Genomic DNA, 54,509 nt, shown 5'->3' with positions numbered 1-54,509 from the left:
CTTCGGTGCGCAGCCGGGTGTTGACTTCGGTGATCGCACAGCGGCCCGAGGCTTCGCGCCACCAGCGGAAGGTCCAGCGCACGTTCCAGCGGGTGTAGCCATGAAAGCGCTGTCCACCCACCGAAATGGGCGTTGCAGCATGCAGGGCATCGCGCAGTGTCTCTCCGGGCTGGGCGCGCACCACGTAGGGCCGCTGGGTGCTTTCTTCCTCCACGGCCGCGTGTGCCCCACCCGCAGACAGCAGCAATGCCACCACCCACCCCAGACACACGCAGGGTGGTGGCTCTGGCAACGCAGATGCGTTCAGTCGCCCCACGGCAGCATCAGCGTGAGCAGGGACAGCTGGTCGAACTCGGGCGCAAAGGCATCAATGATCTGCTGCGGCTCGGGGCACAGGGTGGTGTCGGTGATCACGCCAAACTGCACGCCGCCGCCGTAGCTGAGGATGGAGACCCCCAGCCCGATGTCACCCGACTGCGGCACCCAGAACATGCACTGCGTGACGCGTGCGCCGCACAGCGTCAGCTGCTCCTTGGGGCCGGGCACGTTGGTCATCACTGCCGTGGTCTTGCGGCCAAACAGGTTGAGCAGTGCATCCTGCGCGGGCTTGATCATCAGGCCTGCCACGGCCAGCATGGCAAACGCCAGGATGGGCTGGGTGCTGCCCTTGAGCGCATTCATGCGCTTGCGCACTTCGTACACGCGCTCGACAGGGTTGGCCAGGCCAATCGGCAGCACCAGCGGCACCAGGCCAAAGCGGTTGCCCAGCTTCCAGGCCTCTTCCATGGGCCGCAGGTTGACCGGAATCATGGCGCGGATCTCCTGGCCCGTGGGGTCGTCGCCCTGGCTGCGCAGGTAGCCGCCGATGGCGCCCGCCACACACGACAGCAACACATCGTTGATGGAGCAGTTGAGTGCTTTGCCGATGGCCTTGACCTCTTCGAGCGGAATCGGCGGGCACCAGGCCACGCGCTTGGCGCTGCCGGGCTGGCCCTTCAGGCGCGTGGGCGAGTCGTCAGGCATCAGTGCCAATGCCGCCGCATCGCTGACGAGCTGGTAGGCCACGCGGGCCATGTCCATGGTGCCGGTCAGCCCGTGGTGCATGGCCTTTTCCGGGTCGCCCAGCATCTGCAACGACTTGGCGGCGCTGTCGCCCGCCAGGTCCAGGGCCTTGACGGTGAGGCCGGTGAAGGGCTTGATGAGTGCGTCGGCGATCCAGTCCTCGGCGGTGGCGGCTTCCTTGTCTGCCCGCGCCTTGCGCTTGGGGGGTTCCGAGCCGCCATCGACCAGCGACATGGTCACCGAGATGAGTGCAATGCCGTCCGCAATGCAGTGGTGGATGCGCACGATGAGCGCGCTGCCCTTCGCGCCGTCGTCACCCACAAAGTCTTCGATCAGGTGCATTTGCCACAACGGGCGGCGTGTATCGAGCGGCTGCATGGCGAGTTCGCCCACGCGGTCCTGCAGTGCGCGCTGCATGCTGTGGCCTGCGCGGTGGGGCAGCTTTTCGCGCAGCACATGCGCAGCGATGTCGAAGTTGCGGTCCTCCACCCAGGTGGCGCCTGCGGCATCTTCCACCACCCGCTGGCGAAAGCGCGGGTACTGCAGCAGGCGCTGCTGTACGCGTTCGCACAAGGCCTCCCAGGTGATGCCGGGTGACAGGGTCCACACGCCGTTGATCATCATCAGGTTGCTGTGCGAATCCATGCGCAGCCAGGCGGTATCAACCTTGCTCATGCGTTCGCCCGACAGGCCCAGCATGCCGGTGGCCGCGCGGCGCACGTTCTTCTGCACCACGGTGGCGGCCTTGCGGGCTGCGGGGGGCAGGGCCTGGGCGGCCTTGCGTGCCACCTCAGGCGCCTGGTAGCGCATGGTGCGCAGGGGGCTCGTGCTGCGGCCGGGGGCAGCTTTGCGGGGGGCTGGAATGCGGGTCACCATCAGATGTACACCTATTGTTTGATTTTTGGGGGCTTGCCTCTATGGATTGAGCGGCCCCGGGCCGTGCTCAGCCCGTAAGATACAACGCAGCAAACCCTTGCCGACACCGTTCTTTCCCTCCCCCCACACATCCCAAGGAGCACACCGACATGGCCGACCTCAATGCCACCTTCGAAGCCGCCGTGGCCAATTCCAAGAACCTGAGCGAGCGTCCCGACAACGCCACGCTGCTCAAGATCTACGCGCTGTACAAGCAAGCCACCGCCGGCGACAACACCGAGAAGAAGCCCAGCTTCTCCGACATGGTGGGCCGTGCCAAGTGGGACGCCTGGGAAAAGCTCAAGGGCACGGGTGCCGACGAGGCCAAGCAACTGTATGTGGACCTGATCACCTCGCTGAGCTGATACGGCGGTGACCCCCCAAAGAAAAAGGCGACCTTGGTCGCCTTTTTCTTTGGGGGCAGAGGCGCCTAACGCTGGACCCACCCCTTGGGCAGCCCGGCTTCCGGCGTCATGCCGTAAACCGGCTCGCCCGGCAGCCCCGCCTGCAGCGGCACGCGGGCGGCCATCAGGCGCTCCAGGTCCACCCCCGTGGCAATGCCCATGGCTTCGAACATGAACACCAGGTCTTCGGTCACCACGTTGCCCGACGCGCCCGGCGCATAGGGGCAGCCGCCCAGGCCGCCCAGCGACGCATCAAAGGTGCGCACCCCCACGTCGTAGGCCGCCAGGCAGTTGGCCAGCCCCAGCCCACGGGTGTTGTGCATGTGGGCCGCACCGGCCTTGGCACCAAGCTCGGCGCGCAGGCGCGTGAACAGGCGGCGCACCTGCGCCGGGTTGGCCATGCCGGTGGTGTCCGACAGGCCCACCTCGTCGGCGCCGGCCTCGGCGCACAGGCCTGCGAGCCAGATCACATCGTCCTCGGGCACCACGCCCTGCAGCGTGCAGCCAAAGGCGGTGGACAGCCCCACCTCCACCAGCACGCCGGGCGACTGCGCGTCACGCAGCTGTGCCACGGCGCGCACCTCCTCGACCATGGCCTCGCGCGTCTTGCGCACATTGGCCAGCGAATGGGCAGCACTGGCCGATACCGGCAGGGTGACCTTGTGCACCCCTGCTGCCAGCGCCGCCTCGGCGCCGCGCAGGTTGGGCGCCAGGGCCATCACGGTGATGCCAGGGTGGGTGAGCGCGTGCCGCACCACTTCGGCCACATCGGCCATCTGGGGCAGCAGGCGGGCGGGCACGAACGAGCCGACTTCGATCTCACGCAGGCCGGCCGCCACCAGGGCGTCGATCCAGCGCAACTTGTCGGCCGTGGGCATGGTGGCTTTGACGGACTGCAGGCCATCGCGCGGGCCGACTTCGCTGATGAGGACTTGGGGTTGCGTCATGGTGCTGGACGGAGAATGCCGCCGAGGATAGCGCGCTGGCGCTGCCAGAAGGTGCTCTGGGGGTTTTGAACAAAGTGGCAATTTGTGATGCCATACCTGCAAACAGCCCAGCAATATGCAGCAGATTGGGCGATTCCCATTGTTTTGGCGCTTCGAGACACTGCTTGGAGCCGTATCCATTTCCATTCGGAGACAAGCGCCATGCCCTCACACCATCCTTTTTCCACCCGCTACCTCAGTGCCACCGATGTCATCGACATGGTGCAACGCAAAGGCGTCGAGGCCTGCCTGCGCGGCATTGCCGACTACATCCAGGCCGACTTTCTGCGCTGGGGCGCATTCGACAAATCCGCACGTGTGGCCAGCCACTCGCGCGACGGCGTGATCGAACTCATGCCCATTGCCGATGACCAGACCTATGCGTTCAAGTACGTCAACGGCCACCCCAAGAACACGCGCTGGGGCCTGCCTACGGTAATGGCGTTTGGCGTGCTGGCCGATGTGGCCACGGGCGCGCCGCTGCTGCTGAGCGAACTCACGCTCACCACGGCCCTGCGGACCGCCGCCATGTCGGCCGTGGCCGCCCGCGCCCTGGCGCGGCCTGGCAGCCGCACCATGGCGCTGATCGGCAACGGCGCCCAAAGCGAGTTCCAGGCACTGGCCTTCCACCACCTGCTGGGCATCACCACGCTGCGGCTGTTTGATACCGACCCGGCCGCCACCGCCAAGCTGCAGGCCAACCTGCAAGGCACAGGCCTGCGCACCGTGGCCTGCAACAGCACGGCCGAGGCCGTGCGCGGCGCCGACGTCGTGACCACGGTCACGGCCGACAAGACCAACGCCACCATCCTCACGCCCGGCATGCTGGCGCCCGGCATGCACATCAACGCCGTGGGGGGCGACTGCCCCGGCAAGACCGAGCTGCATGCCGACGTGCTGCGCCAGGCCCAGGTGTTTGTGGAATACGCGCCGCAGACGCGCATCGAAGGCGACGTCCAGCAGCTGCCGGCCGACTTTGGGGTGACCGAGCTGTGGGAAGTGCTGGCAGGCCAACACACCGGCCGGGCCAGCGATGCTGCAATAACGGTGTTTGACTCCGTAGGCTTTGCGCTGGAGGACTTTTCCGCGCTGCGCTTCTTGCGCGACACGGCCGCCGAGCTGGGCATGGGCCAACCCATCGAACTCATCCCCCAGCTGTCAGACCCCAAGAACCTGTTTGGGCTGCTGCGCACGCACAACCCCCTGCTGCGCGCTGTGGCCTGACGCCTGTCCGGTCACCCCTTCTCAGTCCCTCCAGACCACGCTGCTGGCGGAGTCGGCGCGTGTGGTGCGGAAATGGTTGGCCGGGTGGGCTGGGTCCGCCATGCCAAAGGAGATACCGCAGACGATGCTGCGGTCGTTGCCAATGCCCAGCACCTCGCGCAGCACGCCGGGGTAGGACGCCAGCGCCGCCTGTGCGATGGAGCCCACGCCCAGGCTGTGCGCGGCCAGCATGAAGTTGCTCACATACGCGCCACAGTCCACCGCACCATAGACGCCCAGTGCCTCGTCGCTGGTGACGATGGCCACATGCGGTGCGCCGAACATCGTGAAGTTCTGCGCCGCCTGGCGGGCCGAGGCTTCGCGGTCACCCTTGGCAATGCCCAGGGCTTCGTACAGGCCCCAGCCGCATTCGCGCCGCCGTTCCTGGTACACGCCCCGGTATTCGCGGGGCCAGGGCAGGTCGGGGTTGGGGGCTGCGGTGGTCATGTGCGACTGCAGTGCGCTGCGCAGGCGCTCCAGCGTGGCGCCGCTGGCTATGGTGAGCTGCCAGGGCTGCGCGTTGCACCACGATGCTGTGCGCTGCGCGGTGGCCAGGATGGCTTCGATGGTGCCGCGCGGCAACGGCTCGGGCAGAAAAGCGCGGCAGCTGTAGCGGGTGTGGAGCAGCGTGGAGAGGGTGTCAAACGCCGGGCTGTGGGCGGCGGTCTCGCTCGCGGTGGATGTCATGGCGGTGGCTAGGCCTTCTTGGCCTTGGCGGCAGGCTTGGCCGCTGCCTTGGGGGCCGGCTTGTCAGCATCCGCGTCTGCCGCATGTTTCTTCTTGTCGGCGGCGGGCTTCTTGGCGCCAGGGTGGGGCGCGTTGAGCAGGGCGTCCAGCTGCTCGCCAATTTCGGCCTCGATGCGGTCCTTGAACGCGCCGAACAGAAAGCCGAGCTGTGCTTTCATCTCGAACTGGTGCGCATCCACCAGCAGCGTGCCCTTGACGCCCGAGCGGGTGAAGGTGAGCAGGTCTTCCTTGTCGCCCTCTTCGTAGGTGCATTCCATGTCGAATTTTTCTTCGGCCTTCTCGGCCCAGGAGAAGGCGACCTTGCGGGCTTCCTTGAAACCCAGGTGGTGTTCGCGGTGGATATGAATGTCAGGCACCGGCTGTCTCCTTGAGGTGTTGGGGGTCAGGTAAAAGGGCGCGCAGGGCCTCGTGCCGCTCGGGCTGGGGCTGCTGCGTCAGTTGCCGTACGGCATCATAAAACCGGGGCCAGTTGCGCCCCTCGCGTTCAAACAAGGCCTCGAACGCGGGCACCAGTTCGTCGTAGGCGGCCTGGGCGGCAAAACTGGCGTTGTTGGCCTGGGCCACCCAGCGGTCGTAGCCTGCCACCTGGGCTGTGGTGGCCCGGGGGAGCGTCCCGCCGGGCGTGTCCAGCCAGCGTGCGCGCAGTGCGGCATAGTCGTCGCGAAATGCTTGCATTGCTTCTTTTTTCATAGCGCTCAAGGCATGATCTTCTAGCGCTTGAAGCTCCTTCTGCTCATAAATGGCCGACAGGCGGGTGCGCGTGGCCCGGGTGAGCATGCGGAAGGCGCTGCGCCGCGCTTCGCTGGTGGCGTAGGCCTCGCGCGCGGCGGGGGTGGACTGCGTGGCCAGCCACCGCGCCACGCCAATGCGTTCCACCGCCGTGGCAAAGGACTCGTTGAACAAGGTGTCGTTCTTGGCATAGACCACCTGGTGCGCCAGCTCGTGGAACAGCAGGCGCACAAAGTCTCCCTCGGGCCAGGCGATGAAGGTGGACAGCAGCGGGTCGCCGCCCGCCCAGTTCATGTAGCCCAGCGTGGAGTAGGCGGGCACGCCGTACACCTCCACCTCCAGGCCCTGTGCGGACAGCTCGGCGGCCTCGGCCTGTGCCGCAGCTTCGGTGAAATAGCCCCGGTAGCCGATGCAGCCCGTGACCGGAAAGCACCAGGTGTGCAGCGTCAGCGAATAGGGCGGCGCGGCGACCACATTCCACACGGCGGCGGGGCGCTTCAGGTCGGCATAGCGGCGGTAGCTGGCGTTGTCGGGCAGGCCGAGTTCTGCCACCGCAAAGGCCCGCGCACGTTGCGCCAGCTGCAGCCGCTCGCGCAGGGCGGGCGAGATGTCCTTGCGCGCCACCCAGTCGTCAATCGGTTCTGCGGCATGCATGATCTGCATGTGCCCGCGCAGCGATTGCCAGTAGTAGCCCAGCGCGCTGGAGGGACCGGTGGTGCCGGCGCAGCCGGCCAGCACCAGGCAAAACATCAGGCTGAAAGTGGCCCTCAGGCGGGAAAGTGGCTGGCGCATGCAGCGCAGTTTATGGGCAGATTGAACCCTTTGCGTTCGCCCTGTCAGCAGCCTGGCTGTTGCGCTTTCTAGAATGCCGCGCATGACCCCTTTGACCGCTCCCGATCCTGCTCGCCCACCTGCGCTGGCCGACGGCCTTTTCGCCGACGAGGCGGGGTGCCCGCGCTGCACCTGGTGCCAGGCCACGCCGCTGTACCGCCACTACCACGACACCGAGTGGGGCTTTCCAGTGGCCGACGACCGCCGGCTGTTCGAGAAGATCTGCCTGGAGGGTTTTCAGTCGGGCCTGAGCTGGCTCACCATCCTGAACAAGCGCGAGGGCTTTCGCGCGGCGTTCGCGAACTTCGACGCCGAGCAGGTCGCAGCCTTCGGCCCGGCCGAGGTCGAGCGCCTGGTGCAGGACGCGGCCATCGTGCGCCACCGGGGCAAGATCGAGTCCACCATCAACAATGCCCACCGTGTGCTGGAGCTGCGGCGCGAGTTTGGTTCGCTGGCGCACTACGCCTGGCGCTACGAGCCCGCTGCCACCGACCGGCCCGAGCGCCTCACGCGCGAAGTGGCGCGCACCCTGTCCACATCGCCGGCTTCCATTGCCATGTCCAAGGACCTGAAAAAGCGCGGCTGGAGCTTTGTGGGTCCGACCACGGTGTACGCCTTCATGCAGGCGATGGGGCTGGTCAATGACCACCTGGAAGGCTGCCACTCGCGCCCCGCAGCGCTCGCTGCGCGCAAGGCGTTTGTGGTGCCGCGCGGTTGATTGTTCAGACCCGCGCCACGGGACGCAGTAGCCACAGCGCTCCCAACGCGGCGAGGCCCAGCAGTGTGGTGAGCCACAGGGCCGCTGCCCCGGCGCTGTCCAGCAGCATGCCAAACAGCACCGGTGCAAAAGCCTGCGCCACGCGGGCGGGCACCATCATCAGGCCCTGGCGCGCGCCGTAGCCTGCTGGCCCAAACAGCACCAGTGGCAGCGTGCCCTTGGCAATGGTCAGTATCCCGTTGCCTGCTCCGTGCAGCACGGTAAATACTACGGCAGCAGGCCCGCCCAGCACCATCAGCAGGCCCGCGCCCACGGGGTGTGCGGCGGCAGCCAGCTGGGCCGACAGCAGCGGGTGCAGGCGGCGCAGAAAACCAAACTCCAGCAGGCGCGCCGCCACCTGTGCCGGGCCCACCAGCGCCGCCAGGGCCACTGCCGCCTGCAGCGATGTGCCACTGGCCTGCAGCAGGCGAGGCAGGTGGGCTGCCATGGCGGTGCTCGTGAACCAGGTGACCGCAAACACGAAGGACAGCAGCACGGTGGTGCGCAGCGGGTGAGCTGGAGTGGGCGGGGCGGATACGGCCGGTTCTGTGGTGGGCGCTGCGATGGCGTCCGTCGATGGTTCGGGGGCCTTGTCTGCGGCGTCGGCGCGCGGCAGCCAGCCATTGAGCGGCACGCCCACCAGCAAGTGCAATGCGGCCCAGCCCGCACACGCGCCGCGCCAACCCCACTGCGTCTCCATCCAGGCCGACAGCGGCCAGCCCACGGTGCTGGCGAACCCCGCGATCAGCGTGATGCCGGTGATGGCGCTGCGCGCGCCCTGGCCGTACAGCCGCACCAGCGTGGCAAACGCCGCCTCGTAAAGGCCCGACCCCATGGCCACGCCCATCAGCACCCACGCGGCAAACAGGCCCACCGGGCCTTGCGCCAGGGCCATGCCCGCCAGAGCAGCTGCAAACAATAGGTTGGTGCCCATCAGCACCGGGCGGCCGCCATGGCGGTCGATGGCTCGGCCCGCGAAAGGCCCGAGCAGCGCCGACACGATGAGCGCCACGGAAAACGCCGCGAACACCGTGGGGGTGGCCACACCCAGGTCGCGCGCCATGGGCGCGGCCAGCATGGCAGGCAGGTAGTAGGACGAGGCCCAGGCCAGCGTCTGGGCCGTGCCCAGGCGCGCCACGGTCCAGCGTTGCGAGGCGGCGCTCATGCCGCGCGGTGGGCCATGGCGGGGGCGCGCGAGGTTGCCTCAGACACGCTGGCCCTGCGCGTTGATGACGACTTCGCCATCCTCCTTGGTGAAGGCGCCTTGTTGGGGCGCGGGCAGGATGTCCAGCACTTTCTCGGACGGGCGGCACAGCCGCGTGCCCAGGGGCGTGACCACGATGGGGCGGTTGATGAGGATGGGGTGCTGCAGCATCGCGTCGATGAGCTGTGCGTCGGTGACGCTCGGTGCGTCCAGTTGCAGCTCGGTGAAGATCGCTTCCTTGGTGCGCACGGCGTTGATCACCGGCTCGCCCGTGGCAGCAATCAGCGCCACCAGCGTGGCACGGTCGGGCGGGGTCTTGAGGTACTCAATGACCTCGGGCTCCACGCCGCTGTTTCGGATCATGGCCAGCGTGTTGCGGGACGTGCCGCATTTGGGGTTGTGATAGATCGTGATGGTGGTCATGGCGTGCTGGAAAGTACGGAAACAATGGGCGAAAGTTTGCCACTGCGCTGGGGCCAGCCCGGTAAATTTTCCAACGCGTTCAGCAGCCGCAGGCCCGCATCGCCCAGCGCTCCGTCGTTGTGCACCTCCAGGCTGGCCGCGCCCGGCGGCGGGCTGTAGGCCAGCGCGCGCTGCACCCGGGCCTCCACCTCTTCGCGCGTCTCGCGGCCGCGCGCCAGCAGACGTCCGCGCAGCACCTGCGGGCTGGCGGTGATGTGCACGGCCACCAGGTCCGGGAACCGTGCCAGGGCCTCAGGCAGGTAGGCGCGCGAGCCATTGAGCAGCACCCAGTGGCCTTGGGCCAGCGGCGCCAGTTGCGCATGCCGCACGCCGTAGCCCAGGCCGTTGGCCTGCCAGTGCAGGGCAAAGGCGTGGTCGCTGCACAGCGCAACAAACGTTTGGGGCGAAACGCTTTCATGCACTTCGCCGGCAGACGTCGCGGCACGGCTGATGGTGCGCTGCGCCCAGTGCACGGTGCAGGGCTGAGGCAGGTGGGCGCGCAGCCAGTCCAGCAGGCTGTCCTTGCCCGCGCCCGAGGGGCCCATGCAGTAGACCAGCCGGCCCGCGGTCATGCGCCCATCTCCAGGTGATCCAGCAGCACAAAGTCGGCGCCGGGTGCGGGCTCTGCGAACAAGGCCAGGCTGTTGAACTTCAGGATGGGCAGGTCCGAGAAGAACTCCTGCGCGGCCTCGAACACCAAGGCCTGTGTTGGCGGGTCCACCTGCGCCAGGCTGCCGGTGAGCGACAGGTGAAAGCGGAACTCGTCCAGCACAAAGGGGTAGCCCCATTGCTGCAGCAGCGCGTCCTGCCGGGCAGTGAGCCCCGCCGAGCGGCGCCGGGCGAGGTCGGCGTCGGACAAGGGTGCGGCCAAGGGCTGCAGCGCCGTCACGCAGGTGGCGGCGGTCTCCTGGATCTGCGCATTGGCGGGGTGCAGCGGCGGGGGCACCAGCGCCAGAAAGTCGTTGATGCGTTGCACCTGCAGGGGCGGCAGCACAAAGGGTTGCAGCCCGCGCGCCACGGACTGCACGGCCTGGTGCAGCGTGATCCAGTCGGCGCCGGGCGCCAGCGCAAACGGCGCCTTGAGTGTGGCGTGCCAGCCGTAGCGGCGGGGCGCTGCGGTCAGGCGGTGCAGGTCGTCCGCCGCCACGCCGTCGATGGCGAGCTGTTGCAGCGGCTGCAGCAGCGCAGCGCAGCGCCCCAGCCAGTGGCTGCCGGCGAGCCAGCCCAGGCTGCCCGGGTTGGGTGCGAAATAGACCGCATAGCGGTGGTGGGTGGGTGGCATGTCAGGCGTGTTCATCGTGGTCAATGGTCAGTTTCACGCGGTCGCCTGCAAACCAGGCGCGCGCCCATTCGATGGGCGTGCCTGCCAGGTCCACGTTCAGGCTCTCTACCTGCAGCACAGGGCGTGCGGTGGGCTGGCGCAACTGGGCGGCCACTTCGGCGCTCGGCAGCTCGGCGGTGATGCGGCTTTCGCGGCGCGTGTAGTCGGCCACGCCATGGGCGGTGAAGCCTGCGGTGATGGAGCCAGTCTCACGCACCACAGCCGCCAGGTTTTCGAAGCGGGGCAGGGGAAAGTAGCGCTCGCTGATGTGCAGGGGCTGGCCTTCGGCGTCGCCCCGCACGCGCAGCGCCAGCAGCGGGCTGCGCGCTGGCACCTGCAGCGCCTTGGCCAGCGCCGCCGTGGCGCGCGTGGTCTGGGTCTGCAGCACTACCAGGCTGCCGCGCAGACCGGCCTGTGCCAGGCCCTGCTGGTGGCGCGTGCGCTTGCCCAGCACCAGGTCCACCGCAAAGTCTTCCACATAGGTGCCACTGCCCTGCGTGATGCGCACCAGCCCCTGGCTGCACAGGCTGGCGAGCGAGCGGCGGATGGTGTGGCGGTTCACGCCGAACTGCTCGGCCAGCGCGTGCTCCGAGGGCAGTCGCTGGCCCGGCGGATAAACGCCGCTGCCGATGGCCTCGGCCAGCTCGGCGGCTATGCGCGTCCAGAAGCTGTCGCGCGCAGGGCGCAGTGGTGGTGCTTGCGGGACCTGTAGCGGGGTCGTGAGAGAGGTGGTGCTGGCTGTCATGAAACCTACATGCGCGCTCTTTAAGCTGGCGCCAGTTGTTCAATTTGTCTATACAACTTTCAGGGTACCACTTCCATGTTTCAAGCCTTTGACAACCCGGGACCGGGCCGCCCCCTGGGCCGCGCGCAGTGGATGGCGCTGCTGGCCCGGGCGCCGCTGGGGCTGCTCGAATCTGCCTTGCACGAGCATGCCACGCGCCCCGCGCGCTGGCTCCGTGCGCCAGAGACCGGCCTGATAATGGTGCAGGGCCGCGCCGGTGGCACGGGCGAGCGCTTCAACCTGGGCGAGGTCACCGTCACCCGCTGCGCGCTGCGCGTGGCCGACGCATCGGACGCCGCCGAGGCCACTGTGGGCGTGGCCTACGTGCTGGGCCGCTCGCACCGCCAGGTGCAGCTGGCGGCCTTGGCCGATGCGCTGCTGCAAGACCCTGTTCAGCAACCGGTGCTGGACGCACAACTGCTCGAACCCATCCGGAACCACCTGCGCAATACCCAGGCCGAGCGCCAGGCGCGGGCCGCCAGCACCAAGGTGGACTTTTTCACCGTGGCGCGCGAGAGCGGTGCAGACAACGACGAGGACACCGAATGAGCACGACCCCCTTGGCATCGCTGGGTGCCGGATTCTCGAAAGAAGCCTTTGGCAGCCAGGCGGTGTTCCGCGCCGTGCTGCAGGCGCTGTCGCACCCCGGCCGCACGGTGGCGGTAGAACACGACGTGCAAGCTCCTGCCGTGGGGCATGCCGCATCGGCTGCCGTGCTGCTGGCGCTGCTCGACAGCGACTGCACGTTGTGGCTCTCGCCCAAGCTGGTAGCCAGTGATGCCGGTGCCTGGCTGCGCTTTCACACAGGCTGCACCTTGGTGACCGATCCGGTGCAGGCCCGCTTTGTGTGGGTGGCGCAGGGCGACGAATGGCCAGCGCTCGGCAGCCTGGCCTTGGGCACCGACGTCTACCCGGACCAATCGGCCACCTGCGTGGTCGATGTACCGCGCGCCACCGCCACCACGGCGGACGCCATCAATGCGTGGCAATTGCGCGGGCCGGGAATTCAGGAGATGGCGGCCTTGCAGGTGGACGGCTTGCCCGACGACTTCGAGACCCAGTGGTTTGCCAACCACGCAGCGTTTCCGCGCGGTGTGGACTTGTTGCTGGGCACCCCAGACCACATCGTGGGCCTGCCACGCACCACGCTGGCGATGCGCAGCGCCACTGCCCTTCAGGAGGCCTGAGCATGTACGTAGCCGTCAAAGGCGGAGAAGCCGCCATTCTCAACAGCTACCAGTTGCTGGCCCGCCAGCGCCGGGGCGATGTCTCGCACCCCGAACTCTCGGTGGCGCAGATCCGCCAGCAGCTGAAGCTGGCGGTGGACCGCGTCATGACCGAGGGATCGGTGTACGACCCCGAGCTTGCGGCCCTTGCCATCAAGCAGGCAGCAGGCGACCTGGTGGAAGCCATCTTTTTGCTGCGCGCCTACCGCGCCACGCTGCCGCGCCTGGGCACCACCTGCGCGCTGGACACCAGCCGCATGGTGCTGGACCGGCGCATCTCCGCCACCTTCAAGGACCTGCCGGGCGGCCAGGTGCTGGGCCCCACCTATGACTACACGCAGCGCCTGCTCGACTTCAAGCTGCTGGCCGAAGGCCCTGGGATGGAGTCTGCGGGTACTGCCGCAGCGCCATCCGCAACACCGCCAAGCCCCACGCCGCGTGTGGTGGACCTGCTCAACCAGGAAGGCCTGATCGAGACCCGCCCTGTGCCCCCGGGCGACCCTGCGCCCACGGACCTGACCCGCGAGCCTTTGCGTTTTCCCGCCAATCGCGCCACACGCCTGCAAAACCTGGCGCGGGGCGACGAGGGCTTCTTGCTCGCCATGGCGTATTCCACGCAGCGCGGCTATTCGCACTCGCACCCCTTTGTGGGCGAGGTGCGGCTGGGCACGGTGGCGGTGGAGATCGAACCCGAAGAACTGGGCTTTGCCATCGACATTGGCGACATCGAGATCACCGAGTGCGAGATGGTGAACCAGTTTGCAGGCAGCAAGAGCCAGCCCCCGCAGTTCACGCGCGGCTATGGCCTGGCGTTTGGCCACAGCGAGCGCAAGGCGATGGCCATGGGCCTGGTGGACCGCGCCCTGCGTGCCGATGAGCTGGGTGAGCCGGTGGAGTCGCCCGCGCAGATGCAGGAATTTGTGCTGGGCCACAGCGACAGCCTCGAAGCCTCGGGCTTCGTGCAGCACCTGAAGCTGCCGCACTACGTGGACTTTCAGTCCGAGCTGGAGCTGGTGCGCAAGATGCGCGCCGCTGCCGCCCACCCCACCACCCCCGCCGAGAAGGATGCCGCATGAACGCGCCCATGGAACCCGCCGTAATGGGCCTGCCTGCCGACGCCGCACCGGTGGACGGCCACTTTAACTTTGCCTACCTGGACGAGCGCACCAAGCGCATGATCCGCCGCGCCATCTTGAAGGCCGTGGCCATCCCCGGCTACCAGGTGCCCTTTGGCTCGCGCGAGATGCCGCTGCCCTATGGCTGGGGCACGGGCGGCATCCAGGTTACCGCGTCCATCATCGGCCCGCAGGACTGCCTCAAGGTCATTGACCAGGGATCGGATGACACGGTCAACGCCGTCAACATCCGCCGCTTCTTCGAGCGCACCACGGCCGTGGCGACCACCACCCGCACGCGCGAAGCCACGCTGATCCAGACGCGCCACCGCATCCCCGAGACACCGCTGACCGAAGGCCAGGTCATCGTCTACCAGGTGCCCGTGCCCGAGCCCATGCAGCGCCTGGAGCCACGCGAGACCGAAACGCGCACGTTGCACGGCCTGGCCGAGTACGGGCTCATGCACGTCAAGCTCTACGAAGACATCGCACGCTACGGCCACATCGCCACCACCTACGACTACCCCGTGCTGGTCAACGGCCGCTATGTGATGGCGCCGTCGCCCATCCCTAAGTTCGACAACCCCAAGATGCACATGAACCCCGCGCTGCAGCTGTTTGGCGCGGGCCGCGAAAAGCGCATCTACGCCGTGCCGCCTTATACACCGGTGGAGAGCCTGGGTTTTGAGGACCACCCCTTCGAGGTGCAGCGCTGGGATGCTGCCTGTGCGCTGTGTGGCGCCACCGACAGCTTTCTGGACGAGGTCATCACCGACGACCAGGGCGGGCGCATGCATGTCTGTTCCGATTCGGACTACTGCCAGGAGCGCCAGGCGCAGCAGGCCGAAACGGCGCGGGTGGAAGGCGGCGCCGCATGAGCACCGTGCACCTCCGCGAAGCCCGGCAGGCAGACCTGGAGAGCGTGCTGGCGCTGTATGCCGCCATTGAAGACAGCCCGGTCGACGTGCTGACCCTGGAAGAAGCCCAGGCCGTGTGGGCCCAGTTCGCCCGCTACCCCAGCTACCGCCTGTGGGTGGCCTGCGACCCCGCGCAGCACGGCGCCGTGGTGGGCACCTATGCGCTGCTCGTCATGCACAACCTGGCGCACCGGGGCACGCCCTCGGCCATCGTGGAAGACGTGGTGGTGGCGCCGGACCAGCAGGGCCGAGGCATTGGCCGGCAGATGATGGCCCACGCCATGCAGCAGGCGCGCGACGCGGGCTGCTACAAGCTCGCGCTCTCGTCCAACGCCCGCCGCAAGGGCGCGCATGCCTTCTATGAATCCTTGGGCTTTGCGCAGCATGGCCTGAGCTTTGTTGTCGAGACCCTCACATGAATCACCCCGAACCTTCTGCGCCGCTGCTGAGCGTGCGCAACGTCAGCAAGCGCTATGGCGACCGCGTGGCGCTGCAAGGCGTGTCCTTTGACCTGTGGCCCGGCGAGGTGCTCGCCGTGGTGGGGGAGTCGGGCTCCGGCAAGTCCACGCTGCTCAACGCCATTGCAGCACGCAGCGCCCCGGACGAAGGCACGGTGCAGTTCCGCCAGCGCAGCGGCGAGCTGCAGGACATCTATGCCATGACCGAAGCGCAGCAGCGTCTGCTGGCCCGCACTGACTGGGGCTTTGTGCACCAGAACGCGGCGGACGGCCTGCGCATGGATGTGTCCGCCGGTGCCAACGTGGGCGAGCGCCTGATGGGCCTGGGTGAGCGCCACTACGGAAAGCTGCGCGCCACGGCCACCGAATGGCTGCAGCGCGTGGAGATCGACGCGGCGCGCATCGACGATGCACCGCGCACGTTTTCGGGCGGCATGCGCCAGCGCCTGCAGATTGCGCGCAACCTCGTCACCCAGCCCCGCCTGGTGTTCATGGACGAACCCACCTCGGGCCTGGATGTGTCGGTGCAGGCGCGCCTGCTGGACCTGCTGCGCCAGCTCACACGGCAGATGCAGTTGGCGGCCATTGTGGTCACGCACGACCTGGCCGTAGCGCGCCTGCTGGCCCACCGCATGGTGGTCATGCAGCGCGGCCGCGTGGTCGAAGCGGGCCTGACCGATCAGGTGCTCGACGACCCGCAACACCCCTACACCCAGCTCCTCGTTTCTTCGGTACTGCAGCCATGAACCAGTCTTCCATTGCGCCCATTCTCCAGATGCAAGGGGTGGCCAAGCGCTTCACCCTGCACCACCAGAACGGCATCGAACTGCCGGTGCTCGCCCACGTGGACCTGGCCGTGCAGCCCGGTGAATGTGTGGTGCTGGACGGACCCTCGGGCATGGGCAAGAGCACGCTGCTCAAGATGATCTACGCCAACTACCGGGTCAATGCGGGGCGCATCACGGTGCGCTCGGCCGATGGCGCCGTGGTGGATGTGACGCAGGCCACGCCGCGTGCGCTGGTGCAGCTGCGGCGCGACACCGTGGGCTATGTGAGCCAGTTTCTGCGGGTCATCCCGCGCGTGTCGGCGCTGGACGTGGTGGCCGAGCCACTGGCGGAAGACGCCGGCGACGACCCAGCGGGCATCGAGGCCGCACGCGAGGCCGCCCGCCAGTGGCTGACCCGTCTGCGTATCCCTGAGCGGCTGTGGCACCTGCCACCTGCCACGTTCTCCGGCGGGGAGCAGCAGCGCATCAACATTGCCCGCAACATGATCAAGCCCAAGCCGTTGCTGTTGCTGGACGAGCCCACCGCATCGCTCGATGCAGCCAACACCGAGACCGTGATCGCCATGATCCGCGAGGCCGTAGCGCGCGGCGCGGCCCTGGTGGGCATCTTTCACGATGCGCAGGTGGGTGCGGCGGTGGCCACGCGCCGCGTGAACGTGGGTGACTTTCGGGGAGCATCGGCATGAATGCAACAGTGTTCAAGAACGCCCGCATGGTGTTGCCGGGCGAAGTGGTGTTGGGCAGCTTGCACGTGGATGGCGGGCGCATTGCGTCGCTGGACAGCGGGGCCACTGCGGCCTTGCAAGGCATCGACCTGGGGGGCGACTACCTGCTGCCCGGGCTGGTTGAAATCCACACCGACAACTTCGAGCGCCACCTGATGCCGCGACCCAAGGTGCAATGGGCCGAGATGCCTGCGCTGCTGGCGCACGACGCCGAGATTGCGGCGGCCGGCATCACCACGGTGCTGGACGCGCTGGGCGTGGGCGAGGCCGATGTGGACAGCCTTCGCGGCAGCGCCTGGAACCGCGTGCTCGACACCATCGACACCTGCACCGAGCGCAACCTGCTGCGGGCCGACCACCACCTGCATGTGCGCTGCGAGCTGCCTGCGCCCAACACCATCGACCTGTTCGAGCCCTTCCACGGGCACCCGCGCCTGTCGTTGATCTCGCTGATGGACCACACCCCGGGCCAGCGCCAGTGGGAGAACATCGAGCAGGCGCGCACCTACTACACCGGCAAGAAGGGCTGGAGCGCCGAGAAATTCGAGCGCCAGGTGGCGCACGCGGCCACGCTGCAGGCGCAGTATGCCGAGCCACACCGTGCGTACTTTGTGGATTACTGCCGCACACACGGCATCTCGCTGGCCAGCCACGACGACACCACGGTGGCCCATGTGGAGCAGGCCCATGCCGAAGGGGCCGCGATGTCGGAGTTCCCGACCACACTGGCCGCAGCCCAGGCTGCGCATGAGCGGGGGCTGCTCACCGTGATGGGCGGGCCCAACGTGGTGCGCGGTGGTTCGCATTCGGGCAACGTGGCGGCGGCCGACTTGGCGCGCAGGGGGCTCTTGGACATCCTCTCGTCCGACTATGTGCCCGGCAGTCTGCTGAGCGCGGTGATGCGGCTGGTACAGGACGACATCCTGCCCCTGCCACAGGCCGTGGCCACCGTCACCCACAACCCGGCCAAGGCGGCGGGCATGCTGGACCGGGGCGCACTGGCGCCCGGCCTGCGCGCCGACCTGGTGCAGGTGCACATGGCCGAGCTGCCCGATGGCGGCCGCCAGGCCGTGGTGCGTGGAGTGTGGCGCGAAGGGCAGCGCGTCCTGTAGAGCGCGTGCAAGTCTTTCCTGACATCCAAACTTCTCCCAACTGTCAAAGCACTGTCACGCCCCACAACCACACTCCGGTTGTCTAGACGACTTAACCCCCAGGAGGCTGCCATGACCGCCGCACTGCACATCCACCAACTGAACAAGCATTTCGCCAACGGCAAACACGCCCTGCGCGACATCAACCTCACCGTGCAGCGCGGCGAGATGGTGGCGCTGATTGGTGCCTCGGGCTCGGGCAAGTCCACCCTGCTGCGCCACGTGGCGGGCCTGGTGGTAGCCGATGCGGCCAGCGATTCGCTGATCGAAGTCGATGGTCGCTGCGTGCAGCAGGGCGGGCGCATCCACAGCGACATCCGCAAGGTGCGTTCGCAGGTGGGCTTTGTGTTCCAGCAGTTCAACCTGGTGGACCGCTTGCCGGTGTTGATGAACGTGCTGGTGGGCCTGCTGCACCGCACGCCCTGGTGGCGCGGCTGGCTGCGCATGTTCAAGCCGCAGGAGCGCGCGCTGGCGCTGGAAGCGCTCCACCGCGTGGGCATTGCCGAATGCCATGCACAACGTGCTTCCACCCTGTCCGGCGGGCAGCAGCAGCGCGCGGCCATTGCCCGCACGCTGGTGCAGGGCGCCAAGGTGGTGCTGGCCGACGAGCCCATCGCGTCGCTCGACCCGGAGTCCTCGCGCAAGGTCATGGACATCCTGGCCCGCATCAACCGCGAGGACCGCTGCACTGTCATCGTGTCGCTGCACCAGGTGGATGTGGCCATCAAATACTGCCCCCGCGTGGTGGCCTTGCACCACGGTCAGGTGGTGTACGACGGCCCCTCGGCGGCCCTCACGCCCGCACTGCTGCGCAGCCTGTATGGCGTGCACGCCGACGAAATTCTGGCGGATGCAGCGGGTGCCCCCACAGCACCCGTGCACGCCCCAACACCCGTCCCACAGTGGGCGCCCGCCATGGTCCAGGCCGCCTGAACGGCCTTTTGTTTCTTTTCAATTCCTTTCTCTGGAGTTTTCAACATGTTCAAGAAACTGTGTGCCGCCCTGACGATCGGGCTGGGTTTGACCACGGGCGCGTTGGCCCAGGACATCAACTTCGGCATGATCTCGACCGAGGCCTCGCAAAACCTCAAGGCAGACTGGCAGCCCCTGCTGGATGACATGGCCAAGCAGACCGGTCTGAAGATCAATGCCTTCTTTGCATCCGACTACGCAGGCCTCATCGAAGCCATGCGCTTCAACAAGATGCAGGTGGCCTGGCTGGGCAACAAGTCGGCCATGGAAGCCGTGGACCGCGCCAACGGCGAAGTCTTTGCGCAGATGGTGAACGCCGACGGCACGCAGGGCTACTACTCGCACCTCATCGTGCACAAGGACAGCTCCCTGGCCACCCTGGATGACGTGCTCAAGAACGGCAAGTCGCTGAGCTTTGGCAACGGCGACCCCAACTCCACCTCGGGCTTCCTGGTGCCCGGCTACTACGCCTTTGCACAGAACAAGATCGACGCGAAGACGCACTTCAAGATCACGCGCAGTGCCAACCACGAGACCAACGCGCTGGCCGTGGCCAACAAGCAGGTGGATGTGGCCACCAACAACAGCGAGAACCTGGAAAAGATCAAGGAGCGCCAGCCCGAGAAGTTCAAGGACATCAAGATCGTCTGGACCTCGCCCCTGATTCCGCTGGACCCGCTGGTGATGCGCAAGGACTTGCCCGAGGCCACCAAGACCAAGATCCGCGACTTCTTCTACAACTACGCCAAGACCGATGCGCGCGAGAAGGAGATCGTGATGAAGATCTCCAAGCTCTCGGGCTTCAAGCCATCAACGAACGCACAGCTCACCCCCATCCGCCAGCTGGACCTGTTCGGCAAGCGCAACAAGATCGAGGCCGACGCGACGCTGGCTGATTCTGACAAGAAGACCCGCCTGGCCGAGATCGACCAGCAGCTGGCGTCGTTGAAGTAATCCGTAGGTTTCTTGTTATGGCCCGGGTGTCTCCATGTCCTCTGCTTTGAATCCCTCGCTGGCCACACTGGCCGGCACCTCGTCGCCCAAGCGCAGCCTGGCCTGGTACCTGTCGTGGGGCATCCTGCTGGTGTTGCTGGCGGCGTCCTGGAAGGGCGCCGACATGCGCCCGTTCGATCTGTGGAACGACTCGGGCAACATGGTCAGCTATGCGGCGGAGTTCTTTCCGCCCAATTTTGCGCAGTGGCAGATCTATGTGCAGGAGATGCTGGTCACGCTGCAGATCGCGCTGTGGGGCACGGCGCTGGCGGTGGTCACCGCCGTGCCGCTGGCACTGCTGGCCTCGTCCAACATCGTGCCCTGGTGGGTCTACCAGCCGGTGCGCCGCGTGCTGGACGCGTGCCGCGCCATCAACGAAATGGTGTTTGCCATGCTGTTTGTGGTGGCCGTGGGCCTGGGGCCTTTTGCGGGTGTCCTGGCCCTGTGGATCCACACCTCGGGCACCCTGGCCAAGCTGTTCTCCGAAGCCGTGGAGGCGATTGACCCGCAGCCCGTGGAAGGCATCCGCTCCACCGGTGCGAGCGCACTGCACGAAATCATCTATGGCGTGATCCCGCAGGTCATGCCGCTGTGGATCTCGTACACGCTGTACCGCTTTGAAGCCAACGTGCGTTCGGCTTCGGTGGTGGGCATGGTGGGCGCCGGGGGCATTGGGGTGGTGCTGTGGGAAATCATCCGGGGCTTCCAGTACGCCGAGACCTGCGCGGTCATGCTCATCATCGTGGTCACGGTGAGTGTTATCGACCTGGTGTCGGCCCGCATCCGCAAGGCACTGGTCTGACAAGGAGCACACCGTGGCATTGACCCTTGAAGACATCACCCACCTGCTTGCCACGCGGGGCGTGAACCAGTACGGCCGCGAGGCGGTCAGCCAGCTGGAGCATGCGCTGCAGTGTGCACAGTGGGCCGAAAAATCGGGTGAAACCCCGGCCACCGTCGTCGCGGCCCTGCTGCACGACCTGGGCCACCTGCTGGCGCCGGGGGGCGACACGGCCGAGCAGGACGACCTGCACCAGTACATGGCCATCCCGTTCTTGCGGGGCCTACTGCCCGACGCGGTGCTGGAGCCCATCCGCCTGCATGTGGATGCCAAGCGCTACCTGTGCACCATGGAGCCGGGGTACTGGGAGACACTGTCGCCCGCATCGCAGCACAGCCTAGTGCTGCAGGGCGGGCCCTTCACGCCCAAAGAGGCGATGCAGTTTGCGGCCCAGCCTTTTGCGCAGGAGGCCATCCGCCTGCGCCGCTATGACGACCACGCCAAGGTGCCGGGGTTGGTCACGCCCCCGCTGGGCTACTACATGGCGCTGGTGCAGCGTCTGGTGCCAGTTCCGGCGACTGTTGCTGCTGCGGCTGAACTCGCCCCGGTGGCTGCGTAAAAAGCCGCGCGACCAAGCCGAGGCCGCCCCTGCGCATCAACCTCCCTTGTCGCCATTCACCCAGCCCAGGTCCAGCGGCCGGTCCTCGAATTCGGTGTTCAGGACCACGGTGCTCGTGGTGCGCGCCACGCCGGGAATCGCCTTGATCTGGTAGAGCACGTCCTCCAGCCCGCGTGCGTGTGTGGTGCGGATCTTGGCCAGGAAGTCGTGCTCGCCAGCCACGCTGTGCAACTCCTCCACCTGGGGGATACCGCGCAGGCGCGGCGCAATGTCGCGGCAGTGCGCGCCGCCATCGTTGCGGATCGCCACAAACGCGGTGAAGTTCAGCCCCACGCGTTCCGGGTCCACGCTGATCGAAAACCGGCGGATCACGCCCTTGTCCAGAAGCTTCTTCACGCGCTCGTGCACGGCGGCGGTGGACAGTCCCACTTCGGCCCCCACATCGGCATAGGAACGTCGCCCATCGGCGCCTAGCGCCGAAATAATTCTGGCGTCCATGTCATCTGTCTGAATATTTGCTTGCATAGCCGCTCGATTTTGGTAAAAATTCCGAAAACCTTGCGGTTTCCATAAATTATTCGGTCAGGTGAAGAATATGCCGGCAATTTTCAATGCGCAAGCCCGCGCACAGCGCAAAGGGGCGGTGGCCATGGCACTGCTGTTGGTCTACATCGTCTGGGGCACTACCTATTTCGCCATTGGTATTGCGCTGCAGAGCATGCCGCCACTGCTGATGAATGCGATCCGCTTCCTGTGTGCAGGGGGGGTGATGCTGCTGATTGCGTTGTGGCAAGGCCATGCATTGCCCACGTGGGTGCAATGGCGCAACTCGGCGGTGGTTGGCGGCTGCATGGTGTTTTTGGCCATGAACCTGATGGGTTTTGCGCAAAAGCTGGGCATTGGCTCGGGCCTGATGGCCACAGTGGTCACCACCATGCCCATGTGGCTGGCGTTGTGGTCGCGCTGGGGCGGCGAGCGCGTGCCGTTCACCAGCTGGATCGGCCTGGCCCTGGGCGTGGTGGGTGCGCTGCTGCTGGCGCTGGAGGGCGACTTTTCAGCCACCTGGCTCGGTGCGCTACTGGCCTTTGGTGCTCCTCTGTGCTGGAGCGTGGGCTCGTATGCATCGCGCAAGCTGTCGCTACCCGCGCCCGCCATGGCATCGGCCGCGCAGTGGTTTGCGGGGGGCGCCATGGGGCTGGTGGTAGCGTTGTGGTTTGAGCCGTTGAGCGCCCTGGGCCACGTCACTGCCAAGTCGTGGGCGGCGTGGGTCTATCTGCTGGTGTTTGGCACCTTGGTGGCGCTCAATGCGTACCTGTGGCTGCTGCAGAACACGTCGGCCGCGCTGGCGGGCAGCTATTCGTTTGTGAATCCTGCGGTGGCTTTGCTGGTGGGCGTGGCGCTGGGGGGCGAGCTGCTGACGGGCTGGGTGTTTGCCGCGCTGCCGTTGATTGGGGCGGCGCTGGCGTTCATTCTGTACGGGCAAGCGCTGCAGCGGTGGCTGGAAAAGCTCAGTCCGGGATTACAGCGGTTGCTTCAATCTCGATCTTCGCGCGCTCTTCCATAAGCCCCGCCACCTGCACGCAGGCCATGGCCGGAAAGTTCTTGCCCAGCACCTCGCGGTAGACCGCGCCCAGCTCCTTCAAGCGGCTGTTGTATTCGTTGCGGTCGGTCACGTACCAGGTCAGCCTCACCAGGTGCTCGGGGCCTGCGCCGCCAGCCTCCAGCACCGCCCGCACGTTCAGCAGCGTCTGCCTCGTCTGGTCGATGAAGTCGTCGCTCTCAAACTGCTGCTGCGCATTCCAGCCGATCTGGCCGCCGGTAAAGACCATGGTGCCGCGTGCGGCCACGCCGTTGGCGTAGCCCTTGGGTGTGACCCAGCCCTCGGGCTGCAAAAGGGTGTTTTTCATCGTCATGTTGTTTTTGTGGAAGTGTGCGATCCGGCGGAGGGTGATGCGGCCGCACCCTGGCGCAGCTTGAAGCGCTGCAGTTTGCCGGTTTCGGTGCGCGGCAGGGCGGTCACAAACTCCACCACGCGTGGGTATTTGAACGGGGCGATGGTGGCTTTCACATGGTCCTGCAGCGTCTTGACCATGGCGGCATCGCCTGAGTGGCCGGGCTTCAAGACGCAGAGGGCCTTGACCACCATGCCGCGCTCCTCGTCGGGCACGCCGATCACGCCGCACTCGGCCACGGCCGGGTGGCGCAGCAGGGCGTCTTCCACCTCGGGGCCGCCCACGTTGTAGCCGGCGGTGATGATCATGTCGTCGTCGCGCGCCTGGTAGAAAAAGTAGCCGTCGGCGTCTTGCGTGAACGCATCGCCCGGGTAGTTCCAGCCGTCCTTCACGTACTTGGCCTGGCGCGGGTCGTCGAGGTACTTGCAGCCCGTGGGGCCGATCACCGCGAGCTTGCCCACGGTGCCCCGCGGCAGCTCATTACCTTCGTCGTCCACCACCTTGGCGGTGTAGCCGGGCACCACCTTGCCGATGGCGCCGCGCCGGCTCTCACTGCCGGGCGAAGAGATGAAGATGTGGAACATCTCGGTGGCGCCAATGCCGTCCGTCATGTCCAGGCCGGTCGCCTCCTTCCACAGCTGGCGCGTGGCGTCGGGCAGCCCCTCACCCGCGCTCACGCTGGTGCGCAGCTGGGGCAGGCCGATCTGTTTGGCGAACGGTGCCATCTGCCGGTAGAAGGTGGGGGCGGTGTAGCAGATGGTCACGCCCGCGTCGCGCATCAGCCGCACCATGGTTTCGGGCGTATAGGGCTGGTCCGGAAAGTACACGCTGGCCCCGGCCCACATCGGAAACACCAGCAAGCCGCCCAGGCCAAAGGTGAACGCCAGCGGCGGCGAGCCCGCCACGATGTCATCGTGCGTGGCCTTGAGCACATGGCGCGGCCAGGCCTCGCAGCCTGCCAGCACATCGCGGTGCGTGTGCACGGCAGCTTTGGGCGCGCCGGTGGTGCCCGAGGTGAAGGCCATCAGCGCGATGTCGTCGGCAGCTGTGGGGCAGGGCGGCGTGGTGCCGGGCTTGCCCTGCGCGCGCTGCAGCAGGTCGGCTGCATCCGGCGCTGTGTGGAAGGGCACGATGGTGGCGAGCACGGGGTGCTGCGTCTGCGCGGCCTGCAGCTCGGCCAGCAGGCGGCCGTCGCACAGTGCCAGCGTGGGCTGGGCGCGGTCGATGATGCTGCCCAGCTCCACCGCGCGCAGCAGCGGCATGGTCGCCACCGCCACCAGCCCCGCGTAGACGGTACCCAGCCAAGCCAGCGCCATCTCCACCGTGTTGCCGCCGCGCAGCAGCACGCGGTTGCCGGGCACCAGGCCGTGGTCTTGCGTCAGCACCTCGGCAATGCGCGCGGCCTCGGCGCGGGCGTCGCGGTAGGTGTACGTGCGGTGCGGGCCGCGCAACAGGGGGCGGTCGATGTGGCCAGCGCGCTCGGCCTGGTCGAACAGCGCCTGCACCAGGTTGGCCTGGTTGGCGATCTGCAGCTCAGGCAGGTCGTAGCGCAGTGTGGGCCAGGCCTCGGGCGGCGGCAAGCGGTCGTGCACGAAGTGGTCGGGCTGGGCGGAGGGGGCTTTCATGCGTTTACTCCTGCAGAACGGCCTTGCCGATGATCAGTTGCTGCACCTCGGTCGCGCCTTCGTAGATGCGCAGCGAGCGGATGTCGCGGTACAGCGATTCGACCTTGCTGCCCACTTCCACGCCGCGCCCGCCGTGCAGCTGCAGCGCCATGTCGATGACGCGCTGGGCGTTTTCAGTGGCGGTCATCTTGGCCATCGCCGCTTCGGCAGTCACGCGCGCCTGGCCCGTGTCGCGCAGCCAGGCCGCGCGGTAGGTGAGCAGCGCGGCGCTGTCCACCAGCGCGGCCATCTCGCCGATCTTGGCTTGGGTGAGCTGGAAGTCCGCCAGCGTCTGGCCGAACATGCGGCGCTGGCGGGCGTGGTGCACGGCCTCGGCCAGTGCGCGGCGCGCCATGCCCAGTGCGGCGGCGGCCACCGATGCGCGGAAGATGTCGAGCGTGCGCATGGCCAGCTTGAAGCCGCCGTTCTCGTCGCCCAGCAGCGCGGTGGCGGGCACGTTGCAGTTGGTGAACTGCAGCGTGGCCAGCGGGTGGGGCGCCATCACATGGATATGGCGCGAGGCGTCCAGGCCCGGCGTGTTCGCATCGACGATGAAGGCGCTGATGCCGCGCGTGCCGCCGCTCGGGTTGGTCTTGGCGAACACGCAGTAGAAGTCGGCGATGCCGCCGTTGCTGATCCAGGTTTTGGTGCCGTTCAAGCAAAAAGTGCCTGTAGCGCTAGTCGAAGCTGAGCTGGAAGCTATGGTTTGCATAGCGCCCACATCTGACCCCGCCTCGGGTTCGCTCAGCGCGAACGCAGCGATTAGTTCGCCACGCGCCACGCCTTGCAGGTAGTGCGCCTGCTGCGCGGGGCTGCCCGCCAGCGTGATCGCACCGCTGCCCAGTCCTTGCATCGCAAACGCAAAGTCCGCCAGCGGCGAGTGATAGGCCAGTGTCTCGCGCAGCAGCACCAGCGCGCGCGAGTCGAGCGCAGGCAGCGCGCCGCCGTGCGCGGCGGGCACGCAGTAGCGCAGCCAGCCGCCCGCGCCCAGGCGCTGCACCCAGTCGCGGCAGGCGGCGCGGTCGTCGGTTTCATCGACCTCTTGCGCAGCCACCCAGGGCACCAGGCCCTCGGCCAGCGCGCGGTGGGCATCGTCAAAAAAGGGCAGCGCCAGGTGCGCCGTGGAGGGCGGGCGAGGTGCGGGGGGCGTTGCAACGTGCATGGGTTCAATCTCCCTGGAACACGGGCTTTTGCTTGGCGGCGAACGCTTCGTAGGCGCGGCGGAAGTCTTCGGTCTGCATGCAGATCGCCTGCGCCTGCGCCTCGGCCTCGATGGCCTGCTCGATGGTCATGCTCCACTCCTGGCTGAGCATGGTCTTGGTCATGCCGTGGGCAAAGGTGGGGCCATCGGCCAGCGTGCGCGCCGTGGCCTGCACGTTGGCCAGCAGGTCGGTACTCTCGTACAAATCGTTGAAGAAGCCCCAGGCCAGACCCTCGTGCGCGGTCATCGCGCGGCCGGTGAACAGCAGCTCGCTGGCGCGGCCCTGGCCGATCATGCGGGGCAGCAGCGCACAGGCTCCCATGTCGGCACCGGCCAGGCCCACGCGGGTGAAGAGAAAAGCGGTTTTGGTCGCCTCGGTGCCGTAGCGCATGTCGCAGGCCAGTGCCATCATGGCGCCCGCACCGGCGCAGATGCCGTCGATGGCCCCCAGGATGGGCTGCGGGCAGGCGCGCATCGCCTTGATCAGGTCGCCCGTCATGCGCGTGAACTCCAGCAGCTCGGGCATGGTCATGGTGGTCAGCGGGCCGATGATCTCGTGCACGTCGCCGCCGGAGCAGAAGTTGCCGCCCGCGCCGGTGACGACGATGGCCTTCACGTCGGTGGCAAACCGCAGCGCGTAGAAGAAGTCGCGCAGCTCCGAATAGCTCTGGAAGGTGAGCGGGTTCTTGCGGTCCGGTCGGTTGAGCGTGACAGTGCCCACGCCAGCATCGAAGCTCCACGCGAAATGCTCGGCCACATAGCTGGCCTGGGGGTTGAACTGCTCGCGCATGGGGTTGCTCGCGCCGATGAAATGTTTCATTCCGTGGTCTCCAGAGAGTTGTCTTGTGTGTGTTCCTTGACCCTGCCCAACAGGCGGTACAAGGTGGCGATGTCACGTTCGCCCAGCGTGGCAAACGCTTCCACGATCCACTGCTCGTGTTGGCGCGCCATGTCGTTGAACTGCTGGCGGCCTTGCGGCGTGAGGCGCACGAGGTAGGCGCGGCGGTCGCCTTCCACGTCCAGGCGTTCCACCAAGCCTTCCGCCACGAGCTGGTCGGTGATGCCGGTGATGTTGCCGCTCGTCACCATCATGCGGCGCGAGAGCTCTTTCATCTTCATGCCGTCCGGCGCACGTTCCAGCTGCGCCATCAGGTCAAAACGCGGCAGCGTGGTGTCGAACTGCGCGCGCAAGTTGCTGCGCACCTGTTTTTCGATGAGCTGCGTGCAGGTGAGCAAACGCAGCCACAGGCGCAGCGCTTCGGGGTGCTCGCTGGGGGCGGCGCCGTGCAGGCGGGCTTCGAGGTCCATGGCTAACCTTCTTCCTCGGATGCTCTGTTTTTGGTAGCTGAAAGCGCTTGTGCAGCCAGCGCTGCGATCTGTTTTTGCTTGGAAATCTCGCGCAGCATCTGGTCGCGGCCGCTGGTGTACTGCACCGGCCAGTCGGTGTGCGCTGCGGCCACGGGGCTCAACTGCGCGGCGGCGTGCAGCGTCCAGGCCGGGTCGGCCAGGTGGGGGCGGGCAATGGCACACAGGTCGGCGCGGCCGGCCGCGATGATGCTGTTGGCGTGGTCGGCCTCGGTGATCGCGCCCACCGCCATGGTGGCAATGCCCACCTCGTTGCGGATGCGGTCGGCAAACGGAGTCTGGTACATGCGGCCATACACCGGGCGCGAGTCGCGTGTGGTCTGGCCGGAGGACACGTCGATCAGGTCCGCGCCTGCCGCCTTGAACAAGCGCGCAATGGCGATGGCGTCGTCGGCAGTATTTCCGTCAGGGAGCCAGTCGTGGGCCGAGATACGCACGGAGAGCGGCTTGCCGGCCGGCCACACGGCGCGCAGCGCGGTCAGCACCTCCAGCGGGTAGCGGCAGCGGTTCTCCAGGCTGCCGCCGTATGCATCGGTACGCTGGTTGGTGGCGGGGCTCAAAAAGCTGGCCAGCAAGTAGCCGTGCGCGCAGTGCAGCTCCAGCCAGTCAAAGCCGCAGGCCATGGCCCGGCGGGCGCTGTCCACAAAAGCGGCGGTCACGCGGTCCATGTCGGCGCGGGTCATGGCGGCAGGTGTCTGGTTCTGCGCGCCGTAGGCGACGGGGCTGGCGGCCAGCAGGGGCCAGTTGCCCGCCTCCAGCGGCTCGTCTGTGCCCTCCCAGCCCACGCGGGTGGAGCCCTTGGGGCCGCTGTGGCCGAGTTGCAGGCCGATCTTGGCCGTGCTGCTGCCGTGCACAAAGTTGACGACGCGCGCAAAGGCGGCTTGTTGTGCGTCGTTCCACAGACCGGGGCAGGCGGGGGTGATGCGGCCCTCGGGCGTGGGGCTGGTCATCTCCACCATCACCAGCGCCGCGCCGCCGAGGGCGCGCGCGCCCAGGTGCACCAGGTGAAAGTCCTGCGGCACGCCCTCGACTGCGCTGTAGGTGGCCATGGGCGAGACGACGATGCGGTTCTTGAGCGTGAGGCCCTTCAAAGTGAACGGCGTGAGCATGGGCGGAATCGCGGCCTTGCCACCCGCGAGCCAGGCCTCATAGCCCTCCAGCCACGCGGCATCGCGCAGCCGCAGGTTCTCGTGGCTGATGCGCTGGCTGCGCGTGAGCAGCGAGTAGGTGAACTGCTCCACGGGCATGCCGGCGTAGCGCGCCACGTTTTCAAACCACTCGGTGCTGTTGCGCGCGGCGTTCTGGATCTTGAGCACCTCCACGCTGCGGCGCGCTTCATAGTGCTGCAGCACTTCGTCGATGGGCAGGCCGGTGGCGAACTCGTTGGCGAGGTCGATGGCGTCTTCCAGCGCCAGCTTGGTGCCGCTCCCAATCGAGAAATGTGCGGTGTGCGCTGCGTCGCCCATTAGCACGATGGGCACGTGCTTGCTGTCGATGGCTTCGCGGTGCACCCAGGTGTTGCAGATCACACGCGGAAAGCGGATCCAGTTGGCCGAGCCGCGCAGGTGCGTGGCGTTGCTGATGAGCGCGTTGCCGTCCAGGTATTGGGCAAACAGCTTTTCGCAGAATGCAATGGCCTCGGGCTGCTCCATCTGGTCCAGGCCGTGGGCCTTCCACACGGCCTCGGGCGTTTCGACGATGAAGGTGGAGGTGTCGGCGTCAAACTGGTAGGCGTGTGCCTGGAACCAGCCATGCTCGGTCTGTTCGAAAGCAAACGTAAAAGCGTCGAACTTTTTCTTGGTGCCCAGCCATACGAAGCGGCACTGGCGCAGATCGATGTCTGGCTGGTAGGTGGCTGCGTAGCGGGTGCGGATGCGGCTGTTGAGGCCGTCGCTGGCGATGACCAGGTCGGCGTTGTACTGCGCAGCCAGCGCTTGGTCGTCGGCCACGTCGGTTTCGAACACCAACTCCACGCCCACCGCCAGGCACCGGTCCTGCAGGATGTTGAGCAGGCGCTTGCGGCCAATGCCGCAGAAGCCGTGGCCGGTGGAGCGCACGCTGCGCCCCTTGAAGAACACCTCGATATCGTCCCAGTGGTTGAACGCGTCGCCGATCAGGGCTGCCGTGGGCGCGTCGGCCGCCTGCAGGTTGGCCAGCGTCTGGTCCGACAGCACCACCCCCCAGCCGAAGGTGTCGAACGGCCGGTTGCGTTCGACCACCGTGACGCGGTGCGCGGGGTTTTGCTGCTTCATGAGCAGTGCGAAGTAGAGACCGGCGGGCCCACCGCCAATGCAGAGGATGTTCATGCCAAAATAGTTTAGGCTTAAACAAAATACTGTCAATGGGGCCTTCCCGGCGAAACCCCTGATGCCATTGCGGGGTGTTGACGCAGTGCAGCAAATTTTTCAAGATGCGCCGCATGAAGCACTTGCTGCACACCTTGGAGGGGCGGCTGGCGGCCTTGCCGGTGCCGATGGCGGTCCAGTTGCCTGCGGGCCAGCAACTGGGCGCGCCCGAGCCCGCCGTCACCTTGCGCTTTCGCGACCGCATGGCCCTGGTGGCGCTGGCCACAGGCGAAATCGGCAGCGTGGGGGCTGCCATCGTCGAGGGGCGTGTGGCGCTGGAAGGCGGCATGCGCGACCTGATGGCCGCCGCTGCGGGCCTGTTGACCCGCGACCCGGCCCGCGACCAACACCTCGGCTGGTGGCAGCGGGTGCTGGCACGCGCGCGGTCGATGGCGGTGCACACGCTAACGCACGACGCGCGCCATGTGCAGTTTCACTACGACCTTTCGGACGACTTCTACGCGCTGTGGCTGGATCCGCGCCGCGTGTATTCGTGCGCCTACTACCGATCGCCCGCCCTGACACTGGCGCAGGCACAAGAGGCCAAGCTCGACCACATCTGCCGCAAGCTGCAGCTGCAGCCCGGCGACCGGTTCCTGGACATTGGCGCGGGCTGGGGTGGCCTGCTGCTGTGGGCGGCCGAGCACTACGGTGTGGATGCCACAGGCATCACGCTGTCGCGCAACCAGCACGCCCATGTGCAGCGGCGCATTGAAGAGCACGGACTGCAGGGGCGCGTGCGCATGCAATTGGTGGATTACCGCGAGCTGCTGGTGGAGCAGCCCTTCGACAAGATCGCCTCGGTAGGCATGTTCGAGCATGTGGGCCGCGCGCAGATGCTGCGTTATTTTGAAACCGTGGCCCGCCTGCTGCGCCCGGGCGGGCTGGTGCTGAACCACGGCATCACGGCCGGAGGCGCAGACAACGCGCAGCTGGGCGCAGGCATGGGTGACTTTATCGAGCAGTACATCTTCCCCGGCGGCGAGCTTTTGCATGTGAGCGCGGTGTTGCACGACATGGCGCGCGCGGGCCTGGAGATGGTGGACACCGAGAACCTGCGCCCGCACTATGCGCGCACGCTGTGGGCGTGGTCCGACGGGCTCAAAGCCCGATTGCCTGCAGCCCGTGAGGTGCTGGTCGCACAAGGAGGGGAGGAGCAGGGTGATAAGGTCTTGCGTGCGTACCGCCTGTACCTTGCGGGCAGCGCCCTGGGTTTTGAACGTGGCTGGATGGCGCTGCACCAGATACTGGCCGTCAAGCCGGATGGCGACACGGCCAGAGGCCTTTTGCCCGGCGCACAATCGAGCTATCCGTTCACCCGCGACTACATGTATGCGGACCCCGGCAACCTCTTCCGATAGGCCTTGACCATGCTCTACAAGTTCAAATCCCGCGCCACCGCCGACCTGATCATGCTCGAACCCCAGGGGCGCCAGATCGTGACCATCATCGGCAAGACACCCGGCGCCAGCGGCATCGTGACCGCTGCCCAGATCCCCGGCGCCATTGCCGCGCTGGAGGCGGCCGTGATCGCCGACGAAGCCCAGCCCGAAGCCCAGGAAAACGATGAGGCCGCGGCTGAAGAAATCAACGAGGCCGTGCGCCTGCGCCAGCGTGCTGCGCCGTTCATCGAGATGCTCAAGCGCAGTGCTGCGGCGGACGTGGATGTGGTGTGGGGTGTGTGACCTGATCTCGAGTGCGTCTGCCGCTAGCGAGCGTTGTTAGCTTGGCTGCGTACGTTCGGCTGGCGCCGCAGCCAATGGTCGCGCCACGGCTGATGCGGTGGCGCCAACCATCAATCCACCTTGGCCCCCGAAGTCTTCACCACCTGCGCCCACTTCTTGTGCTCGTTGTCGATGTGCTTGGCAAATTCGGCCGGGGTGTTGCCGCCGGGGATGGCGCCTTGTGCCAGAAGCCGCTCCTTCATGGCGGGCGTGGCCAGTGACTTGGCGACTTCCTGCTGAATGCGGTTGACGATGTCGGTGGGTGTGCCCGCCGGGGCCAGCAGACCGAACCAGGAACTGGCTTCGTAGCCCTTGAGTGTGGGGCCGCCCGCTTGCTCCACGGTGGGCACATCGGGCAGTGCGCCCGAGCGCTCGGAGCTGGTCACGGCCAGCGCGGTGAGCTTGCCGGCCTTGATCTGCGCCATGGACGAGGGCAGGTTGTCGAACATTACGTCCGCATTGCCCGCCACCATGTCCATGAGCGCCGGGCCCGAGCCACGGTAGGGCAGGTGCAGCATGAAGGTGCCGGTCATGCTTTTGAACAGCTCGCCAGCCAGATGGATCGACGTGCCGTTGCCGCTGGAGGCCATGTTCATCTTGCCGGGGTTGGCCTTGGCCACCCGGATGAAATCCTGCACGTTGTGAATGCCCTGGGCCTTGGCCTTGTCGGCATTCATCACCATCACATTGGGAACAGCCGCCACCATGGTGATGGGCACAAAGTCCTTGATGGGGTCGTACGGCAGCTTCGCGTACAGCGCACGGTTGATGCCGTGGGTGCCCACGGTGCCCATCAACAGCGTGTAGCCGTCGCCGGGCGACTTGGCGACGATCTCCGCGCCCACATTGCCGCCGGCGCCAGCGCGGTTGTCCACGATGAACTGCTGGCCGAAGGCCTTGGACAGCTCGGGCGCCATGGCGCGGGCCAGGATGTCGGTCGTGCCACCGGGCGCAAAGGGCACGACGATGCGCACCGGCTTGGTGGGCCATGCCCCCTGGGCGCGCGCCATGGTGGGCAGCAGCGCCGCCGCGCAGGCCAGAGCAAGCGCACTGGCGGCCAGGGTCAGCGCCTGGCGGCGTCGCGCACGAAGTGGGTGCACGGCGACTGTCGCACCGGATGGGCGAGTGGGTGCGTGGGGGGGAGTGCGTGCCATGGAGATCGATCCTTGATGTCGGGGGGGGGAGATAGGTCTGCCCTGGTTCTACGCGCGTTGGCGCAGTGGGGGCAGATGGATAACCCCAATCCTGTCGGCACATGGGATTTGCCAGGCGTTATGTCTTGCGCATGGTGCGAGTAACACCCCACCACACACCCATGAAAAAAGCCGCAACGCGGCGGCTTTTTTTGAGGGGCTGGCAGGGCTGCGTTCAGAGCCCTGCCAGGTTCGGGAGCATCAGTCCGCGTAGGTGCCAGCGGCCTTGATGACGGCGCCCCACTTGTCGATCTCAGCCGCCACAAACTTCTTGTGTTCCGGACCATCGATGCGCTTGTCGGTGATGACCACGGCGCCCAGGGCTTCCTGCTTCTTGATGAACTCAGGGTCCTTCAGTGCGATCTTGAGGGCTTCGTTGATCTTCTTCTGCACATCGGCTGGTGTGCCCTTGGGGGCGTACAGGCCGTGCCAGATGCTCACGTTGAAGTCCTTCAGACCGGATTCGGCCAGGGTGGGCAGGTCCTTGAGCGCGGGCGTGGTCAGGCGCTTGGCGGTGGTCACGGCATAGGCCTTGACCTTCTTGCCTTCGATCTGGCTGGTGGTGTTGGTGGTCTGGTCGCACAGCAGGTCGATCTGGCCGCCAATCAGGTCCGTGATGGCAGGGGCCGTGCCCTTGTAAGGCACATCCGTCATGTCCGTCTGCAGGGCGGACTTGAACATCAGTCCGCACAGGTGCGAGGCCGCGCCCAGGCCCGCGTTGCCCAGGTTGATCTTGCCCTTGTTCTGCTGGATCCAGGCGGTCAACTCCTTGAAGTTGTTGGCGGGCATGGTGGGGCGAGCGATCAGCGTCATGGGCACTTCGTTGACCATGCCCAGGTATTCAAAGTCGTTGGGTACACTGAACGACAGCTTGCGGTACAGCGCAGGCATGGTGGACATGCCGATGTGGTTGAGCAGCAGCGTGTAGCCATCGGGTGTGGCGCGGGCTACGCGGGCGGCACCGATCGAGCTGCCTGCGCCGGCGGTGTTGTCCACCACAACGGTCGCGCCCAAAGGCTTGCGCAGCGCCTCGGCCAGGTCGCGCGCCACACGGTCGGTGGGGCCACCCGCCGCAAAGGGCACCACCAGGGTGACTGTCTTGTCCTTGGCGGGGAAGTCCTGCGCATGGGCGCCAAAGGCGGCCACTGCAGCGGCAGCGACGAGGGCGAGTTTCAGCGTTGTTTTCATGGGTGCTCCTGTAAATGACGGGCCATGATAGCGAGGGGTATTTCCGGCAACATTGCGGATAGTACGTAGCACACAAGCCATATGGTCTTTAAGCCAAAGAGGCCTGTAGCGCAGATATTTATTGGCTTAAATGCTATTTAAAAGATAGCATTTGTAAGGGTAAACACTGCGGTACCCCGGCGCGCAAAGTGGACATGTTTTGCGCTGTCGCAAGGGCTGGCGCGATGTCCTGGTCATTGATGTGCATGCACATCTTTTGAGCGCCTGCATGCGTTGCCGGCGCTGCCAGCACCGGCTCACGCAGCGCTCCTGCGGCCCCTGCGAGAACGTCAGCGGGCTCTCAGGGGCTACTTGTAGCTGCGCGCGTCTTCGATGACCTTGCCATCGTTGGGCAGTGTGCCCGGCGGCACCATCTGCACCTCGCCGCGCAGCTTGGTCACTTCGCGGATGGCGTCGCTGAGCTGGTGGGCCAGGCCCTCGGCGGTTTCGGTGGTCTCCACCTGCAGCACCATCTGGTCGTTGGCCATCTCGCCGCTGACCACGAGCCGGGCGCGCTGCACCTGTGGAAAGCGCCGCGCGATGGTGGCGATCTGGCCGGGGTGCACGAACATTCCGCGCACCTTGGTGGTCTGGTCGGCCCGGCCCATCCAGCCCTTGATGCGGGTGTTGGTGCGGCCGGTGGGGCACTGGCCCGGCAGCACCGCCGACAGGTCGCCAGTACCAAAGCGGATCAGCGGGTAGTCAGGGTTGAGCGTGGTGATGACCAGCTCGCCCACCTCACCCTCGGGCACGGGGTCGCCCGTGCCGGGACGCACGATCTCGACGATCACGCCTTCATCCAGCACCAGGCCTTCGCGGGCCGAGGTTTCATACGCAATCAGGCCGAGGTCGGCGGTGGCGTAGCACTGGTAGCCCGCGATGCCACGCTCGGCAAACCAGTCGCGCAGCGAGGGCGGGAAGGCCTCGCCCGACACCAGGGCCTTGGTGACGGTGGGCAGCGCCACGCCCATCTCGGCGGCCTTCTCGATAATGATTTTCAGAAAACTGGGGGTGCCGATGTAGCCCGCAGGCTTCAGCTCGGCCATGGCCTGCACTTGCTGCTCGGTCTGGCCCGTGCCACCGGGGAAGACGGTGCAGCCCAGCGCGTGGGCGCCGGTTTCCATCATCGAACCCGCAGGCACAAAGTGGTAGCTGAAGCTGTTGTGGATCAACTCGCCGCTGCGAAAGCCCGCTGCGTGGATCGCCCGCGCCATGCGCCAGTAGTCGCGACGCGTGCCCTCAGGCTCGTAGATGGTGCCGGGGCTGGCAAAAACCCGGGTCATACCCGGCCCGAAGCCCAGTGCACTGAACCCGCCAAACACGTTGGCCGCGCGGCCTGCCTGCTGGCGCTCCAGCAGCTCGTACTTGCGCGTGATGGGCAGCTGCGCCAGGGCTGCGCGGCCGGTGATGGTGGTTGCATCCACACCAGCCAGGATGCCGGCAAAAGCGGGCGATGCCTTCTGGGCATGGGCGATCTGCTGCGGCAGCGCAGCCATCAGCGCCGCTTCGCGCTCTGCGGGGCTGCGTGTTTCCAGGGCGTCATAGAACGTGCTCATGCCTGGGTTTCCTTGTGAGGTTGTTTGAGTGAAATATGCCTCTAGCGCTTTTCGATCAAGCGTAAGCAGCTATGAAATTGAGAGTGATTCCGTTCGAGGTCTGAAAAAGAACACGGCCCTGGTCGCCCGCGCTAACCCACCAGCGCACCCGTGGAACTGGCTTTGCCAGGCCACCGGGTGCGTCCCCCTGAGGGGGAAGGCGCGCAGCGCCACAGGGGGCTCCTCAAGCCAACCAGCGCTTGCGCCGCTTGTAGCTTTTGACATCCTTGAAACTCTTGCGCTCGCCGCCGCCCACGCCCAGGTAGAACTCCTTGACGTCCTCGTTGTTGGCCAGGTCGCTCGCGGCGCCGTCCATCACCACGCGGCCGCTTTCCATGATGTAGCCGTAGTCCGAGTACTTGAGGGCCATGTTGGTGTTCTGCTCGGCCAGCAGGAAGGTGACCTTCTCCTTGGTGTTCAGATCCTTCACGATGTTGAACACCTCCTCCACGATCTGTGGGGCCAGGCCCATGGAGGGCTCGTCCAGCAGCACCATGCTGGGGTTGGCCATGAGCGCGCGGCCGATGGCGCACATCTGCTGCTCGCCGCCCGAGGTGTAGGCCGCCTGCGAGGTACGCCGCGTCTTCAGGCGCGGAAAGTAGTTGTAGACCTTCTCCAGGTTGGCCGCGATTTCGGCCTTGCTGGTGCGGGTGTAGGAGCCTGTCATCAGGTTCTCTTCGATCGTCAGGTGGGCAAAGCAGTGCCGCCCCTCCATCACCTGCACCACGCCACGCTGCACCAGGTCGGCGGGCGACAGGTTCTCGATGCGCTCGCCACGCAGCTCGATGGAGCCCTTGGTGACCGCGCCGCGCTCCCCCTGCAGCAGGTTGGAGATGGCCCGCAGTGTGGTGGTCTTGCCTGCGCCATTGCCGCCCAGAATGGCCACGATGGAGCCCTCGCGCACCTGCAGGGAGACGCCCTTGAGCACCAGGATCACGTGGTTGTAGATGACCTCGATGCCGTTGACGTTGAGAACGATATTGCTGTTGGAGTCCATGGTCTTGCCTTCCTGTACCAATCCAAAAGGCTGTGGGTCAACCCTTTGGATTGGCGGCTGCTCCCGAGAGCGCAACCGCGAATCACTGGCCGTTGAAACGGTCGCAGCCTGAAATACCAGTGCCACCGTGCAAGGGCCGCCCCGCCGCACCGGTGGCGTCCCCCTTCCCGCAGCGCGAAGCGCTAAGAGAGAAGGGGGAAGCGGCGCAGCCGCTCAGGGGGATGAGCTCAAGACTGGCAATCCGCCGCATCCCGGCGCGTCATCTTCTTGTCGGCCAGGTACTTGTCCGCACCGGCCTTGACCATGGGCTTCAGGATCTGCTCATCGGCCTGGTACCAGTCGGACGAGAAGTTCCACTTGCTGCCATCCCAGGTGTGCACGCGCGCCCAGGTGGAGCCCATGTGGTCGGCGCAGCTGGTGGACAGCGGACGCATCACGCCGCCAAAGCCCAGCGCATCGAGCTTCTTCTGGTCCAGGGCCAGGTTTTCCATGCCCCAGCGCACTTGTTCGCCAGTCATGACTTTGCCCTTGCCAAAACGCTCCTGCGCGCGGCGCACCGATTCGACGGCCAGCATCTGGATGATCACGCCACGGGTGTACAGCACCGAGCCCACCTCGTCCTTGGGGCCCGTGCCCTGGCCCTTGTCGTGCACGTTCTTCAGGATGTCCTGGATCACCTTGGGCTGCTGGCCCGAGGTGTTCAGGGCCAGCGCGTTGTAGCCCTTGGCGCCTTCGCCCACGTCACGCACATCGGGCTCGGCACCAGCCCACCACACGCCGTACATCTTGTCGCGGGGGTAGCCGGTGGCCTGGGCTTCCTTCAGGGCGGTGGAGTTCATCACGCCCCAGCCCCACAGCAGCACGTAGTCGGGGCGGCTCTGGCGCACTTGCAGCCAGGTGGCCTTCTGTTCCACGCCAGGGGCTGTCACAGGCAGCATCTGCAGCTCAAAGCCGTGCATCTTGGCGCGCTCCTGCAGCAGCGGGATGGGCTCCTTGCCGAACGGGCTGTCGTGGTACACCAGCGCAATCTTCTTGCCCTTGAGCTTGTCCAGACCGCCGTTGGCCTTGCCAATGTGCTGGATCAGGATGTCGGCGCCGGTCCAGTAGCTGCCCATGAACGGGAAGTTCCACTTGAACGCCTGGCCGTCCTGCGCCACCGACAGGCCGTAGCCCAGCGTCATCAGCGGAATCTTGTCCACGGGGGCTTTTTCGGTCAACGCAAACGTGATGCCGGTGGCCTGGGGGTCGAACAGCGACACGCCGGGGCGGCTCTTGAGGCGCTCATAGCATTCCACGCCACGGTCCGTGGCGTAGCCCGTTTCACATTCTTCAAAAGTCAGCTTCACACCATTGATGCCGCCGTCGCGGGCATTGATCATCTTGATGTAATCCTGCTTGCCGTTGGCCCATGGCACGCCGTTGGGCGCATAGGGGCCGGTGCGATACGACAGCAGCGGGAAGAACTGCTCCTTGGCTTGTGCGAAAGCGCTCGTCGCGATGGACGATGCACCGGCAGCAACCACCGTAGCGGCGATCACGATTTTCGAAAGCTTCATGGATGTCTCCTTTGGATGAATGTGTTGAAGCACGGGAAAAAACAGGACAGATAGACAGTTAACGCGGCAATGCGACAGGCACGTATCGGGACTTGCGAGTAAGGGGTTTCCTGCAGTGCCGTCCGGTCAATGGGGGAAGGGCCACAGGCGCAGCTTCTGCTTGGCGGTGGACCACAACTTGGCCAGGCCGTGGGGCTCGACGATGAGGAACCACACGATCAGCGCACCGAAGATCATCAGCTCGGCATGCGAGACGCCCGCCGTGGACACCTCGATGCCAAAGAGCCCCATGAAGGCCGGCAGGAACTGGTTGAGCACGATGGGCAGCACCACGATGAAGGCTGCACCAAAGAAGCCACCCATGATCGAGCCCAGCCCGCCGATGATCACCATGAACAGCAGGCGGAACGATATTTCCACCGAGAAGGCTGCTGGCTCCCACGCGCCCAGGTGCACAAAGGCCCACAGTGCACCGGCCATGCCCACGATGAACGAGCTGACCGCAAACGCGCTGAGCTTGGCGTACATGGGGCGGATGCCGATCACGGCCGCGGCCACGTCCATGTCGCGAATCGCCATCCACTCGCGGCCAATGGCGCCACGCACCAGGTTCTTGGCCAGCAGGGCCACGATGACCAGCAACGCCAGGCAGAAAAGGTATTTGCTGGTGGCGCTTTCGATGGGCATGCCCAGCACCTGCAGGTTGTTGACCGACACCGACCCCGAGTCGGAGTTGTTGGTGAACCACTTGATGCGCAGGAACATCCAGTCGCTGAAGAACTGCGCCGCCAGCGTCGCCACGGCCAGGTATAGCCCCTTGACGCGCAGGCTGGGCAGCCCGAACAGGATGCCGAAGAACGTGGCGCACAGGCCGCCCAGGATCAGTGCAGGGATCAGCGGCATGCCTGGAAAGCGCACGAAGAAGTTGTAGGCGCCGTAGGCTCCCACGGCCATGAAGGCGCCCGAGCCCAGCGAGATCTGCCCGCAGTAGCCCACCAGGATGTTCACCCCCAGGGCCGCCAGCGCCATGATGACAAAGGGGATCAGGATGGCGCGGAAGATGTAGTCGCTGGCCAGCATGGGCACGGCGATGAAGGCAATGGCCAGGATGATGCCGATGGCAATGCGATCCTGCGCGATCGGAAAGATCTGCTGATCGGCGCGGTAGCTCGTCTTGAACTGGCCGTTTTCGCGGTAGAGCATGGAAGTCTCCTGTTCTTGTTGTTATGCGTTACACGCGGTCAATGATCTTCTCCCCGAACAAACCTTGCGGTCTGAACAGAAGGAACACCAGCGCCAGCACATACGCAAACCAGATCTCGATGCCGCCGCCCACGAAGGGGCCCAGGTACACCTCGGAGAGCTTCTCGCCCACGCCGATGATCAGCCCACCGATGATGGCGCCGGGCACTGAAGTGAGGCCGCCCAGGATCACCACGGGCAGCGCACGCAGCGCCACCGTGGTCAGTGAGAACTGCACACCCAGCTTGCTGCCCCAGATCATCCCGGCCACCAGGGCCACGACACCGGCCACGCACCACACGATCACCCAGATGCGGTTGAGCGGAATGCCGATGGACTGGGCGGCCTGGTGGTCGTCGGCCACGGCGCGCAGCGCGCGGCCGGTGGAGGTCTTCTGGAAGAACACCGACAGCAGGGCCACCAGCGCGGCGGCAATGGCGGCGGCAATCACGTCTTCCTTGTTGATCAGGATGCCGCCCTGGAATATGGACTCCAGCGCAAAGATCGGCTCCTTGGGCATGCCCACATCGATCTTGTAGATGTCGCTGCCGAACAGCGTCTGGCCCAGACCTTCCATGAAGTAGGTGATGCCCAGCGTGGCCATGAGCAGCGTGGCGCCCTCCTGGTTCACGAGGTGGCGCAGCACCAGCTTTTCAATCAGCCAGGCCACCACAAACATGATGGCGCCTGCGATCACAAAGGCCGCCAGGTTGGCCACGATGGGGCTGCTGATGCCCGTCCACTTGGGGATCCACTCGGCAAAACGGGCCATGGCCAGCGCTGCGAACAGCACCATGGCGCCCTGCGCAAAGTTGAACACGCCCGAGGCCTTGTAGATCAGCACAAAGCCCAACGCCACCAGCGAATACAGCATGCCGGCCATCAGGCCGCCGATCAGTGTTTCAAGAAAGAATGCCATGTTGTCTTCTCCTGATCAGTGCGAGGTGCCGAGATAGGCACTGATCACGTCTTCGTTGCTGCGCACTTCGTCGGGGCTGCCGTCGCCGATCTTCTTGCCGTAGTCCAGCACCACCACGCGGTCGCTGATGTCCATCACCACGCCCATGTCGTGTTCGATCAGCACGATGGTGGTGCCGAACTCGTCGTTCACGTCCAGGATGAAGCGGCACATGTCCTGCTTTTCTTCCACGTTCATGCCGGCCATGGGCTCGTCCAGCAGCAGTACCTGCGGCTCCATGGCCAGGGCGCGGCCCAGGTCCACGCGCTTTTGCAGGCCGTAGGGCAGCTGGCCCACGGGTGTCTTGCGGTAGGCCTGGATTTCCAGGAAGTCGATGATGTGCTCGACGTATTCGCGGTGGCGGATCTCCTCGCGCTCGGCCGGGCCGATGCGCAGCGCCTGCATCAGCAGGTTGCTTTTGATCTTGAGGTTGCGGCCGGTCATGATGTTGTCGATCACGCTCATGCCCTTGAACAGCGCCAGGTTCTGGAACGTGCGCGCCACGCCCATCTCGGCCACCTGGCGCGAGTTCATGTGGTCAAACGTCTTGCCCCGGAAGGTGATGGAGCCCTCGGACGGCGTGTACACGCCGTTGATGCAGTTGAGCATGGAGCTTTTGCCTGCGCCGTTGGGGCCGATGATGGCGCGGATCTCATGCTCCTTGACATTGAAGGAGATGTCGGTGAGCGCCTTCACGCCGCCAAACCGGAGGCTGATGTTCTTGACGTCGAGGATGACGTCGCCGATCTTTTTAGTGGTCATGGTGGGGGGCTTCTCCAGCGGGTAGAGCGCGGGCTTCATGCGGCACTCTTCACAGGCGCAAATGTCTTTGTGTCCGACAGCTTGAGCGTGGCGCTCACGCTGCCGGTGCGGCCGTCCTCGAACTTGACCTGGGTCTCGATGTACTGCTCGGTGCGGCCTGCGTACAGTGCATCGACCAGCACGCCGTACTTGTCGGCAATGAAGCCCCGGCGGACCTTGTTGGTGCGGGTGAGTTCGCCGTCGTCGGCGTCCAGCTCCTTGTGCAGCACCAGGAATCGGCTCACCTGGCTGCCAGCCAGCATGGTGTCGGTGGCCAGGTCGGCGTTGACCTTCTCGATGCACTCGCGGATCAGTTCGTACACCTCGGGTTTTTGGGCCAGGTCGGTGTAGCCAGCGTAGGGCAGGTTGCGGCGCTCGGCCCAGTTGCCCACGGCGTCGAAGTCGATGTTGACCATCACGCAGACCTTCTCGCGCTTGTCGCCCAGGGCCACCACTTCCTTGATGTGCGGGAAGAACTTGAGCTTGTTCTCCACGTACTTGGGCGCAAACATGGCGCCGTCGTTGGCGCCGCCCATGATGCGGCCCACGTCCTTGACGCGGTCGATGATCTTGAGGTGGCCATGCGCATCCAGAAAGCCTGCGTCGCTGGTGTGGTACCAGCCGTCGGCCGTCAGCACCTCGGCCGTGGCGGCCGGGTTCTTGTAGTACTCCTTGAGCAGCCCGGCCGACTTGACCAGGATCTCGCCGTTGTCGGCCACCTTGATTTCCACACCGCGAATCGGCACGCCCACCGTGTCGGCGCGCGCCTGGTTGTCGGGCTGCAGGCACACAAACACGGCGGTTTCGGTGGAGCCGTACAGTTGCTTCAAGTTGATGCCGATGGAGCGGTAGAAGGTGAAAAGGTCAGGGCCAATAGCCTCACCCGCCGTGTAGGCCACGCGCACGCGGCTGAAACCCAGGTTGTTGCGCAGCGGGCCGTACACCAGCACATTGCCTAAGGCGTACTTGATGCGGTCGAGGGTGCCCACGGGCTCGCCATCCATGAGGGCGGGGCCCACGCGTTTGGCGACGCGCATGCAGGCCTCGAACATCTTGCGCTTCAAGGCGCCCGCGTCTTCCATGCGGATCATCACGCTGGTGAGCAGACCTTCAAAGATGCGCGGTGGCGCAAAGTAGTAGGTGGGGCCCACTTCCTTCAGATCGATGGTCACCGTGCTGGCCGACTCGGGGCAGTTGACCACGTAGCCGCAGGCCAGCCACTGGGCATAGCTGAAGATGTTCTGGCCGATCCAGGCGGGTGGCAGGTAGGCCAGCACTTCTTCGCTGCTGGTGAGCTTGTCGAACTCGGCGCCCGCGCTGGCGCGGTCCAGCAGCGTGCTGTGGGTGTGGACCACGCCCTTGGGGTTGCCCGTGGTGCCGGAGGTGAAGAACATTGCAGCCACGTCGCCGGGCTGGGCTTTGGCCACCTCGGCCTTGAACCAGCCGGGGTTCTTTGCTGCAAAGGCCTTGCCGGATTCGATCAGGGCATCCAGCGATGCCAGTCCGGGCTCTGCGTAATTGCGCAGGCCGCGGGGGTCGTCAAAGAAGATGTTGGAGATCTGCGGGCATTGCTCGCGGATTTCGAGCAGCTTGTCCACCTGCTCCTGGTCTTCCACCAGGCAAAAGCGCACCTCGGCGTTGTTGAGCGGGAAGATGCATTCGGCCGCCACCGCGTCTTGGTACAGCGGCACGGGGATGGCGCCCAGCGACTGGGCGGCCAGCATGGTGGCGTACAGGCGGGGGCGATTCGCGCCCACCACCACCATGTGTTCATGGCGCTTCAGGCCCGCCAGGTGCAGGCCGGCGGCCACCTGTTCCACCAGGCGCACCAGGTCGGCCCAGCTGTGGGTTTGCCAGATGCCATATTCTTTTTCGCGCAGGGCCGGGGCATTGGGGCGCTCGGCGGCATGCTTGAGCAGCAGTTGCGGGAACGTGGTCAACATTGCAGGTTCCTGAAAGTGAGAAGGTGTCAGCCCGGTGACTGCCGGGCGCGCAAGCTTGTGATTGCGCGATGGGGGAATGCTAGGACCCACTTTGACGTCATCTTGTCTTGCCGACGACAATTTAGGGGTAACTCCCGGGTGGGTAAAACCCTGCCCACGGGCGGGCGGTATCCTCCGGGGCATGTACGCCCCGTTCTTCGGCCTTCAGCACCCGCCGTTCTCCATCGCCCCCGACCCCCGCTACCTGTTCATGAGCGAGCGGCACCGCGAGGCGCTGGCGCACCTGCTGTATGGCCTGGACGCCGGCGGCGGTTTTGTGCTGCTGACCGGCGAGGTGGGTGCGGGCAAGACCACGGTGTGCCGCTGCTTTCTGGAGCAGATCCCGCCGCATTGCAACGTCGCTTACATCTTCAACCCCAAGCTCACCGTGGGCGAGCTGCTGCGCTCCATCTGCGACGAGTTTGGCGTGCCGCACCGGCCCTCGGTGGCAGGCGTGGAGACGGTCAAGGACTACATCGACCCGCTCAATGCCTCACTGCTGGCGGCGCACGGCGCCGGGCGCAACACCGTGCTGATCATCGACGAGGCGCAGAACCTGTCGGCCGACGTGCTGGAGCAGCTGCGCCTGTTGACCAACCTGGAAACCAGCGAGCGCAAGCTGCTGCAGATCATCCTGATCGGCCAGCCAGAGCTGCGCACCATGGTCGCCAGCCCGGCCTTGGAGCAACTGGCCCAGCGGGTGATTGCGCGTTTTCACCTCGATGCGCTGAGCGCGCAGGAGACCCAGCAATACATCGCCCACCGCCTGGCCGTGGCGGGCCTGCAAGGGCCGCTGCCCTTCAGTCGCAGCGCCATCCGGCGGGTGCACACGCTGTCGCGCGGCATTCCCCGGCGCATCAACCTGCTGTGCGACCGGGCGCTGCTGGGTGCCTATGCCGCCGGGGTGCGCGAGGTCAGCGCCCGCATCGTCCAGCGCGCGGCGGCTGAGGTGTTTGATGCGCCAGCGTCGGCCGCTGCTGCGCGCAACGCCCGGGGCCTGTGGCCGCGCTGGGCGGTTGCGGGCCTGGGCGTGGTGGCGGGAGCAGCCCTGGTGGCGGGCGGCTGGGCACTGGGAACTTGGCCGCAATGGTCTCGACAAGGCGCCGTGACATCCGCCGTGCCTGCGGGCGCCATGGCCAGCAAAACATCTGCCAGCGCGCCACCGAGCGGCGCTGCCAGCACAGCGGGGGTAACGCCCGCAGCCCCTGCGTCAGGGGCTTCGGCCCCGCGCGGGGCAGCGCCGGTGGCCATGTCGGACCTGCAGCAGTTTGTGGCCGCACTGCCCGCCAGCGATACCGCCGCCTGGCAGGCGCTGGCCTCGGCCTGGGGTGCCAGTGTGGCCGATGGCGCCGACGCCTGCGCCGCATTGCCCCGCGACGGCTTGCGCTGTTATCGCAACCGCCGCGCCGGCCTGAACCTGGTGCGGCAGATCGATCGCCCGGTGCTGCTCACGCTGTTCCCGTCCGAAGAGGGCGACGTGGCCGTGTCGGCCCTGCTGCGCCGCCTGGACGGCGACACGGCCACGCTGGAAGGCGGGGGCCGCACGGTGCGTGTGCCCGTGGCCGAGCTGGCCCAGGTGTGGCGCGGCGACATCGCTACGCTGTGGCGCACGCCGCCCGATATGCCCGACAAGGGCGACCTGGCGGAGACCCCCGCTGGCGCCGCCTGGCTGGACCAGCAACTGGCCACGGCTGCAGCAGGGGGCACGCGGGCTGCCGTACCTGCAGCCGGCCGCGCGACCACGCCGGCCCAGCGCCAGTCCCGCATCCAGCGCTTCCAGCTGGCCCAGGGGGTGACCCCGGACGGCCGGGCGGGCCCCTTGACCCTCATGCTGCTCAACCGTGTCAACGGCGTGAGCGAACCGCGCTTGCGCACCGGAGGCTGAACCCAGTGTCTTACATCCTTGATGCGCTGCGGCGCGCAGAAGCTGAGCGCGGCCGTGGCGCTGTGCCCGGCATCCATACCCCGGCGGTGCCTGTCCCCGGTGCCGTGCCGGTGGCAGGGCGATCGGCCATCAGCCCGGTGCTGGTGGCCGTGGCGGTGGTGGTTGTGGCTGCTGTGGCGGCCGGTGGTACCTGGTGGTTTATGCAGCGGCCGGTGCCTGCGGGCGCCGTCGTTGTTGCTGCCGCGCCCGCCACATCCGCCGCTGTGGCGCCGTCCATGCCGGCGGTAGCGTCCACGGCGACGCCCGCAGCGCCTGCAGCTCTGCCGGCTGCCCCCGAAGCGACCCCTGCGGTGGTGGCGGCGGTGACGCCCCCTCCGGCAGCCGCGCCCCGCGCGGCGGCACCGCAGCGGGAGCGGCCTGCGCCGGTGTCCAGCAGCCCGGTCGCGCCGCGCTCCCCCGCCACAGACTCCGAACGGTCACGCCCTGCAGAGCCTGCCCCCCGTGAGCGCGTGCCTGCGGCCCCAGCGCCGCGTGTACCCGACATGGCTGCGGCCGGTCCAGCTCCTTCTGCAGCACCGGCGGCTACGGGCACCGTGTTTGCCCAGGCCGACCTGCCCGAGGCTGTGCGGGCGCAATTGCCGTCGCTCAAGATCTCTGGCGTCACCTATTCCAGCAACCCGGTGTACCGCATGGCCATCGTCAACGGCCAGGTGCTGCACGAGGGCGACCCGGCCGGGCCGGGCCTGCTGCTGGAGAAGATCGAGCCCGGCCGCACCATCTGGTCGTTCAAGGGCTACCGGTACGGATTGGCTTCGCAATAGCAGTATTTGGGCAAAATTGGCCGGTAGCGCCAGTGCAATATGCGCTGGTAGCTATTTAATTGATAGCAATTGTGTGGGCATGCACTGAGCCACCTGTGCCGCTCACATTCGCTGAGAACTGGGGGGACCCAGGGCTATCGCAAGAACCGCCCGTCGCGCCCCACCAGCGTGAGCTCCACAAAGCGCGAGGCGTTGCGGTCGGGCGTGCTGGCGCTGATCTCGAACCCGCCCAGGTCCCACTTTTTCAGGTTCCAGGTGGCGTCGATGAAGGCCGCGCGCGTGGGGTTGCGGCCTGCGCGCTGCAGGGCCTCGGCAAACACGCGGGCGTTGATGTAGCCCTCCAGCGCCAGGTGCGAGGGCTCGGCCGTGGCGCCGGATGCCTTCCAGGCGGCCTGGAATTCGCGCACCACGGGCATCACCACGTTGGAGGGCAGGGGCACCACCTGCGAAATCGCCATGCCCGTGGCGTCCGCGCCCAGGGCCTTGACGGTGGCCGGGGTGCCCATGACCGACAGCGCGTACAGCGTCACGCCCCGCTTGAGCGCGCGGAACGCCTTCACAAACTCCAGCGTGGGCTTGCCCGCGAGGCCAATCACGATGGCCTCCAGGTTGCCGCCGGCCAGCTTGGTAGCGGCGGCGCCTGCGTCCGAGGCATTGTTCTCCACGGTCACCGTGACGGCCTCGGGCAGCTTGAGCCGGTCCATCGACTGCTTGGCCGCGTTGAACACCTCTTTGCCGAACGAGTTGTTCTGGTAGACGATGCCAATGCGCTGGATGCCGATGGTGGACAGGTGCTGCACCAGCTTCTCGGCCTCGTCGACGTAGCTGGCGCGGATGTTGAACACGTTGCGGGCGTTCTTGGTGCGGCTGAGCTGTGCGCCGGTGAAGGGCGCAAAAAACGGGATGCCGCTCTCGATCACCTTGGGCAGCATGGCGTCGATCATGGGCGTGCCCATGCAGTTGAACAGCGCAAAGTACCCAGGGTCGGCCAGAAACTGCTCCACATTGGCCAGTGCCTTGGGCACGTCGTAGGTGTCGTCCTGGGTGACGAGTTCAATGGCCTTGCCATGTACTCCGCCGCGCGCGTTGATGCCCGCAAATGCGGCCTTGGCGCCCTGGTGCATGGCCGAGCCCAGGTCGCCCAGCGGGCCGGTGAGGGCGGTGGATTGCGCAATCTTGATTGCGCCCTCCTGCGCGCGGGCCGCGCCGCTCCAGCCCAGCCCGGGCAGGCCAACGGCCGCTGCGGTGGCGGCTGCGGCGGCCAGCACCTGGCGGCGGGCCAGGGGGCGCGGCGCGGTGGGCGCGGGTGGGACGGTGCGTGCGGTGATGGAAGGGTGTTGGGTCATGGTGCTTGTCTCCTCGGGGGCTCCGGCCCTGTACGGGCGGGGCGCGAGGCGACATCATCCCGTCACGATTGGCATTTTTTTGTCGGTCTGGCGACAATTGGGATCGTGGTATTCCCGCATGCCGAGGCGGCTGCCGGGCGCCCTTTTTCGTGAGAACCTTTGCGCCATGGACCCACGCACCCACCAGGACCTGTCGCTGCACCAGCGGCGCCGTTCGCCCACGCCGCAGGAGCTTGACGGTATTCCGTGGCTCGACTTGCTGCTGCCCGCCGAGCGAGAGCGCGCCGTGGCCTCATTGCTGGTGGGGGACGCCAAGGCGGGCGACTATGTGTGCCGCGTGGGGCGCCCGGTGACCTACTGGTTTGGGGTGGTGGAGGGCCTGCTCAAGATGAGCACCGACAACGCCCAGGGCCAGACCATGACCTATGCGGGCCTGCCGCCCGGCGGCTGGTTTGGCGAGGGCACCACCATCAAGCGCGAGCCCTACCGCTACAACATCCAGGCCCTGCGCAAGAGCGTGGTGGCCGGGCTGCCGATTGACAGCTTTCACTGGCTGCTGGACCACTCCATCGGCTTCAACCGCTTTGTGATGAACCAGCTCAACGAGCGCCTGGGCCAGTTCATTGCAGCCCGCGAGATCGACCGCCTGAACAACCCCGATGTGCGTGTGGCGCGCAGCCTGGCGTCGCTGTTCAACCCCGTGCTGTACCCGGGCGTGGGCGAGGTGCTGCGCATCACGCAGCAAGAGCTGGCCTATCTGGTGGGGCTGTCGCGTCAGCGGGTGAACGAGGCGCTGGCGGCGCTGGAGGCGCAAGGGGCGATCCGGGTGGAGTACGGCGGCCTGCGGGTGCTGGACCTGGCGGCGCTGCGATCCAGTGTGACACCCCCCTGAGGTGCTGTGCGCCTTCCCCTTGGGGGGGGCGACGCCCTCGCTGCGGGGCGGTCCTTGCTTGGCGCCCCTGGCGTGGAGTGCGCCCGATTGAAAGTCCCGTCAGCTGCGCGGCAGTGCGGGAGCGCGGGATGATGGGGCTGAGGCCAGGTGGCGCGGGGCTGCCGTGCGCGTGGGCGCTGGCACTGCGGTGGGCGATGCGGAGGCGCTGGCCGTGCCCCAGCTGTTTTCGTCGCCGCCGTCGCGCGTCAGGCGGAAGGTGCCCACCATCTGTGTCAGGCGTCCGGCCTGGTCCTTGAGGCTGTCGGCAGCGGCTGCGCCTTCCTCCACCAGGGCGGCGTTCTGCTGGGTCATTTCTTCCAGCGCACCCACCGACTGGCTCACATGCCCGATGCGCTGGCTTTGCTCCTGCGTGGCCGCCGTGATCTCGCCCATGATGTCGGAGACGCGGCGCACCGACTGCACCAGTTCTTCAATCGTCTTGCCGGCGTGGTTGACGAGCGTGCTGCCCTCTTGCACCTGGTCCACGCTGGTTCCGATCAGCGCCTTGATTTCGCGCGCGGCCTGGGCCGAGCGCCCCGCCAGGTTGCGCACCTCGCCCGCCACCACCGCAAAGCCGCGGCCCTGCTCGCCCGCACGGGCGGCTTCCACCGCCGCGTTCAGCGCGAGGATGTTGGTCTGGAACGCGATGCCATCGATCACGCTGATGATGTCGGCGATCTTGCGCGAGCTGGCGCTGATGGTGTCCATGGTGCGCACCACCTGGCCTACCACTTCGCCGCCGCGTGTGGCCGCATCGGACGCGGTGGACGCGAGCTGGTTGGCCTGGCGGGCCGAGTCGGCGCTTTGCGACACCGTGCCGGTCAGGTCCACCAGCGCTGTCGCGGCGCCCTGCAGGTTGTGCGAGGTCTGTTCGGTGCGCTGGCTCAGGTCCAGGTTGCCCGAAGCCACTTCGGAGCTGGCCACCAGGATGGAGTCGGCGGTCTGGCCGATTTCGCCCACCAGGGTGCGCAGGCGCTCCTGCATGGCGGCAATGGCTTCAAGCAGGCGGCCGGTTTCGTCGTGGATGCGCACTTCGACCTGCGAGGTGAGGTCGCCGCGTGCAATGCGTTCGGCCACCACGACTGCGCGGCCAATGGGGGCGGTGATGCTGGCCGTGATGCGCCAGGCAATCAGCGCGCCCAGCCCGATGGCCAGCAGCACCAGCAGCCCGCCCACCACGCGGGCACTGCTCTGGGTTTGCTCTGCCGAGACTGTGGCCTCGGCATTCAAGGTGTTTTGCAGCTCGATCAGCTCACGCAGCTTGGCGCGCCAGGCAGTTTCTGCGGGGGCCACGCGGGTCATCAGCGCCAGCGTGGCGCTCACGGTATCGCCGTCGTCAGCGGCCTTGATGGCGCTGTCCAGTTCGGGGCGGGTCTTGCCGCCCAGGGCCTGCACCTCGGTCAGCAGCTTGAGTTCTGCGGGGGTGGCCGTGGCAGGGGTGAGCAGCTGGGTCAGAGCAGCTTCTTGCGTGGCGTATTCCTTGAGCGTCTTGCCCACGGCCCCGATCTGTTCGCGCGCCTGCTTGGGGTCGATGTCGTTGAGCATGGCGGCGGAGCGGCTCTGGATGCCGATGGCGCTCACGCTTTCCAGCATGCCGTTGACCAGCTTGGCCTTGTTGGCGCCCACGCCGGTGATCTGCGTCATTTGATCGTGCACTTTGCCCACGGACAGCTGGCCCACTGCCGCCACCGCCACCAGGAGCACCAGCATGCAGCCAAACCCCAGGCTGAGCCGGCTGGAAATCGACAGGGATTTGAAGGTGGAAGCAGCCGGCATGGGGGTCCTTGGGTATCGAAAAGGATCAAAGCGTGATCAAACGGGGCCTCTGCGCAAAGCAATAACGGTGCCCACCGGCCGCCGCGCGTCCGTTGAACGGGCGCGGGAGTCGGTGCAGTGTAGGCAATAACAACAAAATGTGTCATGAGCGTTGAGGATGGTCCCATGCCCGATCTGCATAGTCATGTTTGTTACAAATACAGCGCTGCACGCCCCTGGTGCACTGGCGCCAAAGTGCAACAGAAGGTGGTGCTGAAATTATTCGCAAAACCATCGCAGGCGCCGGTAATTAATATCTGTGTTGCTATCAAAAACAAAGTGAATGTGGGGCTTGGGGTTTGCCCTTGCCCCCGCCACGGGCGCAACCGATCAGGTATAAACCTGTAACACTTGCGAGGTCTTTCATGCATCCGTTTTTTCCCTCCTCCACGCTGCGCACCACCTTCGCTGCAGCCGCCCTGGCCTTGCTGGCCGGCTGTGCGGCACCCCGGCCAGACACCGGTTTGCGCGAAACCCTGGTGGCCGTGACGGCCTCGCATGAACTCATTACCTTCCAGGCCGCGCAACCCGAGCGCATCCTGGAGCGGCGCCCTGTGACGGGCCTGGCGCCCGGCGAGCGGCTGGTGGGCATCGACTTCCGCGTGGCCAAGGGCGTGCTCTATGCGCTGTCGCAGGCGGGCCGCCTGTACACGCTCGACATCCCCACCGGCGCGTTGCGCCCGGTGGGCCCCGCACCCGCCGCGCTGGCGCTGCAAGGCGCAGCCTTCGGCTTTGATTTCAACCCGGCAGCCGACCGTATCCGGGTGGTGTCCAACACCGGCCAGAACCTGCGTCTGCACCCCGACACCGGGGCGGTGGTCGATGGCGACACTGCGGTGGAGGGGGTGCAGCCCGACCCCAGCCTGCGCTACGCCTGGGGCGACGTCAACGCCCGCCGCAGGCCCGACATTGCCGGTGCCGCCTACACCTACAACCCCAACGACAGCAAGATCACCACCAATTACGCCATCGACCGTGCGCTGGGCGTGCTGGTGATGCAGGGCTCGCGCGAGGGCACCCAGCCCGTGGTGTCGCCCAACGCCGGGCAGCTGCGCACCGTGGGCCCGCTGGGGCTGGGGCCGCTCACGGACGTGAGTTTTGACATCGCCGACGTAGGCAACACCGCCCTCATCGCCGTGCGCACCGCCGCCGATACCCAGACCCGGCTGCACCAGGTGGACCTGGCAACCGGCGCCACCCGCCCCCTGGGCCTGGTGGGCGATGGCGCGCCCCTGGTGGGCCTGGCGATCGAACCATGAGGCCGGACGGCCTGCCGTCGCTGCGGCCGCGCGCGGTGCGCCAGGCCTTGCGTCACGCCGTGCGTACCTCGTTAGCGGCACTCGCTGCGCTGGCGTTGGTGGCCGGCGGCGCGCAGGCAGGCACCGTGCAGGTGGATGTGTCCGACGCTGCGGGCAAGCCTGTGGCCGATGCGGTGGTGTTCCTGGACTCGGCCGAGGCGCGCAAGCAGGTCAAACCGCTGACCGGTGTGGAGATGGCGCAGGAGAAACGGCAGTTTTTGCCCGGCCTGCTGGTGGTGCCGGTGGGCACCGAGGTGCTGTTCCCCAACCGCGACTCGGTGCGGCACCATGTGTACTCCTTCTCGCCAGCCAAGAAGTTCGAGCTCAAGCTCTACAGCGGCACGCCATCCAACCCGGTGCTGTTTGACAAGGCCGGCGTGGTGGCCCTGGGCTGCAACATCCATGACCAGATGGTGGGCTGGGTGCTGGTGGTGGACACGCCGTACTACGCCCGTACCCCCGCCGCCACGGGCAAGGCGCAGCTCGACAATGTGCCGCCCGGCACCTACACGCTGCGCACCTGGCACACCCGCCTGCCGGTGGGTGCGCCTGCCCTGGAGCAGGCGCTGACCGTGCCCGCTACAGGCTCTGCCACGGCGTCGGTGCGCATGACGGGGTTGCAACCTTGAAGCGGCTGCGCCTGGCCCGGCGCAGCCTGATCCTGCGGTTGGTGGGGTTGTCGCTGCTGCTGCTGCTCATCGTGCAGGCGGCAGGGTTTGCCGTGGTGCGGGCCTCCATCGACCGCAATGCCCGCGCCCAGATCGCGCGGGCCCTGGACCTGGACGAAAACATCTGGCGCCGCCTGCTCGACCAGAATGCCGAGCAGCTGCGCCAGGGATCGGCCCTGCTCGCGGCTGACTATGGCTTTCGCTCGGCGGTCAACTCGGGGGACGAGGAAACCATCCAATCGGTGCTGGAGAACCATGGCAGCCGCATCGGCGCAGCCGTGACTGCGCTGCTGGGAACGGACTTGGAGCTGCGCGCGGTCAGCCTGTCCGACAGCATGGAGCAATTCCCGGCCACGCTGCGGCAGGTGGTGCCGCGCCTGGCGCAGCAGCCCCAGGGCAGCCAGATCGCGGTGATGGATGGCGTGCCCTACCAGTTCGTGATGGTGCCCATGCGTGCGCCGGTGGTCATTGGCTGGGTGTTGATGGGTTTTCGCATCGACCAGTCGCGTGCCGACGAAATGCGGCAGCTTTTGTCGGTGCATGTGGCCCTGATGATCAAGTCCCCGGAGGGGGCGATGACCCTGTCGGTCAGCACCTTGCCCGCAGATGCGCGGGCCTTGCTGCTGAGCACCGGTGGCGCGGCGGGAGAGCTGCAGACAGCCGAGGGCACCTTGCTCGCGCGCTCCAGCCCGCTCGACAGCGTGGGGGGAGAGGTGCACTCGCTGCTGCTGCGCTCGGTGGACGAGGTGGTGGCGCCCTACCGCCAGCTGCAGGTGTTGCTGGCCATCATCACCGTGGCGGGTGTGCTGCTGTTTGCGGCAGGCACGGGCCTAGTGGCGCAACGGCTCACCACGCCCCTGCGCTCGCTGCTGGCGGCCACGCAGCGGCTCTCGCGCGGTGAATACGATGTGCCGCTAGAGCACACCGACCGCACGGACGAGATCGGCAACCTGGCGCGCTCGTTCGACCACATGCGCGTGGACATCGGCGCGCAGCAAACCGAAATCCGCCGCCTGGCCTACTGGGACCGCCTGACGGGCCTGCCCAACCGGGAGCGCTTTCGTGACGCCGTGGTGCAGGCCATCGCCGCAAGTGCCGATCCTGCGCAGCCGCTGGCCGTGCTCACGCTGGACCTGGACCGCTTCAAGCATGTCAACGACGTGCTGGGCTACGCCTTTGGCGACCGCCTGCTGCAGGCCGTGGCCGAGCGTCTGAGCCAGCAGGTGCGTTCGCCCGATGACATGGTGGCCCGCCTGGGGGGCAATGAGTTCGCCATCCTGCTGCAGCGCGCCGACGCAGCTGCGGCACACGAGATTGCCCAGCGCATCAACCAGTCGTTCGAGGAACCGCTGGCCTTTGAGGACCAGACGGTGGACCTGAGCGCAGGCATTGGTTTTGCCTGCTGGCCGGGCAATGCGGGTGACGCCGACACGCTGCTCAGCCGCTCTGAAATCGCCATGTATGCCGCCAAGCGCAAGCTCAGCGGAGCCCTGCAGTACGACGCAGCGTTTGATTCGTCCAGTGCGCAGACCCTGTCGCTGCTGACCGAGCTGCGCCACGCCGTGGAGCACCATGAGCTGCGCCTGTACCTGCAGCCCAAGGTGCCTTTGCACGGGCAGCCGGGCCTTGCGGCCGAGGCGCTGGTGCGCTGGCAACACCCGCAGCGCGGGCTGGTGCCGCCCATGCAGTTCATCCCGTTTGCCGAGCAGACCGGGTTTGTGCGCCACCTCACGCTGTGGATGTTTGAAGAAGTCGCACGCCTGCTGGCCGACCCGCGCACGCAGGGCCTGCCGCTCAGGGTGTCGGTCAACCTCTCCACCCGCGACCTTCTTGACCCCGAGCTGAGCCACCGGCTCGCTGACATCCTGGCGCGCCACGGAGTAGCGGCCAGTGCCTTTTGCCTGGAGATCACCGAAAGCGCGATCATGGACGACCCGCAGCGCGCCGAGGCCATGCTCAACCGCTTGTCGGAGCAGGGTTTCAAGCTGTCCATCGACGATTTCGGCACGGGCTATTCGTCGCTGGCCTACCTCAAGCGCCTGCCGGTCGATGAGCTCAAGATCGACAAGTCGTTTGTGATGGGCATGGAGACGGGCGAAGACGACGCGATGATTGTGCGCTCGACCATCGACCTGGCGCACAACCTCGGGCTCACCGTGGTGGCCGAAGGCGTGGAGACCGCCGCCATCCTGGAGCGCCTGCGCCTCCTGACCTGCGACGAGGCACAGGGGTATCACATTGCGCGGCCCCTGCCGGTGGATGATTTCCTGGCCTGGCAGGCCCGCCAGGGGTAGCTGGCGCCAGGCCGTTGCATCTCAGTTTGGGGGCGAAGAACCTGTTCAAAGCAGTTCACAGGCGAAAATACACGCAATGTCTTCCTCCTCCTCTCGCCCGCCCGCGGGCTCCGCTGCTGCCCCAGCCTCTGACGCTGGCGGCTCCACGCCTGTTTCTTCCTCTGCGCCTGCCGCGCGTCCCGTGCTGCGCCGCCCGACCCTGGCGGCCAAGCCTGCGCCTGCACGGCCTGCGCCCCCATCCAGGGCCCCCCGTCCGTCGCGCGCTCCAGCGCCGTCCAGCTACCGCGTCGCGTCAGGCGCCTTTGTGGCGCCCGTGCGCCAGGTGCCTGCGCCAGCCACCAGCACCGTGGGGGGCTTGCCCACCTCGCGCCTGAACAAGCGCATGGCCGAGCTGGGTCTGTGCTCGCGCCGCGAGGCCGACGACTGGGTGGAGCAGGGC

The 54,509-nt window shown here is 66.7% G+C and carries 55 protein-coding genes (2 of these 55 only partly in view); 26 read left to right on the top strand and 29 right to left on the bottom strand.

What is annotated here, in order from left to right; translation table 11 throughout:
* Together ASD75_RS11385 and ASD75_RS11380 are read right to left on the bottom strand one after the other, a co-directional pair.
* Nucleotides 1-253 carry the beginning of a DUF922 domain-containing Zn-dependent protease gene (locus ASD75_RS11385; RefSeq protein WP_235511601.1) on the bottom strand. It extends 287 nt beyond the left edge of the window, so only the first 253 of its 540 coding nucleotides appear in the window; the start codon lies at nucleotides 251-253; its stop codon lies off the left edge, out of view.
* A 50-nt stretch (nucleotides 254-303) separates the two neighbouring features.
* Nucleotides 304-1,938, bottom strand: coding sequence for a wax ester/triacylglycerol synthase family O-acyltransferase (locus tag ASD75_RS11380; protein WP_056745712.1), 1,635 nt, complete (start codon nucleotides 1,936-1,938; stop codon nucleotides 304-306).
* A 149-nt stretch (nucleotides 1,939-2,087) separates the two neighbouring features.
* Here ASD75_RS11380 and ASD75_RS11375 point away from each other — a divergent pair, with 149 nt between their 5' ends.
* Nucleotides 2,088-2,342, top strand: a complete 255-nt coding sequence (locus ASD75_RS11375; RefSeq protein WP_056745710.1) for an acyl-CoA-binding protein — start codon at nucleotides 2,088-2,090, stop codon at nucleotides 2,340-2,342.
* A gap of 65 nt (nucleotides 2,343-2,407) precedes the next feature.
* On the opposite strand, the gene ASD75_RS11370 is transcribed toward ASD75_RS11375, so the two are convergent.
* Entirely contained in the window at nucleotides 2,408-3,328 is a 921-nt protein-coding gene (locus tag ASD75_RS11370) for a hydroxymethylglutaryl-CoA lyase (RefSeq protein ID WP_056745707.1), read from the bottom strand.
* A gap of 201 nt (nucleotides 3,329-3,529) precedes the next feature.
* Here ASD75_RS11370 and ASD75_RS11365 point away from each other — a divergent pair, with 201 nt between their 5' ends.
* Complete coding sequence (locus tag ASD75_RS11365) at nucleotides 3,530-4,591, top strand: ornithine cyclodeaminase (protein WP_056745705.1); 1,062 nt, start codon at nucleotides 3,530-3,532, stop codon at nucleotides 4,589-4,591.
* A 21-nt stretch (nucleotides 4,592-4,612) separates the two neighbouring features.
* Here the strand turns inward: ASD75_RS11365 and ASD75_RS11360 are convergent, their stop codons facing one another.
* From ASD75_RS11360 to ASD75_RS11350, 3 genes are read right to left on the bottom strand one after another with little or no spacing between them, the layout of a single operon-like run.
* Nucleotides 4,613-5,317, bottom strand: a complete 705-nt coding sequence (locus ASD75_RS11360; protein ID WP_056745703.1) for a nitroreductase — start codon at nucleotides 5,315-5,317, stop codon at nucleotides 4,613-4,615.
* A gap of 8 nt (nucleotides 5,318-5,325) precedes the next feature.
* On the bottom strand, nucleotides 5,326-5,733 hold the full coding sequence (locus tag ASD75_RS11355; protein WP_056745702.1) for a polyhydroxyalkanoic acid system family protein: 408 nt from the start codon (nucleotides 5,731-5,733) through the stop codon (nucleotides 5,326-5,328).
* Nucleotides 5,726-6,898: an aminopeptidase gene (locus ASD75_RS11350; protein ID WP_056745700.1), complete on the bottom strand. Its 1,173-nt coding sequence runs from the start codon at nucleotides 6,896-6,898 to the stop codon at nucleotides 5,726-5,728. Before ASD75_RS11350 ends, ASD75_RS11355 begins: the two co-directional genes overlap by 8 nt.
* Nucleotides 6,899-6,980: 82 nt before the next feature.
* Here ASD75_RS11350 and ASD75_RS11345 point away from each other — a divergent pair, with 82 nt between their 5' ends.
* Nucleotides 6,981-7,655 (top strand): DNA-3-methyladenine glycosylase I, encoded by a 675-nt coding sequence (locus tag ASD75_RS11345; protein ID WP_082565006.1) that lies wholly within the window; start codon nucleotides 6,981-6,983, stop codon nucleotides 7,653-7,655.
* 4 nt (nucleotides 7,656-7,659) lie between these two features.
* On the opposite strand, the gene ASD75_RS11340 is transcribed toward ASD75_RS11345, so the two are convergent.
* From ASD75_RS11340 to phnF, 5 genes are read right to left on the bottom strand one after another with little or no spacing between them, the layout of a single operon-like run.
* On the bottom strand, nucleotides 7,660-8,859 hold the full coding sequence (locus tag ASD75_RS11340; RefSeq protein WP_056745696.1) for an MFS transporter: 1,200 nt from the start codon (nucleotides 8,857-8,859) through the stop codon (nucleotides 7,660-7,662).
* 39 nt (nucleotides 8,860-8,898) lie between these two features.
* Entirely contained in the window at nucleotides 8,899-9,321 is a 423-nt protein-coding gene (arsC, locus tag ASD75_RS11335) for an arsenate reductase (glutaredoxin) (protein WP_056745693.1), read from the bottom strand.
* The gene (phnN, locus tag ASD75_RS11330; RefSeq protein ID WP_056745691.1) at nucleotides 9,318-9,932 is read right to left on the bottom strand and encodes a phosphonate metabolism protein/1,5-bisphosphokinase (PRPP-forming) PhnN; all 615 of its coding nucleotides are present in this window, start codon (nucleotides 9,930-9,932) and stop codon (nucleotides 9,318-9,320) included. Before phnN ends, arsC begins: the two co-directional genes overlap by 4 nt.
* Nucleotides 9,929-10,657: a DUF1045 domain-containing protein gene (locus ASD75_RS11325; RefSeq protein WP_056745689.1), complete on the bottom strand. Its 729-nt coding sequence runs from the start codon at nucleotides 10,655-10,657 to the stop codon at nucleotides 9,929-9,931. Before ASD75_RS11325 ends, phnN begins: the two co-directional genes overlap by 4 nt.
* Complete coding sequence (gene phnF, locus ASD75_RS11320) at nucleotides 10,644-11,426, bottom strand: phosphonate metabolism transcriptional regulator PhnF (RefSeq protein ID WP_056745687.1); 783 nt, start codon at nucleotides 11,424-11,426, stop codon at nucleotides 10,644-10,646. Before phnF ends, ASD75_RS11325 begins: the two co-directional genes overlap by 14 nt.
* A 75-nt stretch (nucleotides 11,427-11,501) precedes the next feature.
* On the opposite strand from phnF, the gene phnG reads away from it, so the two are divergent.
* From phnG to ASD75_RS11260, 12 genes are all read left to right on the top strand, one after another.
* Nucleotides 11,502-12,014 (top strand): phosphonate C-P lyase system protein PhnG, encoded by a 513-nt coding sequence (gene phnG / locus ASD75_RS11315; protein WP_056745685.1) that lies wholly within the window; start codon nucleotides 11,502-11,504, stop codon nucleotides 12,012-12,014.
* Nucleotides 12,011-12,652, top strand: a complete 642-nt coding sequence (gene phnH / locus ASD75_RS11310) for a phosphonate C-P lyase system protein PhnH (protein ID WP_056745683.1) — start codon at nucleotides 12,011-12,013, stop codon at nucleotides 12,650-12,652. Before phnG ends, phnH begins: the two co-directional genes overlap by 4 nt.
* 2 nt (nucleotides 12,653-12,654) lie before the next feature.
* Nucleotides 12,655-13,767: a carbon-phosphorus lyase complex subunit PhnI gene (locus tag ASD75_RS11305; RefSeq protein WP_056745681.1), complete on the top strand. Its 1,113-nt coding sequence runs from the start codon at nucleotides 12,655-12,657 to the stop codon at nucleotides 13,765-13,767.
* Complete coding sequence (locus ASD75_RS11300) at nucleotides 13,764-14,684, top strand: alpha-D-ribose 1-methylphosphonate 5-phosphate C-P-lyase PhnJ (protein WP_056745679.1); 921 nt, start codon at nucleotides 13,764-13,766, stop codon at nucleotides 14,682-14,684. Before ASD75_RS11305 ends, ASD75_RS11300 begins: the two co-directional genes overlap by 4 nt.
* Nucleotides 14,681-15,142 (top strand): GNAT family N-acetyltransferase, encoded by a 462-nt coding sequence (locus ASD75_RS11295; protein WP_056745677.1) that lies wholly within the window; start codon nucleotides 14,681-14,683, stop codon nucleotides 15,140-15,142. Before ASD75_RS11300 ends, ASD75_RS11295 begins: the two co-directional genes overlap by 4 nt.
* Nucleotides 15,139-15,927: a phosphonate C-P lyase system protein PhnK gene (gene phnK / locus ASD75_RS11290; protein ID WP_056745675.1), complete on the top strand. Its 789-nt coding sequence runs from the start codon at nucleotides 15,139-15,141 to the stop codon at nucleotides 15,925-15,927. The genes ASD75_RS11295 and phnK overlap by 4 nt, the downstream gene beginning before the upstream one ends.
* A complete protein-coding gene (gene phnL, locus ASD75_RS11285; protein ID WP_056745673.1) occupies nucleotides 15,924-16,655 on the top strand; it encodes a phosphonate C-P lyase system protein PhnL in 732 nt (243 codons plus the stop codon). Before phnK ends, phnL begins: the two co-directional genes overlap by 4 nt.
* Nucleotides 16,652-17,806, top strand: coding sequence for an alpha-D-ribose 1-methylphosphonate 5-triphosphate diphosphatase (locus tag ASD75_RS11280; RefSeq protein WP_056745671.1), 1,155 nt, complete (start codon nucleotides 16,652-16,654; stop codon nucleotides 17,804-17,806). Before phnL ends, ASD75_RS11280 begins: the two co-directional genes overlap by 4 nt.
* A 111-nt stretch (nucleotides 17,807-17,917) precedes the next feature.
* The gene (phnC, locus tag ASD75_RS11275) at nucleotides 17,918-18,778 is read left to right on the top strand and encodes a phosphonate ABC transporter ATP-binding protein (protein ID WP_056745669.1); all 861 of its coding nucleotides are present in this window, start codon (nucleotides 17,918-17,920) and stop codon (nucleotides 18,776-18,778) included.
* 45 nt (nucleotides 18,779-18,823) lie between these two features.
* Nucleotides 18,824-19,771, top strand: a complete 948-nt coding sequence (gene phnD / locus ASD75_RS11270; protein WP_056745666.1) for a phosphonate ABC transporter substrate-binding protein — start codon at nucleotides 18,824-18,826, stop codon at nucleotides 19,769-19,771.
* A 34-nt stretch (nucleotides 19,772-19,805) separates the two neighbouring features.
* Nucleotides 19,806-20,612: a phosphonate ABC transporter, permease protein PhnE gene (gene phnE, locus ASD75_RS11265; protein WP_056059739.1), complete on the top strand. Its 807-nt coding sequence runs from the start codon at nucleotides 19,806-19,808 to the stop codon at nucleotides 20,610-20,612.
* A 13-nt stretch (nucleotides 20,613-20,625) separates the two neighbouring features.
* The gene (locus ASD75_RS11260; protein ID WP_056745664.1) at nucleotides 20,626-21,210 is read left to right on the top strand and encodes a phosphonate degradation HD-domain oxygenase; all 585 of its coding nucleotides are present in this window, start codon (nucleotides 20,626-20,628) and stop codon (nucleotides 21,208-21,210) included.
* A gap of 36 nt (nucleotides 21,211-21,246) precedes the next feature.
* Here the strand turns inward: ASD75_RS11260 and ASD75_RS11255 are convergent, their stop codons facing one another.
* Nucleotides 21,247-21,708, bottom strand: coding sequence for an Lrp/AsnC family transcriptional regulator (locus tag ASD75_RS11255; RefSeq protein WP_056059735.1), 462 nt, complete (start codon nucleotides 21,706-21,708; stop codon nucleotides 21,247-21,249).
* 97 nt (nucleotides 21,709-21,805) lie between these two features.
* Between ASD75_RS11255 and ASD75_RS11250 the strand changes: the two genes are divergently transcribed.
* A complete protein-coding gene (locus ASD75_RS11250; protein ID WP_056745662.1) occupies nucleotides 21,806-22,774 on the top strand; it encodes an EamA family transporter in 969 nt (322 codons plus the stop codon).
* On the opposite strand, the gene ASD75_RS11245 is transcribed toward ASD75_RS11250, so the two are convergent.
* From ASD75_RS11245 to ASD75_RS11220, 6 genes are read right to left on the bottom strand one after another with little or no spacing between them, the layout of a single operon-like run.
* Nucleotides 22,719-23,117: a RidA family protein gene (locus ASD75_RS11245; RefSeq protein WP_055400021.1), complete on the bottom strand. Its 399-nt coding sequence runs from the start codon at nucleotides 23,115-23,117 to the stop codon at nucleotides 22,719-22,721. The genes ASD75_RS11250 and ASD75_RS11245 overlap by 56 nt on opposite strands.
* 2 nt (nucleotides 23,118-23,119) lie before the next feature.
* The gene (locus ASD75_RS11240; protein WP_056745660.1) at nucleotides 23,120-24,787 is read right to left on the bottom strand and encodes an AMP-binding protein; all 1,668 of its coding nucleotides are present in this window, start codon (nucleotides 24,785-24,787) and stop codon (nucleotides 23,120-23,122) included.
* Nucleotides 24,788-24,791: 4 nt separating this feature from the next.
* Nucleotides 24,792-25,988 (bottom strand): acyl-CoA dehydrogenase family protein, encoded by a 1,197-nt coding sequence (locus ASD75_RS11235; protein ID WP_056745658.1) that lies wholly within the window; start codon nucleotides 25,986-25,988, stop codon nucleotides 24,792-24,794.
* A 4-nt stretch (nucleotides 25,989-25,992) separates the two neighbouring features.
* Complete coding sequence (locus ASD75_RS11230) at nucleotides 25,993-26,847, bottom strand: enoyl-CoA hydratase family protein (protein WP_056745656.1); 855 nt, start codon at nucleotides 26,845-26,847, stop codon at nucleotides 25,993-25,995.
* A complete protein-coding gene (locus ASD75_RS11225; RefSeq protein WP_056745653.1) occupies nucleotides 26,844-27,335 on the bottom strand; it encodes a MarR family winged helix-turn-helix transcriptional regulator in 492 nt (163 codons plus the stop codon). The genes ASD75_RS11230 and ASD75_RS11225 overlap by 4 nt, the downstream gene beginning before the upstream one ends.
* Nucleotides 27,336-27,337: 2 nt before the next feature.
* A complete protein-coding gene (locus tag ASD75_RS11220; RefSeq protein WP_056745652.1) occupies nucleotides 27,338-29,698 on the bottom strand; it encodes a bifunctional salicylyl-CoA 5-hydroxylase/oxidoreductase in 2,361 nt (786 codons plus the stop codon).
* 113 nt (nucleotides 29,699-29,811) lie between these two features.
* Here ASD75_RS11220 and ASD75_RS11215 point away from each other — a divergent pair, with 113 nt between their 5' ends.
* Entirely contained in the window at nucleotides 29,812-31,098 is a 1,287-nt protein-coding gene (locus ASD75_RS11215; protein WP_056745914.1) for a class I SAM-dependent methyltransferase, read from the top strand.
* 9 nt (nucleotides 31,099-31,107) lie between these two features.
* Nucleotides 31,108-31,422 (top strand): DUF1840 domain-containing protein, encoded by a 315-nt coding sequence (locus ASD75_RS11210; RefSeq protein ID WP_056059719.1) that lies wholly within the window; start codon nucleotides 31,108-31,110, stop codon nucleotides 31,420-31,422.
* A 110-nt stretch (nucleotides 31,423-31,532) separates the two neighbouring features.
* Here the strand turns inward: ASD75_RS11210 and ASD75_RS11205 are convergent, their stop codons facing one another.
* The 9 genes from ASD75_RS11205 to ASD75_RS11165 all read right to left on the bottom strand — a co-directional run bounded on the left by ASD75_RS11205 (nucleotide 31,533) and on the right by ASD75_RS11165 (nucleotide 42,973).
* A complete protein-coding gene (locus ASD75_RS11205; protein ID WP_369817481.1) occupies nucleotides 31,533-32,615 on the bottom strand; it encodes a Bug family tripartite tricarboxylate transporter substrate binding protein in 1,083 nt (360 codons plus the stop codon).
* A gap of 240 nt (nucleotides 32,616-32,855) precedes the next feature.
* The gene (locus ASD75_RS11200) at nucleotides 32,856-33,842 is read right to left on the bottom strand and encodes a tripartite tricarboxylate transporter substrate-binding protein (RefSeq protein WP_056745648.1); all 987 of its coding nucleotides are present in this window, start codon (nucleotides 33,840-33,842) and stop codon (nucleotides 32,856-32,858) included.
* Nucleotides 33,843-34,189: 347 nt separating this feature from the next.
* Nucleotides 34,190-35,437 (bottom strand): phenylacetate--CoA ligase family protein, encoded by a 1,248-nt coding sequence (locus ASD75_RS11195; protein ID WP_056745646.1) that lies wholly within the window; start codon nucleotides 35,435-35,437, stop codon nucleotides 34,190-34,192.
* A 223-nt stretch (nucleotides 35,438-35,660) separates the two neighbouring features.
* Nucleotides 35,661-36,473: an ABC transporter ATP-binding protein gene (locus ASD75_RS11190; protein WP_056060067.1), complete on the bottom strand. Its 813-nt coding sequence runs from the start codon at nucleotides 36,471-36,473 to the stop codon at nucleotides 35,661-35,663.
* A gap of 227 nt (nucleotides 36,474-36,700) precedes the next feature.
* Nucleotides 36,701-38,029: an ABC transporter substrate-binding protein gene (locus ASD75_RS11185; RefSeq protein WP_056745644.1), complete on the bottom strand. Its 1,329-nt coding sequence runs from the start codon at nucleotides 38,027-38,029 to the stop codon at nucleotides 36,701-36,703.
* 126 nt (nucleotides 38,030-38,155) lie between these two features.
* Complete coding sequence (locus ASD75_RS11180; protein ID WP_056059708.1) at nucleotides 38,156-39,232, bottom strand: branched-chain amino acid ABC transporter permease; 1,077 nt, start codon at nucleotides 39,230-39,232, stop codon at nucleotides 38,156-38,158.
* A 28-nt stretch (nucleotides 39,233-39,260) separates the two neighbouring features.
* Nucleotides 39,261-40,190 carry a branched-chain amino acid ABC transporter permease gene (locus ASD75_RS11175; protein ID WP_056745642.1) on the bottom strand — a complete coding sequence of 310 codons (930 nt, stop codon included), beginning with the start codon at nucleotides 40,188-40,190 and terminating at the stop codon, nucleotides 39,261-39,263.
* Nucleotides 40,191-40,205: 15 nt separating this feature from the next.
* Nucleotides 40,206-40,991 carry an ABC transporter ATP-binding protein gene (locus ASD75_RS11170; RefSeq protein WP_056060064.1) on the bottom strand — a complete coding sequence of 262 codons (786 nt, stop codon included), beginning with the start codon at nucleotides 40,989-40,991 and terminating at the stop codon, nucleotides 40,206-40,208.
* A 35-nt stretch (nucleotides 40,992-41,026) separates the two neighbouring features.
* On the bottom strand, nucleotides 41,027-42,973 hold the full coding sequence (locus ASD75_RS11165; RefSeq protein WP_056745640.1) for a long-chain fatty acid--CoA ligase: 1,947 nt from the start codon (nucleotides 42,971-42,973) through the stop codon (nucleotides 41,027-41,029).
* 181 nt (nucleotides 42,974-43,154) lie between these two features.
* Here ASD75_RS11165 and ASD75_RS11160 point away from each other — a divergent pair, with 181 nt between their 5' ends.
* A complete protein-coding gene (locus tag ASD75_RS11160; RefSeq protein WP_056745638.1) occupies nucleotides 43,155-44,897 on the top strand; it encodes an ExeA family protein in 1,743 nt (580 codons plus the stop codon).
* A 5-nt stretch (nucleotides 44,898-44,902) separates the two neighbouring features.
* Nucleotides 44,903-45,718, top strand: a complete 816-nt coding sequence (locus ASD75_RS11155; protein ID WP_056745636.1) for a general secretion pathway protein GspB — start codon at nucleotides 44,903-44,905, stop codon at nucleotides 45,716-45,718.
* 134 nt (nucleotides 45,719-45,852) lie between these two features.
* On the opposite strand, the gene ASD75_RS11150 is transcribed toward ASD75_RS11155, so the two are convergent.
* On the bottom strand, nucleotides 45,853-47,064 hold the full coding sequence (locus ASD75_RS11150; protein ID WP_056745634.1) for an ABC transporter substrate-binding protein: 1,212 nt from the start codon (nucleotides 47,062-47,064) through the stop codon (nucleotides 45,853-45,855).
* A gap of 166 nt (nucleotides 47,065-47,230) precedes the next feature.
* On the opposite strand from ASD75_RS11150, the gene ASD75_RS11145 reads away from it, so the two are divergent.
* Nucleotides 47,231-47,956: a Crp/Fnr family transcriptional regulator gene (locus tag ASD75_RS11145; RefSeq protein WP_056059696.1), complete on the top strand. Its 726-nt coding sequence runs from the start codon at nucleotides 47,231-47,233 to the stop codon at nucleotides 47,954-47,956.
* A gap of 99 nt (nucleotides 47,957-48,055) precedes the next feature.
* Here the strand turns inward: ASD75_RS11145 and ASD75_RS11140 are convergent, their stop codons facing one another.
* Nucleotides 48,056-49,771, bottom strand: a complete 1,716-nt coding sequence (locus tag ASD75_RS11140) for a methyl-accepting chemotaxis protein (protein WP_056745632.1) — start codon at nucleotides 49,769-49,771, stop codon at nucleotides 48,056-48,058.
* A 165-nt stretch (nucleotides 49,772-49,936) separates the two neighbouring features.
* Between ASD75_RS11140 and ASD75_RS23705 the strand changes: the two genes are divergently transcribed.
* The 5 genes from ASD75_RS23705 to ASD75_RS11120 form a co-directional block, all read left to right on the top strand.
* Nucleotides 49,937-50,158 (top strand): hypothetical protein, encoded by a 222-nt coding sequence (locus ASD75_RS23705; protein ID WP_156401002.1) that lies wholly within the window; start codon nucleotides 49,937-49,939, stop codon nucleotides 50,156-50,158.
* Nucleotides 50,159-50,175: 17 nt separating this feature from the next.
* On the top strand, nucleotides 50,176-51,069 hold the full coding sequence (locus ASD75_RS11135) for a DUF4394 domain-containing protein (protein ID WP_056745628.1): 894 nt from the start codon (nucleotides 50,176-50,178) through the stop codon (nucleotides 51,067-51,069).
* Nucleotides 51,066-51,737, top strand: coding sequence for a methylamine utilization protein (locus tag ASD75_RS11130; protein WP_200947585.1), 672 nt, complete (start codon nucleotides 51,066-51,068; stop codon nucleotides 51,735-51,737). The genes ASD75_RS11135 and ASD75_RS11130 overlap by 4 nt, the downstream gene beginning before the upstream one ends.
* Nucleotides 51,734-54,070 (top strand): bifunctional diguanylate cyclase/phosphodiesterase, encoded by a 2,337-nt coding sequence (locus tag ASD75_RS11125; protein WP_082564998.1) that lies wholly within the window; start codon nucleotides 51,734-51,736, stop codon nucleotides 54,068-54,070. Before ASD75_RS11130 ends, ASD75_RS11125 begins: the two co-directional genes overlap by 4 nt.
* A 322-nt stretch (nucleotides 54,071-54,392) precedes the next feature.
* Nucleotides 54,393-54,509, top strand: partial view of a pseudouridine synthase gene (locus ASD75_RS11120; RefSeq protein ID WP_056745906.1) — the start only. It continues 744 nt past the right edge of the window; the window shows 117 of its 861 coding nt (coding positions 1-117); its start codon is at nucleotides 54,393-54,395; its stop codon lies off the right edge, out of view.

Source organism: Acidovorax sp. Root568 (genome assembly GCF_001427445.1).
In the GTDB taxonomy this organism is placed as follows: domain Bacteria; phylum Pseudomonadota; class Gammaproteobacteria; order Burkholderiales; family Burkholderiaceae_C; genus Acidovorax; species Acidovorax delafieldii.
The sequence above is the reverse complement of the archived record's forward strand: the minus strand, read 5'-3'. Positions and strand labels throughout refer to the sequence as shown.

Excerpts from the sequence above, each read along its gene's own strand:
- ASD75_RS11380 (WP_056745712.1), bottom strand. The coding sequence starts at position 1,938 with ATGGTGACCCGCATTCCAGCCCCCCGCAAAGCTGCCCCCGGCCGCAGC.
- ASD75_RS11375 (WP_056745710.1), top strand. The coding sequence starts at position 2,088 with ATGGCCGACCTCAATGCCACCTTCGAAGCCGCCGTGGCCAATTCCAAG.
- ASD75_RS11370 (WP_056745707.1), bottom strand. The coding sequence starts at position 3,328 with ATGACGCAACCCCAAGTCCTCATCAGCGAAGTCGGCCCGCGCGATGGC.
- ASD75_RS11365 (WP_056745705.1), top strand. The coding sequence starts at position 3,530 with ATGCCCTCACACCATCCTTTTTCCACCCGCTACCTCAGTGCCACCGAT.
- ASD75_RS11360 (WP_056745703.1), bottom strand. The coding sequence starts at position 5,317 with ATGACATCCACCGCGAGCGAGACCGCCGCCCACAGCCCGGCGTTTGAC.
- ASD75_RS11350 (WP_056745700.1), bottom strand. The coding sequence starts at position 6,898 with ATGCGCCAGCCACTTTCCCGCCTGAGGGCCACTTTCAGCCTGATGTTT.
- ASD75_RS11345 (WP_082565006.1), top strand. The coding sequence starts at position 6,981 with ATGACCCCTTTGACCGCTCCCGATCCTGCTCGCCCACCTGCGCTGGCC.
- ASD75_RS11340 (WP_056745696.1), bottom strand. The coding sequence starts at position 8,859 with ATGAGCGCCGCCTCGCAACGCTGGACCGTGGCGCGCCTGGGCACGGCC.
- arsC (WP_056745693.1), bottom strand. The coding sequence starts at position 9,321 with ATGACCACCATCACGATCTATCACAACCCCAAATGCGGCACGTCCCGC.
- phnN (WP_056745691.1), bottom strand. The coding sequence starts at position 9,932 with ATGACCGCGGGCCGGCTGGTCTACTGCATGGGCCCCTCGGGCGCGGGC.
- ASD75_RS11325 (WP_056745689.1), bottom strand. The coding sequence starts at position 10,657 with ATGAACACGCCTGACATGCCACCCACCCACCACCGCTATGCGGTCTAT.
- phnF (WP_056745687.1), bottom strand. The coding sequence starts at position 11,426 with ATGACAGCCAGCACCACCTCTCTCACGACCCCGCTACAGGTCCCGCAA.
- phnG (WP_056745685.1), top strand. The coding sequence starts at position 11,502 with ATGTTTCAAGCCTTTGACAACCCGGGACCGGGCCGCCCCCTGGGCCGC.
- phnH (WP_056745683.1), top strand. The coding sequence starts at position 12,011 with ATGAGCACGACCCCCTTGGCATCGCTGGGTGCCGGATTCTCGAAAGAA.
- ASD75_RS11305 (WP_056745681.1), top strand. The coding sequence starts at position 12,655 with ATGTACGTAGCCGTCAAAGGCGGAGAAGCCGCCATTCTCAACAGCTAC.
- ASD75_RS11300 (WP_056745679.1), top strand. The coding sequence starts at position 13,764 with ATGAACGCGCCCATGGAACCCGCCGTAATGGGCCTGCCTGCCGACGCC.
- ASD75_RS11295 (WP_056745677.1), top strand. The coding sequence starts at position 14,681 with ATGAGCACCGTGCACCTCCGCGAAGCCCGGCAGGCAGACCTGGAGAGC.
- phnK (WP_056745675.1), top strand. The coding sequence starts at position 15,139 with ATGAATCACCCCGAACCTTCTGCGCCGCTGCTGAGCGTGCGCAACGTC.
- phnL (WP_056745673.1), top strand. The coding sequence starts at position 15,924 with ATGAACCAGTCTTCCATTGCGCCCATTCTCCAGATGCAAGGGGTGGCC.
- ASD75_RS11280 (WP_056745671.1), top strand. The coding sequence starts at position 16,652 with ATGAATGCAACAGTGTTCAAGAACGCCCGCATGGTGTTGCCGGGCGAA.
- phnC (WP_056745669.1), top strand. The coding sequence starts at position 17,918 with ATGACCGCCGCACTGCACATCCACCAACTGAACAAGCATTTCGCCAAC.
- phnD (WP_056745666.1), top strand. The coding sequence starts at position 18,824 with ATGTTCAAGAAACTGTGTGCCGCCCTGACGATCGGGCTGGGTTTGACC.
- phnE (WP_056059739.1), top strand. The coding sequence starts at position 19,806 with ATGTCCTCTGCTTTGAATCCCTCGCTGGCCACACTGGCCGGCACCTCG.
- ASD75_RS11255 (WP_056059735.1), bottom strand. The coding sequence starts at position 21,708 with ATGGACGCCAGAATTATTTCGGCGCTAGGCGCCGATGGGCGACGTTCC.
- ASD75_RS11250 (WP_056745662.1), top strand. The coding sequence starts at position 21,806 with ATGCCGGCAATTTTCAATGCGCAAGCCCGCGCACAGCGCAAAGGGGCG.
- ASD75_RS11245 (WP_055400021.1), bottom strand. The coding sequence starts at position 23,117 with ATGAAAAACACCCTTTTGCAGCCCGAGGGCTGGGTCACACCCAAGGGC.
- ASD75_RS11240 (WP_056745660.1), bottom strand. The coding sequence starts at position 24,787 with ATGAAAGCCCCCTCCGCCCAGCCCGACCACTTCGTGCACGACCGCTTG.
- ASD75_RS11235 (WP_056745658.1), bottom strand. The coding sequence starts at position 25,988 with ATGCACGTTGCAACGCCCCCCGCACCTCGCCCGCCCTCCACGGCGCAC.
- ASD75_RS11230 (WP_056745656.1), bottom strand. The coding sequence starts at position 26,847 with ATGAAACATTTCATCGGCGCGAGCAACCCCATGCGCGAGCAGTTCAAC.
- ASD75_RS11225 (WP_056745653.1), bottom strand. The coding sequence starts at position 27,335 with ATGGACCTCGAAGCCCGCCTGCACGGCGCCGCCCCCAGCGAGCACCCC.
- ASD75_RS11220 (WP_056745652.1), bottom strand. The coding sequence starts at position 29,698 with ATGAACATCCTCTGCATTGGCGGTGGGCCCGCCGGTCTCTACTTCGCA.
- ASD75_RS11215 (WP_056745914.1), top strand. The coding sequence starts at position 29,812 with ATGAAGCACTTGCTGCACACCTTGGAGGGGCGGCTGGCGGCCTTGCCG.
- ASD75_RS11210 (WP_056059719.1), top strand. The coding sequence starts at position 31,108 with ATGCTCTACAAGTTCAAATCCCGCGCCACCGCCGACCTGATCATGCTC.
- ASD75_RS11205 (WP_369817481.1), bottom strand. The coding sequence starts at position 32,615 with ATGGCACGCACTCCCCCCCACGCACCCACTCGCCCATCCGGTGCGACA.
- ASD75_RS11200 (WP_056745648.1), bottom strand. The coding sequence starts at position 33,842 with ATGAAAACAACGCTGAAACTCGCCCTCGTCGCTGCCGCTGCAGTGGCC.
- ASD75_RS11195 (WP_056745646.1), bottom strand. The coding sequence starts at position 35,437 with ATGAGCACGTTCTATGACGCCCTGGAAACACGCAGCCCCGCAGAGCGC.
- ASD75_RS11190 (WP_056060067.1), bottom strand. The coding sequence starts at position 36,473 with ATGGACTCCAACAGCAATATCGTTCTCAACGTCAACGGCATCGAGGTC.
- ASD75_RS11185 (WP_056745644.1), bottom strand. The coding sequence starts at position 38,029 with ATGAAGCTTTCGAAAATCGTGATCGCCGCTACGGTGGTTGCTGCCGGT.
- ASD75_RS11180 (WP_056059708.1), bottom strand. The coding sequence starts at position 39,232 with ATGCTCTACCGCGAAAACGGCCAGTTCAAGACGAGCTACCGCGCCGAT.
- ASD75_RS11175 (WP_056745642.1), bottom strand. The coding sequence starts at position 40,190 with ATGGCATTCTTTCTTGAAACACTGATCGGCGGCCTGATGGCCGGCATG.
- ASD75_RS11170 (WP_056060064.1), bottom strand. The coding sequence starts at position 40,991 with ATGACCACTAAAAAGATCGGCGACGTCATCCTCGACGTCAAGAACATC.
- ASD75_RS11165 (WP_056745640.1), bottom strand. The coding sequence starts at position 42,973 with ATGTTGACCACGTTCCCGCAACTGCTGCTCAAGCATGCCGCCGAGCGC.
- ASD75_RS11160 (WP_056745638.1), top strand. The coding sequence starts at position 43,155 with ATGTACGCCCCGTTCTTCGGCCTTCAGCACCCGCCGTTCTCCATCGCC.
- ASD75_RS11150 (WP_056745634.1), bottom strand. The coding sequence starts at position 47,064 with ATGACCCAACACCCTTCCATCACCGCACGCACCGTCCCACCCGCGCCC.
- ASD75_RS11145 (WP_056059696.1), top strand. The coding sequence starts at position 47,231 with ATGGACCCACGCACCCACCAGGACCTGTCGCTGCACCAGCGGCGCCGT.
- ASD75_RS11140 (WP_056745632.1), bottom strand. The coding sequence starts at position 49,771 with ATGCCGGCTGCTTCCACCTTCAAATCCCTGTCGATTTCCAGCCGGCTC.
- ASD75_RS23705 (WP_156401002.1), top strand. The coding sequence starts at position 49,937 with ATGCCCGATCTGCATAGTCATGTTTGTTACAAATACAGCGCTGCACGC.
- ASD75_RS11135 (WP_056745628.1), top strand. The coding sequence starts at position 50,176 with ATGCATCCGTTTTTTCCCTCCTCCACGCTGCGCACCACCTTCGCTGCA.
- ASD75_RS11130 (WP_200947585.1), top strand. The coding sequence starts at position 51,066 with ATGAGGCCGGACGGCCTGCCGTCGCTGCGGCCGCGCGCGGTGCGCCAG.